At 67.9% G+C, this 53,489-nt stretch carries 56 protein-coding genes and 1 tRNA gene (1 of these 57 running past the window's edge); 36 read left to right on the plus strand and 21 right to left on the minus strand.

Annotated elements, in window-relative coordinates; genetic code table 11:
• Positions 1-274: hypothetical protein (locus tag ACS5PN_RS25945; RefSeq protein WP_439466930.1), on the plus strand; the 274-nt coding region annotated here is incomplete at its 5' end.
• Positions 275-377: 103 nt separating this feature from the next.
• On the opposite strand, the gene ACS5PN_RS25950 is transcribed toward ACS5PN_RS25945, so the two are convergent.
• The 3 genes from ACS5PN_RS25950 to ACS5PN_RS25960 form a co-directional block, all read right to left on the minus strand.
• Complete coding sequence (locus ACS5PN_RS25950; protein ID WP_439466931.1) at positions 378-2,657, minus strand: TonB-dependent receptor plug domain-containing protein; 2,280 nt, start codon at positions 2,655-2,657, stop codon at positions 378-380.
• A gap of 92 nt (positions 2,658-2,749) precedes the next feature.
• On the minus strand, positions 2,750-3,190 hold the full coding sequence (locus ACS5PN_RS25955) for a group I truncated hemoglobin (RefSeq protein WP_439466932.1): 441 nt from the start codon (positions 3,188-3,190) through the stop codon (positions 2,750-2,752).
• Between the two features lie 21 nt (positions 3,191-3,211).
• Positions 3,212-4,105, minus strand: coding sequence for a DUF3034 family protein (locus ACS5PN_RS25960; RefSeq protein WP_439466933.1), 894 nt, complete (start codon positions 4,103-4,105; stop codon positions 3,212-3,214).
• 115 nt (positions 4,106-4,220) lie between these two features.
• On the opposite strand from ACS5PN_RS25960, the gene apbC reads away from it, so the two are divergent.
• The 13 genes from apbC to ACS5PN_RS26025 all read left to right on the plus strand — a co-directional run bounded on the left by apbC (position 4,221) and on the right by ACS5PN_RS26025 (position 18,599).
• Positions 4,221-5,315, plus strand: a complete 1,095-nt coding sequence (gene apbC, locus ACS5PN_RS25965; protein ID WP_439466934.1) for an iron-sulfur cluster carrier protein ApbC — start codon at positions 4,221-4,223, stop codon at positions 5,313-5,315.
• Positions 5,316-5,604: 289 nt separating this feature from the next.
• Positions 5,605-8,676 carry a formate dehydrogenase-N subunit alpha gene (gene fdnG / locus ACS5PN_RS25970; protein ID WP_439466935.1) on the plus strand — a complete coding sequence of 1,024 codons (3,072 nt, stop codon included), beginning with the start codon at positions 5,605-5,607 and terminating at the stop codon, positions 8,674-8,676.
• Positions 8,677-8,687: 11 nt separating this feature from the next.
• Positions 8,688-9,608 carry a formate dehydrogenase subunit beta gene (fdxH, locus tag ACS5PN_RS25975; RefSeq protein WP_439466936.1) on the plus strand — a complete coding sequence of 307 codons (921 nt, stop codon included), beginning with the start codon at positions 8,688-8,690 and terminating at the stop codon, positions 9,606-9,608.
• A gap of 12 nt (positions 9,609-9,620) precedes the next feature.
• Positions 9,621-10,250, plus strand: a complete 630-nt coding sequence (locus tag ACS5PN_RS25980; protein ID WP_439466937.1) for a formate dehydrogenase subunit gamma — start codon at positions 9,621-9,623, stop codon at positions 10,248-10,250.
• Positions 10,237-11,235: a formate dehydrogenase accessory protein FdhE gene (fdhE, locus tag ACS5PN_RS25985; RefSeq protein ID WP_439466938.1), complete on the plus strand. Its 999-nt coding sequence runs from the start codon at positions 10,237-10,239 to the stop codon at positions 11,233-11,235. Before ACS5PN_RS25980 ends, fdhE begins: the two co-directional genes overlap by 14 nt.
• Positions 11,235-12,659, plus strand: coding sequence for an L-seryl-tRNA(Sec) selenium transferase (selA, locus tag ACS5PN_RS25990; RefSeq protein ID WP_439466939.1), 1,425 nt, complete (start codon positions 11,235-11,237; stop codon positions 12,657-12,659). The genes fdhE and selA overlap by 1 nt, the downstream gene beginning before the upstream one ends.
• Before the next feature lie 118 nt (positions 12,660-12,777).
• Positions 12,778-14,646, plus strand: coding sequence for a selenocysteine-specific translation elongation factor (selB, locus tag ACS5PN_RS25995; RefSeq protein ID WP_439466940.1), 1,869 nt, complete (start codon positions 12,778-12,780; stop codon positions 14,644-14,646).
• A 3-nt stretch (positions 14,647-14,649) separates the two neighbouring features.
• Positions 14,650-14,745: transfer RNA gene (locus tag ACS5PN_RS26000), tRNA-Sec, on the plus strand.
• A 36-nt stretch (positions 14,746-14,781) separates the two neighbouring features.
• The gene (locus ACS5PN_RS26005) at positions 14,782-15,654 is read left to right on the plus strand and encodes a putative selenate ABC transporter substrate-binding protein (RefSeq protein ID WP_439466941.1); all 873 of its coding nucleotides are present in this window, start codon (positions 14,782-14,784) and stop codon (positions 15,652-15,654) included.
• Positions 15,651-16,457: a phosphonate ABC transporter ATP-binding protein gene (locus ACS5PN_RS26010; RefSeq protein WP_439466942.1), complete on the plus strand. Its 807-nt coding sequence runs from the start codon at positions 15,651-15,653 to the stop codon at positions 16,455-16,457. The genes ACS5PN_RS26005 and ACS5PN_RS26010 overlap by 4 nt, the downstream gene beginning before the upstream one ends.
• Positions 16,454-17,263, plus strand: coding sequence for a phosphonate ABC transporter, permease protein PhnE (gene phnE / locus ACS5PN_RS26015; RefSeq protein ID WP_439466943.1), 810 nt, complete (start codon positions 16,454-16,456; stop codon positions 17,261-17,263). Before ACS5PN_RS26010 ends, phnE (ACS5PN_RS26015) begins: the two co-directional genes overlap by 4 nt.
• Positions 17,260-18,015, plus strand: a complete 756-nt coding sequence (gene phnE, locus ACS5PN_RS26020) for a phosphonate ABC transporter, permease protein PhnE (protein ID WP_439466944.1) — start codon at positions 17,260-17,262, stop codon at positions 18,013-18,015. The genes phnE (ACS5PN_RS26015) and phnE (ACS5PN_RS26020) overlap by 4 nt, the downstream gene beginning before the upstream one ends.
• Positions 18,012-18,599 (plus strand): nitroreductase family protein, encoded by a 588-nt coding sequence (locus ACS5PN_RS26025; RefSeq protein WP_439466945.1) that lies wholly within the window; start codon positions 18,012-18,014, stop codon positions 18,597-18,599. The genes phnE (ACS5PN_RS26020) and ACS5PN_RS26025 overlap by 4 nt, the downstream gene beginning before the upstream one ends.
• Here the strand turns inward: ACS5PN_RS26025 and ACS5PN_RS26030 are convergent.
• A complete protein-coding gene (locus tag ACS5PN_RS26030) occupies positions 18,577-20,118 on the minus strand; it encodes a peroxidase family protein (RefSeq protein ID WP_439466946.1) in 1,542 nt (513 codons plus the stop codon). The genes ACS5PN_RS26025 and ACS5PN_RS26030 overlap by 23 nt on opposite strands.
• A gap of 172 nt (positions 20,119-20,290) precedes the next feature.
• Between ACS5PN_RS26030 and ureA the strand changes: the two genes are divergently transcribed.
• From ureA to ureC, 4 genes are read left to right on the plus strand one after another with little or no spacing between them, the layout of a single operon-like run.
• The gene (gene ureA / locus ACS5PN_RS26035) at positions 20,291-20,593 is read left to right on the plus strand and encodes an urease subunit gamma (protein ID WP_439466947.1); all 303 of its coding nucleotides are present in this window, start codon (positions 20,291-20,293) and stop codon (positions 20,591-20,593) included.
• Positions 20,594-20,603: 10 nt separating this feature from the next.
• Positions 20,604-20,771 carry a hypothetical protein gene (locus ACS5PN_RS26040; protein WP_439466948.1) on the plus strand — a complete coding sequence of 56 codons (168 nt, stop codon included), beginning with the start codon at positions 20,604-20,606 and terminating at the stop codon, positions 20,769-20,771.
• Positions 20,771-21,076: an urease subunit beta gene (locus ACS5PN_RS26045; RefSeq protein WP_439466949.1), complete on the plus strand. Its 306-nt coding sequence runs from the start codon at positions 20,771-20,773 to the stop codon at positions 21,074-21,076. Before ACS5PN_RS26040 ends, ACS5PN_RS26045 begins: the two co-directional genes overlap by 1 nt.
• The gene (gene ureC / locus ACS5PN_RS26050) at positions 21,073-22,791 is read left to right on the plus strand and encodes an urease subunit alpha (protein WP_439466950.1); all 1,719 of its coding nucleotides are present in this window, start codon (positions 21,073-21,075) and stop codon (positions 22,789-22,791) included. Before ACS5PN_RS26045 ends, ureC begins: the two co-directional genes overlap by 4 nt.
• Before the next feature lie 9 nt (positions 22,792-22,800).
• On the opposite strand, the gene ACS5PN_RS26055 is transcribed toward ureC, so the two are convergent.
• Positions 22,801-24,072, minus strand: a complete 1,272-nt coding sequence (locus tag ACS5PN_RS26055) for a Xaa-Pro dipeptidase (protein ID WP_439466951.1) — start codon at positions 24,070-24,072, stop codon at positions 22,801-22,803.
• Between the two features lie 258 nt (positions 24,073-24,330).
• On the opposite strand from ACS5PN_RS26055, the gene ACS5PN_RS26060 reads away from it, so the two are divergent.
• Both ACS5PN_RS26060 and ACS5PN_RS26065 read left to right on the plus strand, forming a co-directional pair.
• Positions 24,331-25,080, plus strand: coding sequence for a fibro-slime domain-containing protein (locus ACS5PN_RS26060; RefSeq protein WP_439466952.1), 750 nt, complete (start codon positions 24,331-24,333; stop codon positions 25,078-25,080).
• Positions 25,081-25,229: 149 nt separating this feature from the next.
• Entirely contained in the window at positions 25,230-25,430 is a 201-nt protein-coding gene (locus ACS5PN_RS26065) for a hypothetical protein (RefSeq protein WP_439466953.1), read from the plus strand.
• Here ACS5PN_RS26065 and ACS5PN_RS26070 read toward each other — a convergent pair.
• Positions 25,375-26,157, minus strand: coding sequence for an SGNH/GDSL hydrolase family protein (locus tag ACS5PN_RS26070; protein ID WP_439466954.1), 783 nt, complete (start codon positions 26,155-26,157; stop codon positions 25,375-25,377). The genes ACS5PN_RS26065 and ACS5PN_RS26070 overlap by 56 nt on opposite strands.
• A gap of 217 nt (positions 26,158-26,374) precedes the next feature.
• Between ACS5PN_RS26070 and ACS5PN_RS26075 the strand changes: the two genes are divergently transcribed.
• Positions 26,375-27,307, plus strand: a complete 933-nt coding sequence (locus tag ACS5PN_RS26075; RefSeq protein WP_439466955.1) for a PEP-CTERM sorting domain-containing protein — start codon at positions 26,375-26,377, stop codon at positions 27,305-27,307.
• Here the strand turns inward: ACS5PN_RS26075 and ACS5PN_RS26080 are convergent.
• Complete coding sequence (locus tag ACS5PN_RS26080; RefSeq protein WP_439466956.1) at positions 27,304-28,191, minus strand: hypothetical protein; 888 nt, start codon at positions 28,189-28,191, stop codon at positions 27,304-27,306. The genes ACS5PN_RS26075 and ACS5PN_RS26080 overlap by 4 nt on opposite strands.
• Before the next feature lie 171 nt (positions 28,192-28,362).
• On the opposite strand from ACS5PN_RS26080, the gene pepF reads away from it, so the two are divergent.
• The 4 genes from pepF (at position 28,363) to ACS5PN_RS26100 (ending at position 32,929) form a co-directional block, all read left to right on the plus strand.
• Complete coding sequence (pepF, locus tag ACS5PN_RS26085) at positions 28,363-30,216, plus strand: oligoendopeptidase F (protein ID WP_439466957.1); 1,854 nt, start codon at positions 28,363-28,365, stop codon at positions 30,214-30,216.
• 187 nt (positions 30,217-30,403) lie between these two features.
• Positions 30,404-31,477 (plus strand): phospholipase A, encoded by a 1,074-nt coding sequence (locus ACS5PN_RS26090; RefSeq protein WP_439466958.1) that lies wholly within the window; start codon positions 30,404-30,406, stop codon positions 31,475-31,477.
• A gap of 18 nt (positions 31,478-31,495) precedes the next feature.
• Positions 31,496-32,167 (plus strand): ion channel, encoded by a 672-nt coding sequence (locus ACS5PN_RS26095; protein ID WP_439466959.1) that lies wholly within the window; start codon positions 31,496-31,498, stop codon positions 32,165-32,167.
• 9 nt (positions 32,168-32,176) lie between these two features.
• Positions 32,177-32,929 (plus strand): alpha/beta hydrolase, encoded by a 753-nt coding sequence (locus ACS5PN_RS26100; protein WP_439466960.1) that lies wholly within the window; start codon positions 32,177-32,179, stop codon positions 32,927-32,929.
• On the opposite strand, the gene ACS5PN_RS26105 is transcribed toward ACS5PN_RS26100, so the two are convergent.
• The 3 genes from ACS5PN_RS26105 to ACS5PN_RS26115 all read right to left on the minus strand — a co-directional run bounded on the left by ACS5PN_RS26105 (position 32,926) and on the right by ACS5PN_RS26115 (position 36,024).
• Entirely contained in the window at positions 32,926-33,552 is a 627-nt protein-coding gene (locus ACS5PN_RS26105; protein WP_439466961.1) for a LysE family translocator, read from the minus strand. The two genes, ACS5PN_RS26100 and ACS5PN_RS26105, sit on opposite strands and share 4 nt — an antisense overlap.
• 30 nt (positions 33,553-33,582) lie before the next feature.
• Positions 33,583-35,355, minus strand: a complete 1,773-nt coding sequence (locus ACS5PN_RS26110) for a metallophosphoesterase (protein WP_439466962.1) — start codon at positions 35,353-35,355, stop codon at positions 33,583-33,585.
• Positions 35,356-35,466: 111 nt separating this feature from the next.
• Positions 35,467-36,024, minus strand: coding sequence for a TetR/AcrR family transcriptional regulator (locus ACS5PN_RS26115; protein WP_439466963.1), 558 nt, complete (start codon positions 36,022-36,024; stop codon positions 35,467-35,469).
• Between the two features lie 159 nt (positions 36,025-36,183).
• On the opposite strand from ACS5PN_RS26115, the gene ACS5PN_RS26120 reads away from it, so the two are divergent.
• Together ACS5PN_RS26120 and ACS5PN_RS26125 are read left to right on the plus strand one after the other, a co-directional pair.
• Positions 36,184-36,369: a hypothetical protein gene (locus ACS5PN_RS26120; RefSeq protein ID WP_439466964.1), complete on the plus strand. Its 186-nt coding sequence runs from the start codon at positions 36,184-36,186 to the stop codon at positions 36,367-36,369.
• Positions 36,370-36,507: 138 nt separating this feature from the next.
• Entirely contained in the window at positions 36,508-38,070 is a 1,563-nt protein-coding gene (locus tag ACS5PN_RS26125; protein ID WP_439466965.1) for a methyl-accepting chemotaxis protein, read from the plus strand.
• 18 nt (positions 38,071-38,088) lie between these two features.
• Here the strand turns inward: ACS5PN_RS26125 and ACS5PN_RS26130 are convergent, their stop codons facing one another.
• The 3 genes from ACS5PN_RS26130 to ACS5PN_RS26140 are packed head-to-tail and all read right to left on the minus strand — an operon-like array spanning position 38,089 to position 39,506.
• Positions 38,089-38,898: a crotonase/enoyl-CoA hydratase family protein gene (locus ACS5PN_RS26130; protein WP_439466966.1), complete on the minus strand. Its 810-nt coding sequence runs from the start codon at positions 38,896-38,898 to the stop codon at positions 38,089-38,091.
• Between the two features lie 3 nt (positions 38,899-38,901).
• Positions 38,902-39,285, minus strand: coding sequence for a type II toxin-antitoxin system death-on-curing family toxin (locus ACS5PN_RS26135; protein WP_439466967.1), 384 nt, complete (start codon positions 39,283-39,285; stop codon positions 38,902-38,904).
• Positions 39,282-39,506, minus strand: a complete 225-nt coding sequence (locus ACS5PN_RS26140; protein WP_439466968.1) for an AbrB/MazE/SpoVT family DNA-binding domain-containing protein — start codon at positions 39,504-39,506, stop codon at positions 39,282-39,284. The genes ACS5PN_RS26135 and ACS5PN_RS26140 overlap by 4 nt, the downstream gene beginning before the upstream one ends.
• A gap of 105 nt (positions 39,507-39,611) precedes the next feature.
• Between ACS5PN_RS26140 and ureE the strand changes: the two genes are divergently transcribed.
• The 5 genes from ureE (at position 39,612) to ACS5PN_RS26165 (ending at position 43,283) form a co-directional block, all read left to right on the plus strand.
• Positions 39,612-40,313, plus strand: coding sequence for an urease accessory protein UreE (gene ureE / locus ACS5PN_RS26145; protein WP_439466969.1), 702 nt, complete (start codon positions 39,612-39,614; stop codon positions 40,311-40,313).
• A 168-nt stretch (positions 40,314-40,481) separates the two neighbouring features.
• Positions 40,482-41,078 carry an outer membrane beta-barrel protein gene (locus ACS5PN_RS26150; protein WP_439466970.1) on the plus strand — a complete coding sequence of 199 codons (597 nt, stop codon included), beginning with the start codon at positions 40,482-40,484 and terminating at the stop codon, positions 41,076-41,078.
• 42 nt (positions 41,079-41,120) lie between these two features.
• Positions 41,121-41,807: an urease accessory protein UreF gene (locus ACS5PN_RS26155; RefSeq protein WP_439466971.1), complete on the plus strand. Its 687-nt coding sequence runs from the start codon at positions 41,121-41,123 to the stop codon at positions 41,805-41,807.
• Positions 41,804-42,451 carry an urease accessory protein UreG gene (ureG, locus tag ACS5PN_RS26160; protein ID WP_439466972.1) on the plus strand — a complete coding sequence of 216 codons (648 nt, stop codon included), beginning with the start codon at positions 41,804-41,806 and terminating at the stop codon, positions 42,449-42,451. Before ACS5PN_RS26155 ends, ureG begins: the two co-directional genes overlap by 4 nt.
• Complete coding sequence (locus ACS5PN_RS26165) at positions 42,444-43,283, plus strand: urease accessory protein UreD (protein ID WP_439466973.1); 840 nt, start codon at positions 42,444-42,446, stop codon at positions 43,281-43,283. The genes ureG and ACS5PN_RS26165 overlap by 8 nt, the downstream gene beginning before the upstream one ends.
• A gap of 1 nt (position 43,284) precedes the next feature.
• On the opposite strand, the gene ACS5PN_RS26170 is transcribed toward ACS5PN_RS26165, so the two are convergent.
• From ACS5PN_RS26170 to ACS5PN_RS26180, 3 genes are read right to left on the minus strand one after another with little or no spacing between them, the layout of a single operon-like run.
• Positions 43,285-44,058, minus strand: coding sequence for a VOC family protein (locus tag ACS5PN_RS26170; protein ID WP_439466974.1), 774 nt, complete (start codon positions 44,056-44,058; stop codon positions 43,285-43,287).
• A complete protein-coding gene (locus ACS5PN_RS26175) occupies positions 44,043-44,435 on the minus strand; it encodes a hypothetical protein (RefSeq protein ID WP_439466975.1) in 393 nt (130 codons plus the stop codon). The genes ACS5PN_RS26170 and ACS5PN_RS26175 overlap by 16 nt, the downstream gene beginning before the upstream one ends.
• Positions 44,432-44,821 (minus strand): DUF1801 domain-containing protein, encoded by a 390-nt coding sequence (locus tag ACS5PN_RS26180; protein WP_439466976.1) that lies wholly within the window; start codon positions 44,819-44,821, stop codon positions 44,432-44,434. Before ACS5PN_RS26180 ends, ACS5PN_RS26175 begins: the two co-directional genes overlap by 4 nt.
• Positions 44,822-44,858: 37 nt before the next feature.
• On the opposite strand from ACS5PN_RS26180, the gene ACS5PN_RS26185 reads away from it, so the two are divergent.
• Positions 44,859-45,539 (plus strand): DUF6445 family protein, encoded by a 681-nt coding sequence (locus tag ACS5PN_RS26185; protein ID WP_439466977.1) that lies wholly within the window; start codon positions 44,859-44,861, stop codon positions 45,537-45,539.
• Here the strand turns inward: ACS5PN_RS26185 and ACS5PN_RS26190 are convergent.
• The gene (locus ACS5PN_RS26190; protein WP_439466978.1) at positions 45,536-46,303 is read right to left on the minus strand and encodes a TerC family protein; all 768 of its coding nucleotides are present in this window, start codon (positions 46,301-46,303) and stop codon (positions 45,536-45,538) included. The two genes, ACS5PN_RS26185 and ACS5PN_RS26190, sit on opposite strands and share 4 nt — an antisense overlap.
• 181 nt (positions 46,304-46,484) lie before the next feature.
• On the opposite strand from ACS5PN_RS26190, the gene ACS5PN_RS26195 reads away from it, so the two are divergent.
• The 3 genes from ACS5PN_RS26195 (at position 46,485) to ACS5PN_RS26205 (ending at position 50,926) form a co-directional block, all read left to right on the plus strand.
• The gene (locus ACS5PN_RS26195) at positions 46,485-47,504 is read left to right on the plus strand and encodes an AraC family transcriptional regulator (RefSeq protein ID WP_439466979.1); all 1,020 of its coding nucleotides are present in this window, start codon (positions 46,485-46,487) and stop codon (positions 47,502-47,504) included.
• Between the two features lie 109 nt (positions 47,505-47,613).
• Complete coding sequence (locus ACS5PN_RS26200) at positions 47,614-49,776, plus strand: TonB-dependent receptor (RefSeq protein ID WP_439466980.1); 2,163 nt, start codon at positions 47,614-47,616, stop codon at positions 49,774-49,776.
• Positions 49,777-49,786: 10 nt separating this feature from the next.
• Entirely contained in the window at positions 49,787-50,926 is a 1,140-nt protein-coding gene (locus ACS5PN_RS26205; protein WP_439466981.1) for a serine hydrolase domain-containing protein, read from the plus strand.
• A gap of 4 nt (positions 50,927-50,930) precedes the next feature.
• Here ACS5PN_RS26205 and ACS5PN_RS26210 read toward each other — a convergent pair whose 3' ends face one another.
• The 4 genes from ACS5PN_RS26210 to ACS5PN_RS26225 form a co-directional block, all read right to left on the minus strand.
• The gene (locus ACS5PN_RS26210; RefSeq protein ID WP_439466982.1) at positions 50,931-51,983 is read right to left on the minus strand and encodes a DUF5694 domain-containing protein; all 1,053 of its coding nucleotides are present in this window, start codon (positions 51,981-51,983) and stop codon (positions 50,931-50,933) included.
• Positions 51,984-52,055: 72 nt separating this feature from the next.
• On the minus strand, positions 52,056-52,301 hold the full coding sequence (locus tag ACS5PN_RS26215; protein ID WP_439466983.1) for a hypothetical protein: 246 nt from the start codon (positions 52,299-52,301) through the stop codon (positions 52,056-52,058).
• Positions 52,302-52,457: 156 nt separating this feature from the next.
• Positions 52,458-53,435, minus strand: coding sequence for a GlxA family transcriptional regulator (locus ACS5PN_RS26220; RefSeq protein WP_439466984.1), 978 nt, complete (start codon positions 53,433-53,435; stop codon positions 52,458-52,460).
• Positions 53,428-53,489, minus strand: partial view of a cysteine hydrolase family protein gene (locus tag ACS5PN_RS26225; protein WP_439466985.1) — the end only. 517 nt of this gene lie beyond the right edge of the window; the window shows 62 of its 579 coding nt (coding positions 518-579); its start codon lies beyond the right edge, outside the window; the stop codon is at positions 53,428-53,430. Before ACS5PN_RS26225 ends, ACS5PN_RS26220 begins: the two co-directional genes overlap by 8 nt.

Raw genomic sequence — 53,489 nt, forward strand, 5'->3', positions numbered from 1 at the left:
CCGCTTCACCACCGTTAACGCCGGCTGCACGCCGGGCTCATCAGGAAATACCGAACAGCCGCGTCGCCCGAGCGACGCTGCATTTGGCATTTCTCGTGAGCCCGGCGTGCAGCCGCGCGTTCAGCGGACTGGTGGCCCGAAATTTGGTGCTGGTGATAGGGACAGCAGCGAGAGCGCAGCGGGTCGCGTCTTGCCGAAAAACCGCTGGCCGTTTTCGCGCGCCGCTCGTGGCGTCATCGCGCTGGTGTGCGGTTCAGGGCCTCTTCTTTGGTGACTTTCTTCTGGCCCCGCAGAAGAAAGTTACCCGGCCGCCGGGACGGACTCCCGGCAATGCATCGATCAGCAGCGCTCCTCGCAAAAGCAAGCTACAACCCAACTCAAATCTTCATCTCCCACCTCAACTGCCACTGCGTATAACTCGGCCCCCCGCTTCGCGACGTGATGAGCTGATCCCCGGTGGCAATCACACTCCCCGTGAAGTAATCCATCGCCGACAGATTCGTCGCCGACAACCTCAGCGACTGCTCCGTGTTGATGGCCCACAGCGCAAACGCATCCACCACCGCCTTGCGGCTGGCCGTGGTCTCGGTGATCAGGGTCTGCTGGATGACGGTCGACGGCGTCCAGTTCAGCGACGCGCCCAGCGTTAAGGGAACCGACCGCAGCCGGTAGTCAGCCCCCAGATTCGCCGTCCCCTTGGGCTGACCGTCGATGTGGTTGTTCGGCCCCGGAATGCCGTCGACCCTGGACGTGAAGATGCTGAAGTTGCTGCGGATGTTGATCGGCAGCGCGTCCTCGAAATACTCATCCAGGCGGAAGCGCGCCTCCAGCTCGACGCCGGCCGTCGAGGCCTTGCCGATGTTCAGCGGCCGGGCCACCCAGCGCTGCGTGGTGCTCCAGGGCACCGTTTCCAGCGACGTGACCGTGCGCATCAGATTGGTGATGCGTCGGGCGAAGAAGTTGGCGCTGAGCAGGCCGCCCTTGGTCTGGTAGTGCTCGTAGCCGATCTCGAAGCCGGTGGCCAGTTCGGGCTTGAGGTCGGGGTTGCCGGCGCGGTCGGGCGTGTTGGCCTGATGGGGCACCTGGCTGTTGATGGTGGGCCGCGCGATCAGGTCCTGCAGCTGCGGGCTGCGGTAGCTGCGCGTCAGGCTGGCGCGGATCATGTCGCGGCCCTTGTCGTCGAGCTTGTAGCGGGCATGGGCCAGCGGCGTGAAGACGCTGGACTTGTTGCGCGCGTCATAGCTGGCGGCGCTGGAGCGGGTCGTGATGCCTTCCCAGCGCAGGCCGGCGTAGAAGTCCCACTGCTTGCCGACGTTCCATTCGTCCTGGGCATAGGCCGCGACACGCGTGGACGAGGCATCGAGGTCGTCGCCGAAGTCGTCCAGGCCCGGTTGCGGCGCGCCGTTGACCAGGGTCACACGGTTGGTGTGGCGCGACGTGCCTTCGCCCTCGATGCCGGAGACCAGGCTGTGGTCGCCGCCGAGGTTGTGGGAGATCTTGGCCAGGGCGCTCCAGTTGCTGTCGCGGCTGGTGCTGCTGTCGTCCTGCAGGCGTGAGGCCGCGCCGGCCAGCCGCTCCTGGCGCACGCTGTGGCTCTCGCCGCGGGCGCGGCCGATGCCACCCCGGGCTTCCACGCGGGTGTCGGCGCTGAGCTTGCTTTGCCACTGCGTGTTCAGACGGGCCATGGTGAATCGGCTGTCGCCGTCGGTGTCGGCCTGGTCGAAGAAGCCCGTTGGCGTCGGGTTGGGCTGGGGCGTCGTCGTCTGCAGCAGCTGGCTGTTGGTCGTGGACTTGGTCGACACGATGAAGGGCTGGATGGCCAGGCTGTCCGTCGCGTTGAGCTTGAACTGCACGCGGCCGGTCAGGTTCAGCGCGGTGCGCTCGTCCGAGTTGCGGCCGCGCGAGGTCAGCAGGCTGTCGGTGTTGGTGGCGACGGTGTGGGTCAGCGTGTCGTTGATGATGTCATCGACGCGCTCGCCGTGCAGGGCATTGACGGTCAGGTTGTAGGCATGGCCTTCGCCGAAGTTGTCGTTGCGCGTCCAGCTGATGCCGGGGCTGATGTGGCCGCGCTCGGTCGCGAAGCCGGCACGGAACTCGTTGAGGCGTTTCTTGAGCGCCTCGCGCAGCACGACATTGATGGTGCCGGCCACGGCGCGGGTGCCGTACTCGGCCGTCGGTGCGCGCAGCACTTCGATGCGTTCGACCTGCTCGGGCGGCAGCTGGTCCAGCGAGAAGCCGGGCGGCATGCGCTCGCCGTTGACGAGGATCTGCGTGTAGCCGCCGCCCATGCCACGCATGCGGATGTCGCCGCCGCGCCCGGGGCGGCCGCCGGTGGTCACGCCCGGCAGGCGCTTGATCATCTCGCCCAGGGTCGAGTCGCCGAACTTGTCGATCTCCTCGCGGGTGATGACGATCTTGCTGGCCGTCGATGCCTTGCGGATGGAGTCGTCGCTGGCATTGCCGCTGACCTCGACGCGCTTGAGCTGTTCGGACCTGGCGTCCGCGGGCTTGGCGGCGGGGCGCTGGGCAGGGCGTGCCGGTGCGGAAGCGGGGGCGTCGGGCGGCGTGGCCTGGGGCTGGGTCTGGGTTTGAGCGACAGCAGGCAAGCTGCCGCTGACTGCCAGCACGGCAGCCGCGGAAACACGGGTGAGTTGCATGGCCGGCAGTTTGCCGCGCCCCCCACACCGACTTGTGGCCGAGCCGTTAACGCAAAAGTTCTTTACCGACCCTGCTGCGGTGCCAACAGAAGCTAGGGGCCCGCCGGCGTGACGATGTCGCGGTGCATGGGCGCCAGACGCGCCAGCATGCCGTTCTGGGCCGCGAAGGGGATGCCCTTGGCGTCCATGGACAGCTGCAGGATTTCGACCAGCGCATTGAAGTCGCGGCGGCGGATCTCCAGGTCCTGGTGCACCAGCTTCATCGGCGCTCCCTGGTAGGTGCAGGGGCCGCCGGCTTCCTGGCAGAGCTGTTCGGTCAGTTGCTTCGTCAGGTTCTCGCGGTTGACGTCCTTGAAGAAGGGCGCCGTGCGCGGGTCGGCCACGAGGCGGGGCACGAAGTCGTCCATGACGGCGCGGATGCCGGCCTGGCCGCCCCAGGCCGGGTAGACGCTGTCGTTGGCCGGCGGCGTTTGCGCAAACGCCGAGGAGCCAAGCAGCAGGCAGGCGAGAACCGTGATGACGACAAGGCGCATGAAGTGACTCCTAGAGCGCAGTCATAGCGCGAATTGCGCCGACAGATAGCTGCCCGTCTGGCGCTTGGGCTGCACGGCCGGGGCAATGCGGCCCAGGTCCACCCAGGCGGCGGTCAGCGAGAAATGCTTGTTGGGCGCCCAGGCGACGAAGACGTCCTTCCAGTCGTCCTCCTTCAGCGCACCGGCGCCGAGCACCGAGTTGTTCAGGTTGTCGGGCTTGGCGCGGAACTCGAAGCCGATGGCGATGTTCTTGGCCAGCAGCTTGGCAATCGAGAACTCGGGCTGCAGCCGCATGCCCTTGCCCTGGGCGCCGCCAAAACCCAGCAGGCCGTTCTGGTTGGCCTTGGTGGCGCGCAGCGTCAGGTTGACGAGGACGCCGTCGGCCAGGAAGAGCTTGGTGGCGCTGACATAGGCGTCCGTGCCTGAATCCCTGGCGCCCAGCGGACCGAATAGCGTCGGGCCGAGGTTGCCGGCATGGGTCTTCTTGTGCTCCAGGCCGATGGCAACCTGGGGCATCAGCGTGTCGCTGTCCAGCACGGCGTCGCCGAACAGGCGCACCTTGATGCCCAGGATGTCCTGCTTCAGATGCAGGCCGTCCAGGCCGAGGGGCGCGAGATTGCTTTCGGTGTTGAAGTCCTGCTTGGCCAGCGAGATCTCGACGCGGTCCTGGATGCCGACGGCGGCGCCATAGGTCAGCAGGCCGTAGTTGTCGGTGGTCGCCCGGGTGACGAAGGCGGTGGCGCCGAACTCACCTGCCGTGGCGTAGCTGCCGGTGACGGCCCAGGGCGTCAGTCCGCCGCCGGCCGCGCCATCGATGCTGGACACGCCGCCGGTCAGCAGCAGCTTGCCGCCAGACTGGGCAAAAGCGGGTGCGCCGAGCAGGGCGGCAATGAGCAAAAGGGCGGGACGGCGCATGGAATCTCCGGCGGCAATGCAGGCCGCCTCACTCTACGCAGAAAGCCCGCCAACTGGATGCAAACCCCTCGCGGGCTAGACTGCTGGCCCCGTTTCCCGTGAACTGTTCCCTGCCATGACCGCCATTTCCGATGTCCAGCTGCAACCCCTGCTGCAAGCCGTGGTGGACCCCGGCAGCGGCCGTACGCTGGGTGAGGACAAGGCGGTCAAGGCCATCAAGGTGGACGGCGCCGATGTCGCCATCGACATCGAGCTGGGCTATCCGGCCGCCAGCCAGCATGCGTTGCTGACGGCCGTGGTCGTTGACGCCGTCCTGGCCGTGCCTGGCGTGGGTAACGTCAAAGTCAACATTTCCACCAAGGTCGTTGCCCATGCCGTGCAGCGTGGCGTGCAACTGCTGCCGGGCGTCAAGAACATCATCGCCGTGGCTTCCGGCAAGGGCGGCGTCGGCAAGAGCACGACGGCGGCCAACCTGGCCCTGGCCCTGTCGGCCGAAGGCGCCCGCGTGGGCGTGCTGGATGCCGACGTCTACGGCCCCAGCCAGCCGCTGATGCTGGGCGCCAGCGGCCGCCCCGAGACCCTGGACGGCCAGACCATGGAGCCCCACATCGCCCACGGCCTGCAGGTGAATTCCATCGGTTTCCTGGTCGACGACGACCAGGCCATGATCTGGCGCGGCCCCATGGCCACCCAGGCCCTGGAGCAGCTGCTGCGCCAGACGCGCTGGCAGGAGCTGGACTACCTCGTCATCGACCTGCCGCCCGGCACCGGCGACATCCAGCTGACGCTGTCCCAGCGCGTGCCCGTGACCGGTGCCGTCATCGTGACGACGCCGCAGGACATCGCGCTGATCGACGCCAAGAAGGGCCTGAAGATGTTCGAGAAGGTGGGCGTGCCCATTCTCGGCATCGTCGAGAACATGGCCGTGCACATCTGCTCCAACTGCGGCCATGCCGAGCACATCTTCGGCGCCGAGGGCGGCGCGAAGATGGCGGCCCAGTACGGCACCGAGCTGCTGGCCTCGCTGCCCCTGGCCATGAGCATCCGCGCCCAGGCCGACTCGGGCACGCCCACCGTCGCTGCCGAACCCGACAGCGAGGTCGCCGCGCTTTACAAAGCGCTGGCCCGCAAGGTGGCCGCCAAGATCGCGGCCCAGGGCAAGGACTATTCGTCCAAGTTCCCGAGCATTTCCATCTCCAAGACGACTTGACGTTTAGCCCCTCGCCCAAGGAATACTTGGTCGGTCCCCCGAGGGGACGGCGATGCTTGCGGCATCGAGCCACAAGCACATCGCCAGAGCGGGCCGGCTAGGGAGCGGCCCGGCGCTCGGCCCGCGAAAAAGGCCTCACCGTTGGATACCCGAGCGCTTTAGTCCCCCGGGTTGCCCGCCCTGGACAAGGGCTCTCCTTTGTGAAGAAATCGCGTCACGGCGGCCAGCGACGGCTGCGCGCTGATTCGTTGCTGCACAAGAGCGGGCCCTGCCCGCAGGAGACAGTCGAATGGACATGGACCGGAGGCAGTTTTTCCGGGTGAGCGGCGCGGGGCTGGCAGCGTCCAGCCTGGTCGCGTTGGGGTTCTCGCCAACGGCGGCCCTCGCCGAAGCGCGCAACTTCAAGCTCTCCCGGGCAACCGAAACCCGCAACACCTGCCCCTACTGCTCGGTGGGCTGCGGCGTCATCATGTACAGCTTGGGCGACAAGGCGAAGAACGTCACCTCGTCCATCATCCACATCGAGGGCGACCCCGACCACCCGGTCAACCGCGGCACGCTGTGCCCCAAGGGCGCGGGCCTGCTGGATTTCGTGCACAGCCCCAACCGGCTGAAGTACCCCGAGATCCGCGAGCCGGGCGCCAAGGAATGGAAGCGCGTCAGCTGGGACGAGGCCATGGACCGCGTCGTCAAGCTGATGAAGGCCGACCGCGACGCCAACTTCCAGGCCACCAATGCCGACGGCAAGACCGTCAACCGCTGGCTGACCACCGGCATGCTGTGCGCGAGCGCATCCTCCAACGAAGCGGGCTACATCACCCACAAGGCGATGCGCTCGATGGGGATGCTGGCATTCGACAACCAGGCACGTGTTTGACACGGCCCGACGGTGGCCAGTCTGGCCCCGACGTTTGGCCGCGGCGCGATGACCAACCACTGGGTGGACATCAAGAACGCAGACCTGGTACTCATCATGGGCGGCAATGCCGCCGAGGCCCACCCTTGCGGTTTCAAGTGGGTCATCGAGGCCAAGCACCACAACAAGGCCAGGCTCATCGTCGTCGACCCGCGCTTCACGCGCTCGGCCGCCATGAGCGACTACTACGCGCCCATCCGCGCAGGCAGTGATATCGCCTTCCTGGCGGGTGTCATCAACTACCTGCTGTCCAATAACAAGATCCAGACCGAGTACGTCAAGAACTACACCAACGCCAGCTTCATCATCGGCGAGGACTACAAGTTCGACGCCGGCCTCTTCAGCGGCTACGACGAGGCCAAGCGCCGCTACGACCCCAAGAGCTGGGGCTATGAGCTCGACGACAAGGGCTTCGCCAAGGTCGACCCGACGCTGGAGCACCCGCGCTGCGTGCTCAACATCATGAAGGCGCATTACGCGCGCTACACGCCCGAGCAGGTCAGCAAGATCACCGGCACGCCCAAGGACAAATTCCTCAAGGTCTGCGAAATGATCGCGGAGACGTCCAGGCCCGACAAGGTCATGACCATCATGTACGCCCTGGGCTGGACCCAGCATAGCCAGGGCTCTCAGATGATCCGCACCGGGGCGCTGGTGCAGCTGCTGCTGGGCAATATCGGTCAGCCCGGCGGCGGCATGAATGCGCTGCGCGGCCACAGCAACATCCAGGGCCTGACCGACCTGGGCCTGCTGTCGACGTCGCTGACGGGCTATATGAGCCTGGCAAGAGATGCCGAGCAGGACCTCGACACCTATTACAAGACCCGCGCGCTGAAAGCCCTGCGCCCCGGCCAGATGAGCTTCTGGCAGAACTACCCCAAGTTCTTCGTCAGCCAGCAAAAGGCCTGGTGGGGCAAGGCGGCCACGGCCGACAACTCCTGGGCCTTCCACTGGCTGCCCAAGTGGGACAAGGGCTATGACGTGCTGCAGACCTTCGAGCTGATGAACCAGGGCAAGCTCAACGGCTACATCTGCCAGGGCTTCAACCCGGTCGGCTCCTTCCCCAACAAGAAGAAGGTGGTCGCGGGCCTGTCCAAGCTGAAGTTCCTCGTCATCATCGATCCGCTCAACACCGAGACCGCCGAGTTCTGGAAGAACCATGGCGAGCACCACGACGTGAAGAGCGAGGACATCCAGACGACGGTGTTCCGCTTCCCAAGCACCTGCTTTGCGGAGGAGGACGGCTCGCTGACCAACTCCGGCCGCTGGCTGCAATGGCACTGGAAGGGCGCCGAGCCGCCCGGCGAGGCCAAGGGCGACCCCGAGATCATTGCCCAGCTCTTCACGCGCATGAAGGCCGCCTATGTGAAGGACGGCGGCGCCTTCCCCGACCCCATCGTCAATCTGAGCTGGCCCTATCTGCAGCCCACCAACCCCTCGGCCGAGGAACTGGCCAAGGAGTACAACGGCAAGGCCCTGGCCGACGTGACCGACCCCAAGGACGCCACCAAGGTGCTGGCCAAGGCGGGCGAGCAGCTCAGCGGCTTTGGCCTGCTGCGTGACGACGGCAGCACGTCCAGCGGCTGCTGGATCTATGCCGGCGCCTGGACCCAGGCCGGCAACCAGATGGCCCGCCGCGACAACGCCGACCCCTGGGGCATAGGCCAGACCCTGGGCTGGGCCTGGGCCTGGCCGGCCAACCGGCGCGTGCTCTACAACGCGGCCTCCTGCGACCCGACCGGCAAGCCCTGGAATCCCAAGCGCCGCCTGGTGTCCTGGGCCGGCGACAAATGGGGCGGCTCCGACGTGCCCGACATCCGGCCCGACGCCAACCCGACGGACGCCGACGCGGTGCGCCCCTTCATCATGACCGCCGAGGGCGTGGCGCGCCTCTTCGCGCCCACCGGCATGGTGGACGGCCCGCTGCCCGAGCACTACGAGCCCTTCGAGACGCCGCTGGCCGCCAACCCCATGCACCCGAACAACGCCAAGGCCAAGTCCAACCCGGCCGCGCGCGTCTTCAAAGGCGACCTGGAGGCCTTCGGCACGCCCAAGGACTTCCCTTACGTGGCCACCAGCTACCGGCTGACCGAGCACTTCCACTACTGGACCAAGAACGTGCGCACCTCGGCCATCGTGCAGCCGCAGCAGTTCGTCGAGATTGGCGAGGAGCTCGCCAAGGAGAAGGGGGTCGCCAACGGCGACTGGGTCAAGGTGACCAGCAACCGCGGCTTCATCAAGGCCGTGGCCGTCGTCACCAAGCGCATCGCCTCGCTGGACGTGGACGGCAAGCGCGTGCACACCGTGGGCCTGCCCAACCACTGGGGCTTTGTCGGTGTGGCCAAGCCCGGCTATCTCGTCAACACGCTGACCCCCTTCGTGGGCGACGCGAACACGCAGACGCCGGAGTTCAAGAGCTTCACCGTGAACCTCGAGAAAGCCTGAGGGAGGCCGCCATGTCATCACTCCAATCCCTCGACATCGCCAAGCGCTCGGCCACCACCACGCCGTCCACGCAGGCACGCAGCCATGTTGCCGAGGTCGCCAAGCTCATCGACGTGTCCTCCTGCATCGGCTGCAAGGCCTGCCAAGTGGCCTGCATGCAGTGGAATGACCTGCGAGACGAGGTCGGCGACAACCACGGCACCTACGACAACCCGCGCGACCTGACGCCGCAGAGCTGGACGGTGATGCGCTTCTCGGAAGTGGAGGTCGAGAAGGACAAGCTGGAGTGGCTGATCCGCAAGGACGGCTGCATGCACTGTGAGGACCCCGGCTGCCTGAAGAGCTGTCCGGCGCCGGGCGCCATCGTCAAGTACACCAACGGCATCGTCGACTTCATCTCCGAGCATTGCGTCGGTTGCGGCAACTGCGTGACCGGCTGCCCCTTCGATGTGCCGCGCCTGAGCAAGGTCGACAACAAGGCCTACAAGTGCAGCCTGTGCTCCGACCGCGTCGGCGTGGGCTTGGAGCCGGCCTGCGCCAAGGCCTGCCCGACCGGCGCCATCCGCTTCGGCACCAAGGAGGACATGCTGGACTTCGGCGCCGAGCGCATCGCCGACCTGAAGGAGCGCGGCTATGCCAACGCGGGCGTCTACGACCCGCCGGGCGTGGGCGGCACCCATGTCGTCTATGTGCTGCAGCATGCCGACAAGCCCGAGCTGTACCACGGCCTGCCGGCCGACCCCAAGATCAGCCCGCTGGTGTCGCTGTGGAAGGGCGCAGCCAAGCCGCTGGCCGTCGCGGCCATGATTGGCGCGGCGATTGCCGGCTTCTTCCACTACACGCGCGTCGGGCCCATCGAGGACCCGGATGACCCGGAAGCGGATCACAACATCGCCCGCCATGGCGACGATGCCAACCACCCCACTGCCTGACAGGAGCGCACCATGGGCACACGCTTTCTGCAGCGCTACACGGCCGGCGAGCGCAGCAACCACTGGCTGATCGTGCTGTTCTTCCTCGGCGCCGGCCTGTCGGGCCTGGCCTTCTTCCACCCCGCCTTCTATTTCCTGACGGCCTTGTTCGGCGGCGGCACCTGGGCGCGCATCCTGCATCCCTTCATGGGCCTCGTGATGGCCCTGTGCTTCCTGGTGATGTTCTTCAGGCTCTGGCGTCACAACCGCATGACTGACCTCGACAAGCAGTGGTTGCGGGAGGCGCCCGAGCTGATGCGCACGGCCGACGAAGGCCGTATGCCGCCGGTAGGCCGATACAACGCGGGCCAGAAGCTGGTGTTCTGGATCATGGCCACCAGCCTGATGGTGCTGGTGCTGACCGGCTTCATCTTCTGGCAGCCCTGGTTCGCCGACAGCTTCCCCATCGTTGCGCGGCGCATCGCCGTCCTGCTGCATGCACTGTCGGCGACCCTCCTGATCCTGACCGTCATCGTGCACATCTATGCCGCCATCTGGGTCAAGGGCACCTTGCGCGCCATGACGCGCGGCACGGTGACCGAGGGCTGGGCGCGCCAGAATCACCCGCTATGGCATCGCGAAATGACCAATGACCGCCGGTAGCGCGCATCAAAGAATTCTCAGCCCGGAGGAGATCGCCGTCCGTGCCGGCGAGCAGCTGACCTTCCTGCACCTGCCCGAGGCCGGCGTCTTCGCCGACCGGGCCCTGCGCCTGCGCGTACTGGCCGCCGGCCATGCGATGCGCGACTTCCTGCTCTTCGTCGCCGAACTGGCCGAGGCCCAGCATCGGGCGCTGTCCGCCGGCGTCGATGTGCCGCTGCCCACGGCCGAGCAGATCGAGGCCGCCGCCCGCAACGGCCAGCCCTTGCTGATGGCCGAAACCTGGCCGCGCGCCGCGGTCTGGCGCGACTCGCTGCGCGCGCTGCTGCAGGACCTGGCCCGCCGCCTTGGAGAAGGCCCGGCCAGGGCCACGGTGCTGCAACTTTCCTCCGCCAGCGACGAGTATCTGGAGACTCAGGCCGGCCGCCTGCTGTCCGGCGTGATGCTGGGGCTGGACTTGGCCAGCGCGCCGCTGGTCGCCGCCGGTTTGCAACTGCATTGGGTGCGCCTGGCGCGGCAGACGGCGGCCCGCGCGGCCGGCCCGGTCGCTGCCTTCGGCCGCATCGACGACCCCACCGCCTGCCCCTGCTGCGGCTCGCGCCCGGTTGCCTCGCTCGAGCGCCTGGGCAGCGAAGGCGCGCGCTACCTCGCCTGCGGCCTGTGCGCGACGCAGTGGCATTACGTCCGCGTCAAGTGCAGCCACTGCCAGAGCACCAAGGGCATCTCGCTGCAAAACCTCGTCGTGGCCGATGGCAGCGTCGCCGAGGCCCAGCCCGCCGTGCAGGCCGAGTGCTGCAGCGAATGCGGCCACTATCTGAAGCTGATGCACCCGGTGCGCGACAACGGCCTCGAACCGGTGGCCGACGACCTCGCCACGCTGACGCTGGACCTGCTGGTCAGCGAGGCCGGCCTGCAGCGCCATGGCGTCAACCTGCTGCTGCTCTTCGGCGAACCCAACCAGGCGCCACCGCCGGGAAGAGAGCACTGATGAAGGCGCCCGACGAATCCGTGGTCCACGGTTCCAAGGCCAGCCCCAAGGAACTGCCGGCTCTGGACAAGCTGCTGCGCGACTGCGCGGCGCTGGTGGCCGAGCATGGCCACACGCTGGTGGCCGGCGAGGCGAGGGCGCTGCTGGACGCCCTGCGCAGCCGCGCCGTGGCTGGTGAGTTGCCTCGCGCGGAGCTGGAGGCGCTGCCGCGGACACTGTCGGCGCGGGTCCACGCGCGCATGCAGCCGAATATGCGAGCCGTGCTCAACCTGACGGGCACCGTGATCCACACCAACCTCGGCCGCTCCCTGCTGGCCGACGCGGCCCTGCAGCAGGTGCTGGCCTTGATGGGCTCGCCCAACAACCTTGAGTTCGACCTCGAGGCCGGCGCACGCGGTGACCGTGATGACCTCATCGAAGGCCTGCTCTGCGAGCTGACCGGCGCCGAGGCCGCCACCGTCGTCAACAACAACGCCGCGGCCGTGCTGCTGGGCATTGCGGCCCTGGCGCGTGGCAAGGAGGCCATCGTGTCGCGCGGCGAACTGGTCGAGATCGGCGGTGCCTTCCGCATGCCCGACGTGATGAGCGCAGCCGGCGCGACGCTGGTGGAGGTCGGCACCACCAACCGCACCCATGCACGCGACTACGAGCAGGCCATCACGCCGCGCACCGGCCTCATCGTCAAGGTCCACACCAGCAACTACCAGGTGCAGGGCTTCACCGCAGCCGTCGACGAGGCCACGTTGGCCCCCATCGCGCACGCTGCCGGCCTGCCGCTGATGACCGACCTCGGCAGCGGCGCCCTGGTCGACCTGTCGCAATGGGGCTTGCCCGCCGAGCCCCTGCCGCAGGCCATGCTGGCCGCCGGCTGCGATGTCGTGACCTTCAGCGGCGACAAGCTGCTGGGCGGCCCCCAGGCCGGCCTCCTCGTCGGCAGCAAGGCCGCCGTCGGCAAGATCCGCAAGTACCCGATGAAGCGGGCGCTGCGTCTGTCCAAGTTGCCGTTTGCGGCGCTGGAGGCGACGCTGCGCCTTTATCTTCGGCCCGAGCGGCTGGTGCAGGACCTGCCGACGCTGCGGCTGCTGACTCGAAATCAGGCGCATATCGCTGAACTGGCGCAGCGCCTGTTGCCCGAAGTGGCCGCCGCTGTAGCCCCGCGCTTCACTGTCGAGACCCTTGCGCTGCAAAGCCAGATCGGCTCCGGTTCCCTGCCGGTCGAACGGCTGCCGTCCGCGGGCCTGGCCATCACGGCTGTGGACGGTCGCGGTCGAACGCTCGAAGCGTTGGCCGCTGCCTTGCGCGGCCTGCCGCGGCCGGTGATTGGCCGCATCCATGACGACCGCCTGCTGCTGGACCTGCGCTGCCTCGAAGAGCCGGCCCTGCTGACGTCGCAGCTGGGCGTGCTGAAGGAGGCGTTGAAATGACTTCCTTGAGACCAGTCCATATCAGCCACAGAGGCGCGGAGACACAGAGAAGTTGTTGGCTTCTCCTCCGTGCCTCTGTGCCTCTGTGGCTGTGTTCCTACGCGTCGCAGGTGGCTGCGTGATCGTCGGGACGGCCGGTCACATCGACCACGGCAAGACAACGCTCGTCCGTGCTTTGACCGGCGTCGACACCGACCGTCTGCCGGAAGAGAAGGCGCGCGGCATCAGCATCGAGCTGGGCTATGCCTATCTCGACGTTCCTGATCACGAAGAACGCCTGGGCTTCATCGACGTGCCCGGCCACGAGAAGCTGGTCCACACCATGCTGGCCGGTGCCAGCGGCATCGATTTCGCGCTGCTGCTGGTGGCCGCCGACGATGGCGTCATGCCGCAGACCCGCGAGCACCTGGCCGTGCTCAGCCTGCTCGGCCTGAGGCGCGGCGCCGTCGTCATCACCAAGGCCGACCGGGCCGAGAGCAGCCGCGTCGAAGCCTTGCAAGAGGAGGTGAGGGCGTTGCTCGCCGGTACGGGGCTGGATGCCGTGCCCATCCTGGCCGCATCTGCGCAGACGGGGCAGGGCGTCAACGAACTGCGCGAGCTGCTGTTCGAAACCGCCCGTCAGACACCGCCTCGCGCCTGCCGCGGCCTCGCAGCCCGCCTGGCCGTGGACCGTGCCTTCAGCCTTGACGGCGTCGGCACCGTCGTCACCGGCACCCTGCATGCGGGCGAGATTGCTGTGGGCGACGAGCTGTTCATCCAGGGCCATCGTGCGCGTGTGAAGAGCCTGCATGCCCAGAACCGTGCCGTCGAGCGTGCCCAGGCCGGACAGCGTTGCGCCGTGGCTTTGGCGGGTCTTGCCCGAGAAGACGCACCGCGCGGTCAGTGGCTGACAGCGCCGGCCGTTGCGCTGGCCACGGACCGTTTCGACGCGCGCCTGACGCTATGGCCCGGTGAGGCCAAGCCGCTGCGATCGGGCCAGCGCGTGCATGTCCACCTCGGCGCCCAATCGGTGATGGCCAGCGTCGCGGTGCTGGAGGGCGACGCCATCGATCCCGGCGCCTCGGCCCGCGTGCAACTCGTTTGCCATGCCCCGGTGGGAGCTTGGCGCGGCGACCGCCTGGTGCTTCGCGACGCCGGCGCCTCCCGCACGATGGCCGGCGGCGTCGTGCTCGACCCCTTTGCGCCCGCCCGCTACCGACGCACGCCCGAGCGCCTGGCCGAGCTGGCGGCCTGCGAGCTGCCCACGCTGGCGCGGCGGCGCGAGCGGCTGCTGGCCTTGTCCAGCCTGGGCCTTGACCTGGCCCGATTCGCGCAGGCCGAGGGGCTGGCGCAGGCGCTGCAGGGCTGGGCCTTGGGCGATGACGCCGCAGCTGCACTGACCACACGACTGCTCGCTGCGCTGGCCGACTTTCATCAGCAGTCGCCCGAGGAGCTCGGCCCCGATGCCGCCCGCCTGCGCCGCCTCGTTGCGCCGCGCATCGCCGAGCCGCTGTGGCGAGACCTGCTCGCCGGCCTGCGCGCGGCCGGCCGCATTGCGCTGCGCGGCGCCTTCGTGCATCTGCCCGAGCATGGCGTGCAGCTGTCGGCCATCGAGGAGCGCATCGCCCAGAAGATCGCGCCTCGCCTGGCCGCCGCTGGTGTCGAGGGCGCCTGGGCTCGCGACCTCGCCAAGGACTGCGCCGAGCCCGAGCCGCTGATGCGCGCCACCCTGGCGCGACTGGCCCGGCAGGGTGAACTACACCAAGTGGTGAAGGACCTTTATTGCGACACCGCGACGATGGCGCGGCTGGCGGCGATCGCGCGCCGGATCTCCGCCGAGCACGGCAAGGTCACGGCCGCCGCTTTTCGCGACGCAACCGGCCTGGGCCGCAAGCGCGCCATCCAGCATCTGGAACATTTCGACCGCGTCGGCTTGCTGCGCCGTGTCGGCGACGAACACCGGCTGCGGCCGGACAGCGGGCTGTTTGCCCAGGAATCGACGACATGACAGGGAGGGGCAACGACACCGGTGTGTCGGCCGGGCTTCAAACCCGGTGGGTGGCGCCACGCGCCGCTGGGTGGGTTCGACTCCCACGCCCCTCCGCCAACCGGACAATCCCCCCTTCACCACAGGAGACCTTCGATGACTGCCTTCCCCCGTTTCGTCGCCCGTGTGGCGCGTGGCGCCGTGGCTGCCCTGGCCTTGGCCGGAGCCGCCGCCCAGGCGCAGCAGGTGCTGCGCGTGACCGCCATTCCCGACGAGTCGCCCACCGAGCTGGCGCGCAAGTTCGCGCCGCTGGGCCAGTATCTGGAGAGCAAGCTGGGCATGAAGGTCGAGTGGACGCCGGTGACCGACTACGCGGCGGCCGTGGAGACGGTCGTCAACAAGAAGATCGACTTAGCCTGGTTCGGCGGCTTCACCTTCGTGCAGGCGAATGTGCGCAGCGGCGGCAAGATCGTGCCGCTGGTGCAGCGCGAGGAAGACGAGAAGTTCCGTTCCGTCTTCATCACCGATGCCAAGAGCGGCATCACCAAGCTGGAAGACCTCAAGGGCAAGACCCTGTCCTTCGGCTCGCAGAGCAGCACCTCGGGCCACTTGATGCCGCGCAGCTTCCTGCTGGGCGCCAGGATCAACCCCGACGTGGACCTCAAGCGCGTGGCCTTCAGTGGCGCCCATGACGCCACCATCGCCGCCGTCGCCAGCGGCAAGGTGGACGCCGGCGCGCTGAACATCTCGGTCTGGGAGAAGTTCGTCGCCGAGAAGAAGGTCGACACCAGCCAGGTCAAGGTCTTCTTCACGACGCCGGCCTATTACGACTACAACTGGTCCGTCCACGCCGACATGCCGCAAGCCCTGCAGGACAAGATCAAGGCGGCCTTCCTGGCGCTGGACCCGAACACGCCTCAGGGCAAGGAGATCCTCGGCCTGCAGCGCGCGACGAAGTTCATCGCCACCAAGCCCGAGAACTACACCGGCATCAAGGCCGCCGCCGAGAACGCTGGTCTGCTGAAGTGATCGCGCTTTCCGGCATCGATGCCGCCGCCCTCGGCGGCGCGACGCCCGTGCTGCGCGGTGTCAGCCTCGCGCTGGCCGCGGGCGAGCAGGTCGCCGTCATCGGCGCTTCGGGCGCTGGCAAGACCACGCTGCTGAATCTGCTCGCGCTGATGCAGGGCCCGCTGACCGGGCGCTTCACGCTGGACGATGCCGACCCCTGGGCCCTGAGCCGCCGCGAGCGCCAGCGCCTGCGCGCGGACATCGCGCTGGCGCCCCAGCAGCCGCCACTGCCGCCGCGCCAGCGCGTGGCCGTGGCCGTGCTGTCCGCACGCTTGCCGCGCATGGCGCTGGCGCGCAGCCTGCGCACGCTGTGGAGCCCACCCGATGCCCCACTGGCCCAGGCCGCGCTGGCTCAGCTCGACCTGGCCGACAAGCTCTGGCTGCGCGTGGACCGGCTCTCGGGCGGCGAGCGCCAGCGCGTCGGCCTGGCACGGCTGCTGGTGTCCGACGCCCGCCTGTGGCTGGCCGACGAGCCGCTGGCCGCGTTGGACCCGACCCGCGCCGAGCTGGCCCTCGCGACGCTGCAACGCAATGCCCGCGAGCGCGGTGCGGTCCTGGTCTGCAGCCTGCACCAGGTCGACCTGGCGCTGAAGCACTTCCCGCGCGTCGTCGCCCTGCGCGGCGGCCGGGTTGTCTACGACGGTGCGCCGGATGGCCTCGACGAGGACCTGCTGGACGAGCTCTATCGCAGCCAGAACGAAGCGCCGCCGGAGATCGCGCCGCTGGCGCAGCCCGTGCCCTTGCCTCAGGCCATGTGCCGATGACGCTGCGCGACCCCGCCCTTGGCCAGCGCTGGGCCACGCTGCTGATCGCCCTGGTGCTGGCCTGGCCGCTGCTGGTGCTCGCCGAGTTCAAGCCCTGGGCCCTGTTCGACGAGCGCAGCCTGCGCGCGACCGGCCGTTTCCTGGCCCAGTTCATCACGCCGCGCGCCGACGGCGAGTTCCTCACCATGCTCGCCCGCGACACCTGGCGCACCGTCGCCATCGCCACTGCGGGCATGAGTCTGGCGCTGCTGCTGGCCCTGCCGTTGGCCCTGGTGTCGACGGCGCGGCTGTCGGCCAGCACGCTGGAAGGTCGGCCCGGGCCGGCACGCTGGTTGCGCCGCGCGGTGCGGGCCCTGCTGGTGCTGCTGCGCTCCATTCCCGAGCTGGTCTGGGCCCTGGTCTTCGTGCGCGTCGTCGGCCTGGGCGCGACGGCCGGCGTGCTGGCCATCGCGATTGCCTATGGCGGCATGCTGGGCAAGGTCTACGCCGAAATCCTGGAGAGCGCCGACGCCGCGCCTACGCAAGCCCTGCTGCGCTCGGGCAGCGGCCGGCTGCAGGCCCTGCTGTTCGGCGCGCTGCCGAGCTGCCTGCCCGAACTGCTCAGCTACACGGTCTACCGCTGGGAATGCGCGGTGCGTTCTTCCGTCGTGCTGGGCTTTGTCGGCGCGGGCGGCCTGGGCCAGCAGCTGGACAACGCGTCCAAGATGTTTGCCGGCAACGAGGTCAGTGCCATTCTGCTGGTCTTTGTCGGCCTCGTGATGCTCAGCGATGCCTTCAGCCGCTGGCTGAGAGGACGGCTCGCATGAGGCTGTCCACCGCCGCCGTGCTGCTGGGCCTCGTGGCCCTGGTCATCGCCAGCTTCTGGTCGCTGGACCTGCAATGGTCGGCCTTCCTCGGCCCCGAGGCCCTGGCCAGCATGGGCCGTTTTGCGGCCAGCTTCTTCCCGCCCGAGATGGCGCCGGCCTTCCTTGCCAAGACGGGCTGGGCGCTGCTGGAGACGCTGGCCATGTCGGCCATCGGCACGGCCCTGGCCGTCGTCGGTGGCCTGCTGCTGGCCCTGCCCGCAGCGAGTTCGGGCGTGGCTCGCGCGGCGGCCCGGCTGGTGTTGAACGCACTGCGCAGCGTGCCCGAGCTGGTCTGGGCTTCGCTGCTCCTCATCCTGGCCGGCCTGGGGCCGTTGCCCGGCACCCTGGCCCTGGCCCTGCACACCAGCGGCGTGCTGGGCCGGCTGTTTGCCGAGAGCTTCGAGAACGCCTCGCCCGAGGTGGCCCTGGCGCTGCGCCAGCGTGGCATCGGCACGGCGCGCGTGTGGCTGTTCGCGACGCTGCCCCAGACCCTGCCCCAGCTGGTCAGCTACACCCTCTACCGCTGGGAGAACAACATCCGCGCCGCCAGCGTGCTGGGCGTCGTCGGCGCCGGCGGCCTGGGGCAGATGCTGAGCTACCACCTCGGCCTCTTCCAGATGCACGAAACCTGCACCGTGCTGATCGCGATGATTGCCTTGGTCGGGCTGGTCGATGCCCTGTCGTGGGCTGCGCGCAGAATGCTGACGCGATGACTGACGAGACCTCCTTGCAAGCTCTGCTGACCCGCTATTCGGTCGGTCCCAAGTATCTGGTCGAACCCGGCCCCGATGACGAGCAGCTCGCGCTGATGGTGCAGGCGGCCTTGCGAGCACCCGACCACGCCGAATTGGTGCCTTACCGTTTCAAGCTGGTGCGCGGCGCCGCAAAACAGGGCATGGCCGCCCTGTTTGCCGACGCAGCCCTGGCGGCCGGCAAGGGGGAGGAGGGTGCTGCCCTGGACGCCGAGCGCGCGCTGAAGCCGCCCATGACGGTGGCCGTCGTCGCCCGCATCGACCTGGGCCACCCGCAGGTGCCGGCCCACGAGCAGTGGGCGGCCGTGGGCGGGGCCATTGCCAACTTCCTGACGGCGGCCCATGCCCTGGGCTTCGGCGGCAAGATGCTGAGCGGCGCCAAGGTGCGCAACCCGGCCATCGCCGCGGCTTTCTGCGAACCGGGCGAGACCCTGCTGGGCTGGATCGCCCTGGGCACGCCGGTGCGCAAGCCGGCCGGACCGGCGCGCAAGCCCGAGGCGCAGCAGGTGCTGGTGGACTGGCCTACAGCAGGCCCGCGAACCTGAGCACGGCCCAGAAGCTGATGTCCTTGCCGATCATCGGCACCCAGCCGGCCGGGGCCGCATTGCGGAAGGAGCGCGGGTCGCTGTCGACGATGCCGTTGAACACCTCCATCAGGATGCGCCCGCCCACCGGGCCCAGCCTGGACGTCGAACCGACGCCGCTCGTGAAGTCGGCGTCCTGCAGGGCGCGCTGGTTCACGCTGCGCCAGAAGACCAGCAGCGGCGCCTGGGCCTCGGCCAGGATGTAGAACCACAGCGGCGTCTCGGTCAGGAAGCGCGGGTCGGCGGAGCCGATGCTCTTGAAGGTGAAGCCGCCGCCTTGGTCGTCGGGGACCGGTTCGCGCACCATCAGCTCGTCTGGACCCAGCGGCTTTTCCTTCAGCGCCGCCGCGAAGGCCTGGCCGGTGGCGATGGCATAGGCGTCCAGGTTGCCGCGCTTGAGGTTGAGGGCGGCCAGCGAGCGGCGCCCGGAGTCGATGCTGGGCGGCAGTGCGGCCAGCGGGTCCACCAGCGAGGGATCGATCTTGTAGGCCCACTGCAGGCGCACGGCCGGGTTGTTCTCGACCGGCGCGGGCTGGTTCTTTGTGGGGATGACGAAGCTGGGCGTGAAGAAGCGGCCCCAGTCGTCGATGAGGTGACCCGACGGCAGCGGCTGGAAGCCCACCAGGCTGTCGTCGCTGAGGTCGGTGCCGTCGAAGATGAGCTTCTTGGTGACGGTGTTGAGCCGGTAGCCGCGCCTGACCATCGAGTGCCCGAAACGATAGGCCGCGCCGACGAATTCCTTGGGCAGGTTGCCGCGCATCGGGCCGTCGGGCGTGTCGACATCCTTGTAGAGGTCGTAGGCCTTGGCGCCCAGTGACGCGCGGCGCTGGGTGAAGAAGTCGTAGGTGTGGGTGTTGACGATGCGCAGCAGATAGTCCTCCAGCACGATGCGCTGGTAGGTCCAGGTGACCTCGCGGCGCGCGTGCTCGAAGAGGTCCCTGGGTTCGGTTTCGCCGTTCTGCCGGAGCCTGAGCACCACGGCGTTGTGGAACTTGATCATGGCCAGCTGGATCTGGCAAACGATGGAGTTCTCGTCGTTGCGCTTGTCGCCGATGATGGCGCGGCCATTGAGGGGCTGGCGCATCAGATCGGTGCCGCGCGGGTCGATCAGCAGCGTGGCGCCGTCGGCGGCGTACATATAGGGCTGGTCCTGGGGGCCGGAGCCATAGATGCAGTCCAGGTCCAGCGACGGCGTGCGCAGGTTGGACGCCGCGTCCTGGGGCCTGGAGAAGGACGAGGTCGTGTCCAGCGTCAGGTCGTGGTCGACGAACTGGCCGAAGTAGGTGTAGCCGGCCGGGACGGCCAGGTTCTCCTCGGCATCGGCGCCATCGTTGAGCTCGTCGTCCTCCACGATCATCAGATTCGCCAGGGCGTCGAGGCTGGCATCGGCGAAGGGCGTGGGGTTCTTGGGCAGCAGACGCACGAGCTGCTGCTCGCGGGGCGTGGGCTGGCCGTGGCCGTTGTTGGGGATGACAGGCATGAGATGACTCCAGGCGTTGAGACCGGATCGTGAACCTCCGGTCTGGCGCCTGAATCCCCAGTCCTGTTGAGGAAGTCTTCTTGGCACGCTTCAAGCTAGGGGTTAGCTTGTCCCGATGGCTCCCAAGCTGTCATGAAGCCAACATGGAGCTGACTAAACAGCGAAGCGAGATATGGAGCTGACGCCCCGAGAGAAAGACAAGTTGCTGCTCTTCACCGCCGCGCTGCTGGCCGAGCGCCGCCGCGCCCGCGGGCTCAAGCTCAACTACCCCGAGGCCGTCGCGCTGATCAGTGCCGCCATCCTGGAAGGCGCCCGCGACGGCAAGACGGTGGCCGAGCTGATGAGCGAAGGCCGCACCGTGCTGACCCGTGACGACGTCATGGACGGCATCGCCGAGATGATTCCCGAAATCCAGGTCGAAGCGACCTTTCCGGACGGCACCAAGCTCGTCACCGTCCACCAACCCATTCCTTGAGACCGCTGCCATGCGCAAGATGCTTTTGCTGCTGCCCCTCATCGGTGTGTCGGCCCTGGCCCATGACGGCCATGGCGCGCCGTCCGTCCACCTGCACGGCTGGGACGGCGCCGGCATGACGGCCCTGGTGGCCGTGGCCGGCGTGGCCGTGTGGTGGCTCACCAAGGGCCGCAAGTGATGGTGCCGGGCGAACTGATCACTCTAGAGGGTGAACACGAACTCAACCCGGGCCGCCGCACGCTGACGCTGAAGGTCGCCAACGCCGGCACCCGGCCCATCCAGGTCGGCTCCCACTACCACTTCGCCGAGACCAACGCAGCCCTGGGCTTCGACCGTGAGGCCGCGCGCGGCATGCGCCTGAACATCTGCAGCGGCACGGCCGTGCGCTTCGAGCCCGGGCAGACACGCACCGTCGAGCTCGTCGACCTGGGGGGCGACCGCGCCGTCTGGGGCTTTCGCGGCCTGGTGCAGGGCAAGCTATGAAGATCAGCCGCCGTGCCTATGCCGAGATGCTCGGCCCCACCGTCGGCGACAAGCTGCGCCTGGCCGACACCGCCCTCGTCATCGAGATCGAGCAGGACCTGACGCTGCGCGCCGGCGGCTACGGCGAGGAGGTCAAGTTCGGCGGCGGCAAGACCGTGCGCGACGGCATGGGCCAGTCGCAGCGCGTCAACGGGCCCGGCCCGGGTGACGCGGTCGACACCGTCATCACCAACGTCGTCATCCTCGACCACTGGGGTATCGTCAAGGCCGACATCGGCCTGCGCGGCTGCCGCATTGCCGCCATCGGCAAGGCCGGCAACCCCGATGTGCAGCCGGGCGTGGACATCGTCATCGGCCCCGGCACCGAGATCATCGCGGGCGAGGGCTTCATCGTGACGCCTGGCGCCATCGACACCCATATCCACTTCATCTGCCCGCAGCAGATCGAAGAGGCGCTGATGAGCGGCGTGACCACCATGATCGGCGGCGGCACCGGCCCCGCCACCGGCACGCTGGCCACCACCTGCACGCCCGGACCGCACCACATCGCGACCATGCTGAAGGCGGCAGAGGCCTTCCCGATGAACCTGGGCTTTCTCGGCAAGGGCAATGCCTCGCGCCCCGAAGGCCTGATGCAGCAGATCGACGCCGGCGCCATCGGCCTCAAGCTGCACGAGGACTGGGGCACGACGCCCGCGGCCATCGACAACTGCCTGAGCGTGGCCGAGCTGACCGACACCCAGGTCGCCATCCACACCGACACGCTGAACGAGAGCGGCTTCGTCGAGGACACGATCGCGGCTTTCAAGGGCCGCACCATCCACAGCTTCCACACCGAGGGCGCGGGCGGCGGCCATGCGCCGGACATCATGAAGGTGGTGGGCGAGGCCAATGTGCTGCCCAGTTCCACCAACCCGACGCGGCCCTTCACGGTCAACACGCTGGACGAGCACCTCGACATGTTGATGGTCTGCCATCACCTGGACGCCGGCATCGCCGAGGACCTGGCCTTTGCCGAAAGCCGCATCCGCCGCGAGACCATCGCCGCCGAAGACATCCTGCATGACCTTGGTGCCATCAGCATGTTCTCGTCGGACAGCCAGGCCATGGGCCGCGTCGGTGAGGTGAGCCTGCGTTGCTGGCAGACGGCGCACAAAATGAAGGTGCAGCGCGGCGCCTTGCCCGGCGACGGTGCCGGCAACGACAACGCCCGCGTGAAGCGCTACCTCGCCAAGCTGGCCATCAACCCCGCGCTGGCCCATGGCGTCAGCCATGAGGTGGGCAGCATCGAGGTCGGCAAATGGGCCGACCTGGTGCTGTGGAAGCCCGCCTTCTTCGGCGTCAAGCCGTCGCTGATCCTGAAGGGCGGCTTCATCGCCGCCGCCGCGATGGGCGATGCCAATGCGTCCATCCCGACGCCTCAGCCGGTGCATTACCGGCCGATGTTCGGCAGCTTCGGCGCGGCCTTGTCGCAGGGCTCGCTGACCTTTGTCAGCCAGTCCGGGCAGGGCAATGTCGAGAAGCTGGGCCTGGCCAAGACGCTGGTGCCGGTGAAGGGCTGCCGCACGGTCAGGAAGACCGACATGTTGCTCAACAACTACCTGCCGACGATGGAGATCGACGCGCAGACCTACGAGGTGAGGGCGGACGGCGTGCTGCTGACCTGCGAACCGGCGAAGGAGCTGCCGATGGCGCAGAGGTATTTCCTGTTCTAGCCTGATCCGTCACCGGGAGGGCAATGGCACCACTGCGCCGCCCTTCATGACGAAAGCGGGCGTCTCCAGCAGCTTGGCGTTGGCCATCGGGTCGCCTTGCACCGCCACGATGTCGCCGAAGCGCCCCACGGCAAGGCTGCCGACGTCGGCGCTGCGGCCGAGGGCTTCGGCGGCGTTGAGCGTGGCCGCCTGGATGGCCTGCAACGGGGTCATGCCCCAGGTGACCATGGTGGTGAACTGGCGGGCGTTGTCGCCGTTGGGGTAGACGCCGCCATCGGTGCCGTAAACCATCTTCACGCCGGCCTTGACGGCCGCCTGGAAGGTCTGGCGCTGCTTGAGGCCGATGGCGCGCTCCTTCTCGAGCGACTCCTTGAACAGACCGTTCTTCTCGCCCTCGGCGAGGATGTAGTCGTCGTTGTAGATATCCATCGAGAACCAGGTGCCGCGTTGCTTGGCCAGGGCAAAGGCTTCGTCGTCGGCCAGGCTGGCGTGCTCGATGGTGTCGGCGCCCGCACGGATCGCGTCCTTGATGCCCGACGTGCCGTGGGCGTGCACGGCCACCCGCAGCCCGAGCATGTGGGCCTCCTCCACCAGGGCCTGCATTTCGGCCAGGCTGTACTGCTGGGCGCCCGCCACGTCGGTCTTGGACAACACGCCGCCGGTGGCGCAGAACTTGATCACTTCGGCACCGTACTTTCGCAGCTTGCGCACCGTGGCCCGGATGGCTTCGGGGCCATTGGCGACGGCGGGTTCGTGAGTCTGGATGGAGGGCGGGAACTCGGTGCTGTCGCAATGGCCGCCGGTGGCGCCGATGGCGTAGGTCGCCGGCACGATGCGCGGGCCCGGCACATGCCCCTGCTCGATGGCCTGCTTCAGCGCCACATCGTCATAGTGGGCGGAGCCGACATTGCGTACGGTGGTGAAGCCGGCTTCCAGCGTCTTCTTGGCATTGGCCACGCCCACCACGGTCCAGAAGTTGTCGGTGAACTCCAGGCCGCGATAGCCGCTGTAGCGCGGGTCGCCGGTGAGATGGACATGCATGTCGATCAGGCCGGGCAGCAGGGTCAGGCCCGGCAGGTCGACGCGGCGTGCGCCGCTGGGCGCAGCATCACCCTGCTTGCCGACGGCGGTGATGCGGCCGTCGGTGATGACGAGCTGCGGGCGAGGCAGATAACGGCCGCTGGCGACGTCGAGCAGGCGCTCGGCGCTCACCACGACGACATCGGCTTGCACATGAGCGGCGAGGGTGCAGAGGACAAGGGCGGCAATTTGGATGCGCATGTGAGACGTACCGGACAGTGGCTGCGCTGCGATTCTCTGCGCGTCTTGGACGCCGTTTCACGTCGGACATGCGGCGCGTCAGGTCGGGCCGCGATGGACGGCTGGAACGAAGTCAGCCGGTGCCAGGGAGCGCGCAACGAAAGCCAACGCTGCCGCCGTACATCCGTCGGATGCCGCCCAGGTTCCCCGCGAATCGGGGGTCCGCCGGTGGCAAGTGGACCCAACAATCAGGTCGCCTTGCACCCCCAGGAGAACTTGATGCCGCGCCTGCTTCCTTTCCTCATGATTGGCTTGGTTGCTGCTTCTGCGCAGGGCGCCCCGGTGGCCCTGACCGGCACCGTGCGCGATTTCCATGCCGACGGCGTCAATTTTGAAGGCGGGGGCGGTGCTGGTGCCGGGATGGTGGCGAGCACCTTGAGCGGCCCGTCGCCGACGCTGACCGCGCTCGGCGCATCGTCGGTGTCGAACACCGGTGCGGGGGCCTTCAGCAACTGGTACACGCGTGCCACCGACAGCACGAGCTACGCACTGACGCTGAACGAGACCTTCGCCGGCTCCGGCATCTACACCTATTCCTCCAACGCCTTTTTCCCGATCGACGGCCAGCTCTATGGCAACGAGGGCCGGTCGCACAACTACCATTTCACACACCAGATCTCGGCGACCTTCGGCTACACCCAGGGGGCGGGCCAGACCTTCTCCTTCACCGGCGACGACGACGTCTGGGTCTACTTCGATAAGCAACTCGGCATCGATCTTGGCGGCGTGCATGGCGCGCAGTCCGCCACGGTGAATCTCGACACGCTGTTCGGCTCGATGGGCGGCCGCGCGTCGGGCAACTACAGCTTCGACTTCTTCTTCGCCGAACGCCACACGACCGAATCAAACCTGCAGATTTCCACTTCACTGGCCCTGCAGCCGAACAGCAACGGGGTGCCGGAGCCTGCGTCGGTCGCGCTGGCGGCGCTGGCGCTGGCCGCCCTGCGGGTGACGCGCCGCCGCCGCTGAGGCAGCACGCCAGCCTTCATCGTTTCATCCGCGGAGCTCTCGTCCACGCCTCGCGGGCCGGCGTCAGCGGTACGGTGGTCAGCTGGCGCACTACAGGACGATGTTCGGCTCCTTCGGCGCTGTCTTGTCGCTCGGTCAAGAAGACCGACATGCTGCTCAACAACTACCTGCCGACGATGGAGATCGGCGCGCAGACCTACGAAGTGAAAGCGGACGGCGTGCTGCTGACTGGCGCAGAGGTATTTCCTGTTTTAACGAACGCCGCACCCAGCGCCGCGCGCACCCGTGAGGCCGTCAAGCGATACCGGCCTGCTGCAGCACAGGCTCCCAGCACTTGGCTACCTTCCTGAAGCCCGAAGGCGTGGGGTGCAGTTCGTTCGCCCACTCATCCCGGGCGAGCGTGCCGCGCTGGTCGACCAGATGAACCAGGCCGTTGTAGTGGCTGCGCAGGGCCGTCAGCTCGGCCCAATAGGTGTCGATGCAGAAGTTCACCAGCCCCTGCTGCAGACCTCGGGGGACCTGGCAAAGGTCCATGGGGTATTGCAGCCACTGGCCCAGGCCCAGGAAGCCGATGCCATTCGGGTTGGCGTAGTCGTAGCCGTGAATGAAGACGGGCGTGCCCGGAATCTTCTGCTGCACCAGGTCGATGGTCTGGCGCAGCGCGCCCGTCACAGTCTTGAACAGGGCGGCCGGCTGTCCGGCCGCAAAACAGTTCTGCGGCAGGCCTTCGGCGGAACAGTTCGGCTTCAGCAGGGGAACGAAATCGTCAGGCCCGGCCAGGTCGTTGCCACCGCCCGACAGAAAGACGGCTCGCAGGGTCTTGCCGTAGCCCTTGACGGCGTCCAGATCCCATTCGATCTGTGATCGCACCAGACCGCTGGTGTACTCGACGGCCTCGGCACCGTTGGCGCCGCGTACCAGAATGATGTGCTGCTGGCGCTTGTTCAGCACTTTGTACAGCGTGATGAGCAGATTGCTCTTCAGGTACCAGAACCAGGAGTCGCCGATGGCGAGCACTGTTGGGAAGACGCCTTCCCTGCTCAGATCCTGTTCGTTCCAGACCGGGCCATTGATCATGTTGTGCTCCCTGACAAGCGTGCATCGCTGATGCGAAGGGATTCTCGGGAAGCGGCGGAGGCGGCACCTCCTCAATCTTGTGGTCCGGCGGCAATCCGCGAACACGACGCCTTCGTCGTACAGACGTATTCCAGGCCCGCCAGGGATCACCGCTCATTAGGGACTGACGGCCACCAGGTCGGCGCGTAGCGTCGGGTCACAGAACAAGGAGCCCGCCATGCGCCATCGCCTCGCCCTGCTGCCTCTCGCCCTGGCTTGTCTGCCGGCCTTTGCCGTCGAACTCAGCCAACAGAATCTCGGCGCCACGGGCGCCCTCGTATCGAGTTGCGCCGGCATGGCCTCTGGTTCCTTCCCGATCGAAGGCGGTCTGTTCGACTGGCTGCCCGGCAAGTCCAACTGCAACGCGGTCATGACCACCACGGCGGGGCAGCAACTGGCCACCAGCGGCGCCTACGACCAGGCGACGCCTTCTGTTCAGGCCGACTCGCATGGCAGCGCCAGCTACGGCTCGGTCGGCATGTACGCGCATTTCCGCGCCAATGCGAATGCCGGCTTTGCGGCGGCCGAGAGCACGGCGGGGTGGACCGACACCTGGACGCTGACGCCAGCCAACTCAGCCCAGATCGGGCAGAACGCGGTGCTCACGTTCAACATCCATCTCGACGGCGTGCTCGACGGCCTGCCCATCGGCAACAGCTACACGCGCATCGGCACGCAGGTCTGGCTCAACAACGCGACGGCCGGGGGGCAGAACTTTCGCGTCCAGGGCCAAGGGCAGGGCGGCTTTCCCTTCCACCAGGCAATCGACCAGGACCTCAGCTTCAGCGTCACGGTCCAGCTGGGCACGCCTTTCGAGCTGGGCATCTTCTCGCGCGCTTCCGCGGGCACGGCCGGCGCCGGGCCGAACTGGTTCAGTGAGGCCAGCAGCGACTTCGCCAGTACCTTGACCTGGCAAGGCATCAGCGGCGTCAAGCTGGGCGGCAACGCGATTGCCTACACGCTCAGCAGCCAGAGCGGCATCGACTGGACCGCGCCCTACGCGCCGGTGCCCGAGCCTTCGTTGGCGCTGCTGTTCGGCGGCGGCCTGCTCGCGCTGGCGCTGCGCCGGCGCAGCTGCCGATGCATGCCCAGCCGCTCGCCGGCCCCTTAGACCGCCGCGGGCTTGCGGCGCGACCGCATCGCGGCAAGCAACAGCACGCCGGACGTCATGAGCAGGGCAGGCCCGGGTTCCGGAACCGGGTTGGCACTCGTGAATCCCCAGATCTCGGTGGAAAGCGTTGCCTGGGCGTACATGACGTCGTCGCTGTCATTCGTCAGGGTGATCGTTTCCGTCCAATGTCCGCTGTCGGTTTTGCCTGTGTAGACGCCGTTCGAGAAGCTGGACTGCACCTCGAGCCAATGCTGGGTGCTCTGCCCTTGGTTGGCGTTGTTGGTCGCAATCGAGAACCCCATGATGGCGCGCGCGAACTCACCGCCGTACACGGGCGCGGCTTCGACGCCACCCGTCGTCCCGACACTCATGTCGACATCAAAGCTGAAGCTGATGCTGGTCCTGGGGCTCAATGACAGGTTGCCAAAGATCATGGCACTTGCCGGCAATGTGGCCCTGGCCAGGAACTCCGAGCGGTCGTCAACCAGCGATGAGGGCCCTGCCCAGCCACTGAGCTTCACCGTGGTGTTCGATGCGCTGCTGCCCGGGCCGATGGATCCGTAGGCGGCCGCCGTCGGGGCGACGGCCTGGGCGGCGATGGGGTCCAGCGGTTGAGGTCCGACGGCGCCGCCGTACACCATGTAGGGCTGTGCATTGAGGGTGCCGGCCTGAACGTCGATCTTGTTGCCGAGTATGGACGTCGGCAAAACAAAGGCCATCGCCGGATCAATGCCATCGCCCGGACGCAGGTCGGTGAGGCCGATGCGGAAATCCGACACCGTGATGGAAGCGTAGCTTCCGGCCGAGGCCGTGGTGCAGATGGCGGCACCTGCCAGCATGCCCATGGCCGCACGTGCAGCCCGACGGATTGCAAGAATCTTCATTGGTGGCTCACTCCCTGAAGCGAAATCCTAGTGCCTGAACCGGTCGCATCCCCTCGGGGCCTTCCCGAGCGGACCTTGTGGGTCCACGCGCTGGGGTTTTCCCGCTGTCGCTCGGTCGGCACGCCATCCCCGCGACACTGCGAGGTTTCGACCTTTTCATCCCTTCCAGCCATGAAGCGTCTGCCTCTTCCCCGCGCCCTTCTGCTGTGCCTGGGCCTGGCCCTGGGCGGCCAAGCCCTGCACGCCGAGCCCATGCCCACCATCTGGGACCTCAGCCCTCTCTTCGCCAGTGACGACGACTGGGAAGCCGCCCGCAAGGCCGTGCAGGCCGACCTGCCCAAGCTGGCTGCCTTGAAGGGCACGCTGGGCAAAAGCGCCAAGAGCCTGCGTGCCGGGCTGGACGCCATCAGCGCGGCCAACCTGCGCATGGACCGCCTGCGCGTCTACGCCAGCATGAAGCAGTCCACCGACAACCGCGATTCCAAGAATCAGGAGCGCAGCGGCCTGGCCGCCCAACTGGACGGTGAATACGGCAGCACCATCGCCTGGCTGGAGCCCGAGATCCAGGCTCTCGGCGAAGCCAAGGTCATGGCCTTCCTGAAGGCCGAGCCGGGGCTGAAGAAGCATTCCGAGCATCTGCGCAACAGCCTGCGCCAGGCCAAGCACACGCTGAGCGCCGAAAGCGAAGCCGTCATCGCCGCACTGGGGCCGGTGCGCGGCGCCACGGGCGAGGTGCGAACCCTGCTGTTCAACGCCAACACCAAGTGGCCCGAGCTCATTGTGGGCGGCAAGACCGAAAGGGTGGACGACACCAGGTACGGCCTGCTGCGCCAGAACCCTGATCGCGCGGTGCGCAAGCAGGTGTTCGACGCCTTCTTCGGCGCCATCGGCCAGTACGAGGACACCTACGGCGTGACGCTGGGCAATGTGGTGCAGGACGACACCACCATGGCCAAGCTGCGCCACTACCCCAGCGCCGTGGCCATGAGCCTGGGTTCGGAAGAGGTGCCCGAGGCCGTCTACCGCACGCTGGTGGCCGAAGTGCACAAGGGCCTGCCCACGCTGCACCGCTACTTCAAGCTGCGCCAGAAGATGCTGGGCCTGCCGGACCTGCACTATTACGACATCTACCCGGCCCTGGTCACGCAGAACAAGCAGTACAGCCTGGACGATGCCGCCGCGCTGACGCTGGCGGCCACCCAGCCGCTGGGCGACGACTACCAGGCCCTGCTGAAGACCGGCTTCAAGGCCAACACCATGCATGCCCTGCCGGCACCGGGCAAGCGCGGCGGCGCCTACCAGGACGGCGTCTACGGTGCGCCGCCCTTCGTGTTCCTGAACCACCAGGGCGAGTTCGAGTCGGTCAGCACCTTCGCCCACGAGTGGGGCCATGCCATGCACACCGCCATGGCCAATCGCGCCCAGCCCTATGAGACGGCGAACTACTCCCTCTTCATCGCCGAGATCGCCTCCACCGCCAACGAGGTGCTGCTCAGCAACTACATGCGCGGCCAGGCTGCCAGCAAGGAAGAGAAGCTCTACCAGCTCGGCTATGCGCTGGAGCGCCTGCGCGGCACCTTCTTCCGCCAGGCCATGTTCGGCGAGTTCGAGCTCAACACGCATGACGCCGCCGCCAAGGGCGAGGCCCTCAACGGCAAGCGCGTGACCGAGATCTACTGCAAGCTGCTGAAGGACTACCACGGCGACGCGGCCGGCGTCATGAAGATCGACCCGCTGTACTGCCAGGAGTGGGCCTTCATCCCGCACTTCTACCGGCCCTTCTATGTGTACCAGTACGCCACGTCCATCACCGCGGCCCTGCACTTCGCCGAGGACATCCTGGCGAACAAGCCCGGCGCGCGCGACAACTACCTGAAGCTGCTGGCCGGTGGCGGCTCGGTGGCGCCCTACCAGGCGCTGAAGAACGCGGGCCTGGACATGGCCAGCCCGGCGCCCTACCAGGCCGTCATCAAGCGCATGGACGCCATCATGGATGAGATGGAGGCGCTGCTGGCGGCCAAGTGAGGCCTCGGCCTTCTCCAAGACCTACAAGCGCATCGCACCTCGGCTGGCTTGGACGTGGAGCCGCGGTCCCTAGACTTTCGCCCCGACACCTGAGCTGGCGCGAGCCGCAGGGTGGGGGAGAAAACAGGGAGGATTGATGCGCGAACTGTCTGTTCGACACCGGGTGCGTCCCGGCGCGGTGGGAGCGATGCTGGCGCTCCTCGCGCCGCCCTTGATGGCGCAGACGCCGCCCGACACGGCGGCACTGGAGAAGTGCGCGGAGATCGGCGCACCGGCCGATCGCCTGGTCTGCTACGACAAGGCGATGGGCCGTGCGCCCGCGCCGGCAGCGCCGCCTGGCTATGCAGAAAACCCCGCCGGCGGCGCGCCCAAGCCGTCGACCTCGCTGCTGGCGCCCAAGGGTGAGGTGGTATCGGTGGCCGCCGAGAGGCAGGAGCCGCCCAGCCTGATGTCCAAGTTCTGGGAGCTGGAGCCTGAGGACAAGCGCGGCGTCTTCAACTTCGTCGGCTACCGCGCCAACTACGTGCTGCCGCTGCACTACACCAGCCGCATCAACCGCGCGCCGCAGTCGCCCAACCAGGACCCGGTGGAGCTGTCGAACTACAAGCGCGAGGAGGCCAAGTTCCAGCTCTCCTTGCGCACCAAGCTCGCGCAAGATCTGCTGCTGCCCGGCGCTGACCTGTGGGCCGCGTTCACGCAGCAGGCGATGTGGCAGATCTGGAACGGCAAGGATTCCAAGCCCTTTCGCAACAGCGACTACGAGCCCGAGCTGATGTATGTGGTGCCGACGCCCGAGAGCTGGCGCCAGCTGCCGCTGGGCTGGCAATGGCGCTACACGCAGCTGGGCCTGGCCCACCAGTCAAACGGCCAGTCCGACCCGCTGTCGCGCAGCTGGAACCGCATCAACGTGGCGGCAGGCTTCGAGCGCGGCGACTGGTCGGTGGTGACGCGTTTCCTGCGTCGGCTCAGGGAGAACGCCGACACCGACAACAACCCCGACCTGGTCGGCTACCGCGGCCGCGGCGAGTTCCAGCTGAACTGGGCCCACGAGAAGCACACCGCGCAGCTGACGTACCGCACCACGCTGAAGGACGTCAAATACGGCGCGCTGCAGTTCGAATGGACCTATCCGGTGTTTGCCGACCAGCCCAACGGCCTGCGCTGGTATGTGCAGGTGTTCCGCGGTTATGGCGAGACGCTGACCGACTACAACTTCCGCCAGACCAGCGTCGGCGCCGGATTCAGCTTCCTGCAGTTCTGAGGGCCGCAGAATCCGGGCATGCACATCCGCCAGCGCCGCCTCCTTGCCCTCACGCGGCGTCATCCCTCGGCCATCCTGCTGCTGGTGCAACTGCTGGGGCTGCTGCTCTACCCGCTGCTAGAAGCCACGCGCGCCGGCCCGATGGCGCTGAGCGTCTTCGGCATCACGGTGCTGATCTTCACCACCGGCATGGTGCGCCGCACACCCGGCCTGACCTGGCTGAGCGTCTGTCTCGCCCTGCCGGCCATCGCGCTGCTGCTGCTGCAGGCCTTGCGCGACGACATGAACGGGCTGCTGCCCTGGTCGGCCGCGCTGGAGGCGCTGTTCTATTTCTACGCCGCCGCCAGCCTCGTCGCCTACATGCTGAGCGACACGCATGCGACCACCGATGAGCTGTTTGCCGCCGGTGCCACCTTCACGCTGCTGGCCTGGGGCTTTGCCTACAGCTTCGTGGTGCTGCAGGCCCTGCAGCCCGGCAGCTTTTCAGCAGCGGTCCATGCCGAGCTGCCGCGCAGTTGGACCGAGCTGATGTTCCTGAGCTTCGCGCTGCTGTCCAGCACCGGCATTGGCGACGTCATCCCCGTGCGCCCGCTGGCGCGGGCCCTGACCAGCCTGGAGATGTTCGTCGGCGTGATGTACCTGGCCGGTGTGGTGTCGCGGCTGATCGGGTTGACGCTGCTGCGCCGCTGAAGGCACTCGATGCTCGCCTGTGTGTCCCTGCTGCTGGCGCTTGCTGAGCCCGTGTCTGCGCCGGCCTATGTCTACGCCGGCACGGTGGAGGCCGACCAGCGCATCGCGTCCAAGATCACCGGCATCACCTACCCGTATCACGTCTACCTGCCCGCGGGATATGCGAGCTCGGGCAGGCGCTACCCGGTGATGGTTGCGACCGACGGGCAGTGGAGCTTCGGGTCCTTCTCCAGGATGCTGGACCAGCATCGCAAGGCCATGATCCTGGTCAGCGTCGAGCAGGGCGGCCCCGAGCCTGATCGCCGGGCCGTCGACTACACCGTGGAGGGCGCACCGGCCTATGCCCGTTTTCTGCGGGAGGAGCTGGTGCCCCTGGTTGAGAGCAGCTACCGCACGACGGCGGCGCGCAGCTTTGCGGGCACGTCCTATGGTGCGGTGCTGGGTGCGGTGATGCTGAGCACCGAAGACGTGGCCAGGCCGTTTTTCAGCAACTACCTGCTGTTCGATGGTTCCTTCTGGGCGCTGAAGGACAAGAACATCCGGGACGAGGACGCGCGCTTTGCAGCCAGCCACCGCCTGCGGGTGCACCTGATCCTGACGAGCGCAGATGCGCCCGGCAATGTGGAAGACGTGACCGCCTACGAGGCGCGCTACAAGGCCCGGGCCTGGGTGGGCCTGCGCATCGATCGCAAGGACTTCAATGTTGCGCACGACAAGGTCGGCAAGCCTTCTTTCGATTGGGCCATCGACCTCATCGACTAGCGCGACGTCATCATCCTCACACCCAAGCCGATGAACACCGTCCCTGCCAGCCGGTCGAGCCACAGGCCCGCGTTGGGCCGGCGGTTCAGCCAGGCGCCGACGCTGCCCGAGAAATAGCCCAGCAGGCCGAACAGCACGACGGCCTGGGCGGTGAACAGCAGGCCCAGCAGACCCAGCTGCCATTCCATCTGCCCCTGCGACGCGACGACGAACTGCGGCAGGAAGGACAGGAAGAACAGCACCACCTTGGGGTTGATGGCATTGGCGACCAGGCCCTTCAGGAACAGCTGGCGCAGCGGCGTTGCGTCACCCGCCTCGCCGCCCACGCGCACGGCGCCCGCATGCCGCCAAGCCTGCACGCCCATCCACACGAGATAGACACCGCCCGCCACCTTCAACAGCGTGAACGCCAGCGGCGACGCCGCCACCAGGGCGCTGACACCGATGACGGCCAGCAGCGTGTGGCTGAGGCAACCCAAGGCACAGCCCAGGCCGAAGGCGATGCCGGCGCGCCGGCCGCGTGACATGCCCATGCTCAGCACCATCAGGTTGTCGGGGCCCGGCGTGGCGGTCAGCACGATGGCGGTGGCGAGGAAGGCGAGGATCTGGGCGGCGGTCAGCATGACGGGATGCTAAAGCCCACGCGGGCTGGGTTAGGGAGCGACGGGGCGTGGGCTCAACTGCATGGACCAGGGCTGGTCGATGCGCAGGTGAAGCTTCTTCAAGGCATCCGCGCCCTTTGTGGAAGGTGACGCCTCAGCCGCGGCCAGGGCCATGCAGAGCCGCATGGATGTCGCTGTCGGCTTCTTGTCGTCGAGGATGTCCGGCTTCTCCCGATAGACCTTCTCCAGTGCCAGCAGCAGGTTTTCCTTGCGTGGGATGGTGCACTTTGTGTGGTTCGTTTCACGGCAGTTCGACAGCGCGCGGAGCTTTGCGGCGATGGTGGCGTTGCCCGCCAGGTCCTCGCCATCGAGGATCGCGCTTCCGTCTTGTTCAGGCCATTCGTAGTGCAGCGTGGCCATCGCAGGGAAGGTTTGGCTGACGATGTCGGCGTACTCCAGCAACTGCGGCCTGAGCTCCTGGTGCTTCTCTTCTTCCTTTTCAGCCAGGCCCTTGCCGATATTGATCAGCATGTGCCAACCGCGCTGCAGCCAGTTCCAGTCGGCCAGGCTTGCGTGCGCCGTCCTCTGGAGGTCGACGCCATAGTCCCATTCCGGCTTTGCCGGCGATGGAATCGAGACCTTGCAGTCCAGGCCTTCCGTGAGGGGCCGGGCCTTGGACTTGAAGCCGATCCTGCCATCGCCCGACTTCTCGAACTGCAGCGTCCGCATATAGATGGGCGGGTCAGCCAGGCTGCCGGTGTTCAGCTCCACGATGCCGCCGAGGGCGTCGGTGTGATGGGCGAGTTCGCCGTCATGGGTGTGCGAGGTGACGATGAAGTTCAGTGAGCGGGGATCGTCGGCCAGCAACTTCCAGGCGCGCTGCTCGGCATTGTTCAGGCGCCAGTTGCCGATCGGGTAGTGGGCGATGAAGAAGAACCTGGCGTCGGGCTTCATCCTGCCCGTGAGCCTGCGGGCGGCCGCGAATTGCCCTTTCAGCAGGCCTCCGACCTTCCCGGCGCTGGAGATGCTCTCGTTGCCGAAGAGGTCGCGATAGTTGGACGAGTCCAGCAGCAGGGCGTAGACGGGCGTCGCGTCCTTGGCGGCCTCGTCGGGCGCCGGCATCTGGACCAGTTGGACGATGAAAGACTCCCAGGGCTCGTCCTCGGAGAGATGGGCCGCCCAGCAATGGCTGGCGTCGGCGTTGCATCGAACGTCCTTGCCTGCATCTGAGCCCGGACCCAGCAAGTCCAGGTAGGCCCGGACTACATCGGTCTTGTGGAAGGGCGTGGTCCGGGGCGGGTTCAGCATGCCGGCATTGCAGAGCTTGGCCCAATGCGCATCCTTGAAGGGGCGAAAGTGCGTTCCTTCGGGGGGTGTGGAGAGATTGCCCGCCAGATAGCCGTCGTGATTGCCGGGCGTGTAGACCCAGGTCTTGGGGCCCGGCGCCCCCTTGCTCTTCATGACCCGCGCGAAGCGGTCCCATTCGCTGCTGCAGGACATGTCGAGGGCGTCACCGGCGTGCAGCAGCAGCGACTTGCCCGACATGTCGATAGCCCGTTGCAGCAGGTCGTCGGCACCAATGACCTGCTGCGCGCTGCGGATGGTGACCTCGACGATTTCGTCGCCGGCCCCCTGCAGGATGGGGCTGGGATAGCCGCGGCTCTCATGGAACTGGGTGTCCGAGATCAGGCTGATCTCCGCGGTGAGGGGCTGCGAAGCGGCCGGGCTCCACGAGTCCAGGCGGTCCATGCTGACCGGATCCTTCACACGGCTCGCGCAGCCCGCCAGCAGCACCAGTGCGATCAGCAGCCCGAAACGCCTCATTGAAATCCTCCCTTTTGATGGCGTCACTCTAAGTTGGGGCCCTGTGAGTCGCATGCCAAAACTCATCAAGAGTGTTGAGCGGCTTGACCCTATGTCGTGCGCCCGGCGTGATCACTGTTTCTTGGCCGACATCGCAAAACCCAGCACCAGCCGCGTCAGCGACTGCTCCAGCGCTTCGCGGTCGAGCTCGCCAGAGGCATGGGCGGTGATGGCGGCACGCGTCACGCCCGCCACGGCATGCGTCAGCACGAAGGCATCGGTGCGTGACAGCGGCGGCATGACCATGCCGGCGCCGGTCACGCCATCGGTGGAGAAGGACGTCATCAGCTGCTCCAGCAGCGGCTGCAGCAGGCCACTCGTGCCGCGCTCCAGGGAATAGCGCATCAGCCTTTGGTGGGCGAGCTTGCGGCCGCCATAGGCATCGAGCACCGCACCCAGCACGGCGCCTATGCGTCCACCTGGGCGGGCCGGTGGCGTCTGCATCACCTCGAGCACGCGAGCCGACAGCCCACCCAGCTCGCGCGCCAGCAGGGCCTGGAACAGGGATTCCTTGTCCGGGAAGTACTGGTAGAGCGTGCCGATGCTGACGCCCGCCAGCTTGGCGATGGCGTTGGTGCTGATCTGCGCGGGTTCCAGCTGTTCCAGCAGCCGCGTGGTGGCCTCGAACATGAGTTCCACCTTCTGCAGCGAGCGCTCCTGGCGCGGCGACCTTCGCCTAAGTGACTGATCGGGTAGGTGTTTTCTGGCCATCGCGGCGCCCGGCGAACGCGAGTCGCTAAACATGAGTTGTGCTCATATTATTTCGTCTGCAAGGTTTGGAGCAGACAGATGGACCCGCAGATGAGCAGCACAGACGATATGGCGACCCACACCGCCCGGCGGTTTCGCTTCGACGGTCCGCGGCTGAAGCGGCTGCTGGGCAGTCGATGGGCCAAGGGGGTGTTCGCCGTCGGCATGGTTGTCAAAGCCGGGCTGTTGATCGCCGCTGTCATCAGCGCGATAGGTCATGCCTAGACGGCGCATTTCTCACCGCGTCTCGTGACAATTGCCGGCCAATCCTCAAAACCAATCGATTGTTATCGCATGTAAAGCGCTTTCCGGCGCAACATGGCCTCGCGCTTCACTGATGAGGCATGTTGTACGGGAGGTGACATGGAAGGCTATCTGCGCTCTTTGCGTATCGGAAAACGTCTGGCGGCGGTGTTCGGGCTGTTGTTGATCTTGCTGTGCGCCGTCGCAGCCTTTGGCAGCTGGCAGATGTCCAAGGTCAACGACAACGTCGTGGACATGGACACGAATTGGCTGCCTAGCGTCGAGATGCTGGGCGAGATGCAGCACCAGGCCAGCCTGACCCGGGAGACGGCGCTGCTGGAGGTGCTGGAGACCAACCCGGAAGCCAAGAACCGGCTGGCCGAGCAGCACCGCGAAGCCATCCAGGCCTTCGCGGCCAAGGCCAAGGATTACGAGCGCAGCGTCGCTTCGCCCGGTGAGCAGCGGCTCTACGACGACATCAAGGTGGCCTGGGCGGCCTATCTCGTGGCCGACGCGCCGCTGATGCAGGCGGCCGCTGGCGGCGATGCGACTTTCCAGGCCGCGCGCGAGCAGGCTGTGGGCGATTCCGGTGCGCGCTTCCGTGCCGTCGAGGATGGCATCAACAAGGACGTGAAGCTCAACCGCGACGGCGGCACGCAGGCCGGCGTCAACGCGGCCGCGTCATACAACGGCGCGCTGCACGTCAACATCGTCGTGGCGGTCGTCGCCATCGTGCTCGGCCTGCTGCTGGCCTTTCAGGTCACGCGCTCCATCACGCGGCCCATCGCCAAGGCCGTGGCCACGGCGCGCGATGTGGCCGGCGGTGACCTGACCGTGCAGTTGCACGACGAGGGGCGCGACGAACCCGCCGACCTGCTGCGCGCCATGCAGCAGATGGTGGTGCAGCTCGGCAGCCTCGTCAGCCAGGTGCGCGACTGCAGTGAGAGCATCGCCACGGGTTCGGGCGAGATCGCCCAGGGCAACGCCGACCTCAGCCAGCGCACCGAAAGCCAGGCCAGCAGCCTGCAGCAGACGGCGGCGTCCATGGAAGAACTGACCGGCACCGTTTCGCAGAATGCCGCCGCTTCGAACGAAGCCAGTCGCATGGCCAACGACGCCGCGCAGTCCGTGGCCGATGGCGGGCGTGCCGTCAGCAGCGTGGTGGCGACCATGGACGAGATCACCGCGGCATCGAACAAGATCGCCGAGATCGTCGGCGTCATCGACGGCATCGCCTTCCAGACCAATATCCTGGCCCTCAATGCTGCTGTCGAGGCAGCGCGTGCTGGCGAGCAGGGCCGCGGCTTCGCGGTCGTGGCCGGCGAGGTGAGGGCCCTGGCTCAGCGTGCAGGTGGCGCGGCGCGTGAGATCAAGGTGCTGATCGGCGCCAGCACCGAGCGCGTGCAGGCCGGCGCCACCCAGGCCCAGGAGGCGGGCAGCGTGATGACCCGCGTGGTGAGTGAGGTCAGCCGCGTCAGCGCGCTGCTGCAGGAGATTTCGAGCAGCACCCACGAGCAGACCTCGGGCATCCAGCAGGTCGGCAGCGCCGTCAGCCATCTGGACCAGGTCACGCAACAGAACGCCGCCCTGGTGGAGCAGAGCGCCGCGGCGGCCGAAAGCCTCAGCGGCCAGGCTCAGCAGCTGGCCGAGATCGTCAGCCGGTTCCGTCTGAACCGGGCCTGAAACGGGCCGGAAGGTGCCTCAGTCGCGGAAGCTCGGCGTGGCCTTGCCGGCCATCATGGCTTTGGTGAGGTCCTCGCTCATCAGCATGCCGGCGTTCCAGGTCGCGATGTAGTTCAGGCCGTCGGCCACCGAGTGGTCGCGGGCGTAGTTCAGCTGCTCCTTGGTGCCGCGGACGGACAGCGGCGATTTGCTCGCCACCAGCGCGGCGATCTCGCGCACGCCGGCCTGCAGGGCCTCGCGGCTGTCGAACACGCGGTTGACCATGCCGATCTCGCGCGCCTCGGCCGCTTCCACGCGGCGGCCCGTGAAGGCCAGCTCGCGCACGAGGCCCTGCGAGCCGACCATCTTGGGCAGGCGCTGCAGCGTGCCGACGTCGGCCACCATGCCGATGTCGATCTCCTTGATGGAGAAATAAGCGTCGGCGCTGCAATAGCGCATGTCGGCGCAGCAGATCAGGTCAATGCCGCCGCCCACGCAGGCGCCGTGAATGGCCGCCAGCACCGGCTTGCGGCAGCGTTCCAGGCTGGTCAGCGTGTCCTGCATGTCCAGGATGACGCGGCGCAGGCTCTCGCGGGTGCGGCCATCGCAGGGGTCCTGGATCTGCGGCGCGATGCCCATCATCATCTGCAGGTCGATGCCGGCCGTGAAGTGCTTGCCTTCACCTTCCAGCACCGCCACACGGGCTTCGGCCTGGCTGTCGATCCAGTTGAAGGCGCGGCGGATGTCCTGCCACATCCCGGCATTCATCGCATTGGCCTTGTCGGGGCGGTTCAGGCGGACGGTGGCGATGTGGTCCTGGACGGAGACGGTGAGGGTTTCGAGTTGCATGGGTCAGCGCGGGGTGGTGTATTCGCGCAGCCATTGCGCGAGCGTGGGTTCGTCGATGTCGCCGGCGGCGACGGCGAGCATGGTCAATGTGGCGTCAGCTTGTGTGGCTGTCAGTCGCCAATGGTTCAGAAACAGGAAGAGGCCGATGGAAAGGAAGGCGGCGCGCTTGTTGCCGTCGACGAAAGGATGGTTCTTTGCCAAGCCCACGCCATAGCTGGCCGCAAGGTCGAAAGCATCGGGTTTGCTGTAGTGGGCGAGATTGGGCGGCCGAGCCAGGGCGGACTCAAGCAGGCCCTCGTCACGCAAACCAGCCGCGCCGCCGTGCTCGCGAAGACTTTCGCCGTGCAGCAGTTCCAGTGCGCGGCGGTCGATCCAGACCCAGCTCACTTGGCAAGCTGATGGAAGGTGTCCTTGAATTCACGCATGAACTCCCGCCCCGCTTCGACCTGGGCTTCAAGACCGGGGTCGTACGGCGTCAAGGTGACTCCATTCGCCGCTTCGGTCAGATAGAGCATGTCGCCCTTTTCCACCTTCAGCCGAGCCAGCACTTCCTTGGGCAGGATGACGCCGACGGAGTTTCCGATCTGGGTCAGCTTGAGTGCGCTCATGGTGAGTATTGGGTTGGTTATAACTTTTGTAATACTAGCTGCAAGCTGCTGCTGCTTCAAGCCTTCTGCGGCGAGGAGATAGGCTTGGCGCCGATACTTGCGCCCATGATCCACGCCACCAAACGCATTGCCGGCGGCGCCGGCCTCGCTCCTGTCCTCGTCAAGCGCGCTCCGACCCTGGAACTCGACTGGGATGCCCGCAGCAAGAGCCGCTTCTCCGCCACAGACTCCACCGGCCGCGAAATCGGTGTTGTGCTGCCGCGTGGCACCAGTCTGCGCGGTGGCGATGTGCTCATCGCGGAAGACGGCTCGCTGCTGCGCGTCATCGCAGCCGCCCAGCCGGTGCTGCAGGTGCGCCATTGCAGCGAGCATGGTTCGCCCTTTGACCTGTTGCGCGCCGCCTACCACCTCGGCAACCGCCATGTGCCGCTGGAGCTGCAATCGGACCTGCTGCAGTTCGAGCCTGATCCCGTGCTGGCCGACATGCTGCGCCGCCAGCACCTTATCGTGACCGAGGCCCAGGCGGCCTTCGAACCCGAAGGCGGGGCCTATGGCGAGGGCGCGGGCCATGGCCATCATCACCATGGGCATGAGCACCACGACCATCGCCATGCGCACGACCATGCCGCTGCGCCGGCTCCGGTCCGCAAGCCACTGGCCATCCCCGTGAAGGCGCACGATGCCGGCCATGTGCACGGCCCCGACTGCAACCACGATCACGATCACGATCATGGCCACGGCCATGCCGCCCACGGCGAGCCGGGTCATGTGCATGGCCCGGGCTGCGGCCACGATCACAAGCACTGACGCCGACGCCCCAGGGCGCTGAGGTGGATGGCAATGCTCACTTCAGCCTAGGGGGCTGGTTCTCCCTGATGGCGCCTTGTTGTGCCGTTAGCATCGCGCGCGTCGCCGAGCGCTTGCCCTCACGGGGGCGGGCTGCGGCGCCACACGAGCCAACCAGGGAGTCCCTTCTTGAAGTACATCCGTCACTTTCTCGCCGGCCTCGCCGTCGGCCTGCCCGCGCTCAGCTTTGCACAGGCGCCCAACCTCGCAGCGTCCACCTATATCGGCGTGGAACTCGGCACCGGCAAGGTTGACCTGAACTGCCCCGCCAACACCGACTGCAGCCGTGTGGATTCCAACCTGACGGTGCGCGCCGGCCACCGCTTCGACCCGTCCTGGGCCTTCGAGGTGACCTATGCCCACACCGACGCCGATTGGGGCATCCTGGGCCGCAACTACTCGGCGGAATACACCGGCTTCGGGCTTGGGGCGGCCTATACCCTGCCGCTGTCCACCAGCGTCGGGGCGGTGCTGCGCTTCGGCGGCGCTTCCAATGAACTGAAGCTGCAGCCGGCCGTCGGCCTGTCCGGCAGCAACCCCGGTACGACCACGACGCGTTCCGTGAAGCCTTATGGCGGGCTGGGGCTGTCTTGGCAGTTTGCGCGCCACTGGAGCACCAGCCTCAATGTCGACCTGACGCGGGCCGACGTGCGCGACCGCGCGACCGCGCCTAAGCAGACCGTGACTGTGCGCACCCTCGGCGCCGGTATCGCCTTCAATTTCTGATCGCGAAGGCGGGGTGTCGGCGAGCCGGGCCAGAATCGGCCCATGTCGACGACGCCTGCTTCTGCCTCGCTGCTGCATCTGCTCTGGCTGGCCTCACCGGCCTTGCCGGTTGGCGGTTTCAGCTATTCCGAGGGCCTGGAGGCCGCCGTCGATGCCGGCATCGTCCATGACGAGACCAGCGCCGGCGACTGGCTGCTGAATCAGCTCGAACTCGTCCAGGCGCGGGCCGAACTGCCCATCGCCGCCGCTGCGCATGCGGCGACGCTGGCCCTCGATGGCGCTCGCCTGGCTGAGCTCAACGCCTGGGTGCTGCAGACCCGTGAGACGTCCGAGAGCCTGCAGCAGGCCCAGCAGATGGGTCGCAGCCTGCTCATCTGGATGCAAAGCCTGGTGCCCGACGCGGCCGCGCTGCCGCTGCTGCAGGCCCTCAAACCCGCGCCCACCTGGCCGGTCGTCATGGGCGCCGTGGCGGCGTCGCGCGGCGCGGCGCTGGAGCCGGCTTTGCAGGCCATCGCCTTCGGCTGGGCCGAGAACTTGATGCAAGCCGCCGTGCGCTGCGTGCCCCTGGGTCAGACCTCTGGCCAGCGCCTGCTGGCACGCCTCGTGCAAGCCATTCCGACAGCCGTGGCGACCGCCCTGGCCGCGCCCGAGCCCCTGGCGTTTGCGCCCCTGCTCGGCATCTTCAGCGCCCGCCACGAAACCCAATATTCGAGACTGTTCCGCTCATGAATGCACCGCTGCACGCCATTCCGAACCGCACCAAGAAGCTCCCGCCGCTGCGTGTCGGCGTCGGCGGGCCCGTCGGTTCGGGCAAGACCACCCTCGTCGAGATGCTGTGCAAGACCATGCGCGAGCGCTGGGACCTGGTCGTCGTCACCAACGACATCTACACCAAGGAAGACCAGCGCCTGCTGACCGTGGCCGGTGCACTGGCGCCCGAACGCATCATGGGCGTGGAGACGGGCGGCTGCCCGCACACCGCCATCCGCGAGGACTGCTCCATCAATTTGGAAGCGGTCGACCGCATGCTGGAGAAGTTCCCGGATGCCGACATCGTCTTCGTCGAGAGCGGTGGCGACAACCTGGCCGCCACCTTCAGCCCCGAGCTGTCCGACCTGACCATCTACGTCATCGACGTGGCGGCGGGCGAGAAGATCCCGCGCAAGGGCGGCCCGGGCATCACCAAGAGCGACCTCTTCGTCATCAACAAGACCGACCTTGCGCCGCATGTGGGTGCCGACCTCGACATCATGCGCAGCGACACGGCGCGCATGCGGCCCGTCAAGCCCTGGGTCATGACCAATCTCAAGACCCGCGATGGCCTGGCCGACGTCGTCGCCTTCATCGAGAAGAAGGGCCTGCTCGTTGCCTGACCCCATCCGCTGGCCGGCGCGTCTGGCGCTCAGCGCGGCGCGTGACGGCGCCAGCGCGACTCGCGTTCATGCGCGCCACGACGGCCCGCTGCGGCTGCTGAAGACGCTGTATCCGGAAGGCCCCGGCATCGCCCATGCGGTGCTGGTGCACCCGCCCGGGGGCCTGGTTGGTGGCGACCGTCTCGACATCCACATCGACGTGCAGGCCGGCGCCCATCTGCTGATCACGACGCCGGCTGCCACGCGCTTTTACCGCTCCAACGCAGGGGAGGCCGCCCAGGTCGTGCAGGCGACGGTGGGCGAGGGCGCCCGCCTGGAGTGGCTGCCGCAGGAGACACTGGCCTATCCCGACTGTGTCGCTCGCAACGAGGTCAGGCTCAGCCTCGCGGCCGGAGCCAGCCTGTTCGCGACCGAGGTGCTGGGCCTGGGCCTGCCGGCGGCGGGCCAGGCCTTTGAGTCGGGGCGGCTGTTGCAGCACCTGGAAGTCACCGGCCAATGGCTGGACCGCGGCTGGCTGGATGCCACCGACAAGGCCTTGCTCGACGGCCCTTGCGGCCTGGCCGGCCATTGCGTGCTGGGCACCCTGGTCTACGCGCAGACCACCCCGCTGGGCGACGTGGACGCGCTGCTGACCCACAGTCGCGGCCTGCTGGACGGCGTCTCGCGCAGCGGTGTCACGCATCTGGCCGGCCCCAGGGGTGGGTTGCTGCTGGCCCGTGTCATCGGCGACGAGGTCGAGGAAGTGACGCTGGCGTTGCGGCGGGTGAGGGCGCTGTGGCGCGGGCAGCTCTGGGGGCTGTCGGCCGGCGATCCGCGCATCTGGGCGACCTGAGTCAGGGGTTGGGGCGCAGCGTCAGCCACAAGCCGTGGGCCTGTGTGGGTGTTGAGCGCCGAGGGCTGCCCATGACGACGCCGATCAGCGGATGGCCAGGCACGAGCCGGTGTCGCGCCGGCACGATGACGACATGGCCGCCATCGGCCAGTTCGAAGACTCGGGCCTGGGCCTTCAAGGGTGCGTCGCGTGCCTCTTTATGCGAGCTGGCACCCAGAGCCGTCAACAACTGCGCCAGCGGAGCCGGGTCATCCGTCGCCACCCAGACCTCCCGCGTCGCGGACGCGCCGTTGGCGTGAGCGAAGTGCTCGGGCTTGTCGGTGGGTGAGCGGTTGTCGCCGGCAAAGAAGATCCAGCCCAGACGCGGGTCGGTCAATTCGAGACCCTGGGCGTCGTGCCTGTGGGCAATACCCGCTGCCTGCAACGCGGTGGCCGCGCGGGCCTCGTCGGCCGCATGCAGGGTCAGATAGGCCGGGCCTTCGCCCTGGCGCAGGAAGTCGGCATAGCGGCCGCTCAAGGTGTCGCGCGCCTCGTGGGCAGTGATGAGCTCCAGTCCGGCGCCGTTGGCGAACTTGATGTGGGCATTGCGCAGGCCGTTGGTGTGCGACCGGCCGGGCTTGATGGCGAAGCCCAGGGCGCGGAAGTCCGCCACGGCCGCATCCAGGTCGCGCACGGCAGTGGGGATGTGGTCCAGGCGCACCAGGGGCTGGCACCATGCCGGCAAGCTGGCGACCAGCAGCAAGGCCAGCATCCAGCGCATCACAGCGCCCGCCATGTAGGAATGCAGTGACGGGCCAGCGCGGTGACCCAGTCGGGCTCGCCCGGCACGAAAGCAATGCCATAAGCCGGGCTGATGAGAAAACCTGCCCGCTCGAAGACTTCGGTGTCCTGGGCCAGCACGAAACTGGCCAGCGCGGAGAAGGGAATGGCGATGGACTCCAGCTGCAACACCGGCGCGCGCCGGGTGATCTCTTCCAGTCTGCCATTGTCCTGGAAGCGCAGCACGCAATGACCGTAGTCGTAGGCGTTCAGCTCCACGTTGTTGCGCGAGCAGCGGTTGGGCGGCCCGAGGCGGGCCACCAGCGCTTCCACGGTCAGGCTGAAAGGCAGTTCGCCGAAGGCCGTGAAGGGCTCAAGGCGCAGTGCCGTCACAGGCGCGCGTCCATGTCGGCCCAGGCGGCAGCGATCAGGGCGCGCAGCGCGTTCTCGTCGACGGGTTCGCCGGGGCGCAACTTGACGTGGCGCATGGACTTGCCCGTGCCCTGCAGCAGGCCGGTGGGGTCGGGCAGCTCGGCGCCCTTGAAGAAGCCCACGTTGACGTGAGACGTGAAGGCATTGACATAACCGAAGGCCGCATCACGGACGCAGGCGGTGGGGTGGCCGTCGTGCAGCAACTCGCGCACGTCGTTGTCGCAGCCGCGCATGACGTCGAACCAGTACCTCGCGATGCGCCCCAGTTCGCCGGTGTGGCGCTGCATCCAGATCGCGACGCCGGCATCGTGGCGCGTGGCTTCGGGGAAGTGGAACAGTCCGTCCATGGTGGTGATTGTGGCTGGCCTAGACTCCCGGCCCACCATGAACGTCTCACACCCCGCTCCCCAGTTGAATCGCCTGGTCTACCGCGAGCCGCTGCTCGGCCGCGACTACTGGGTGCTGGACGACGCCCTGCCGGACCCGATGGCGGTGCGCGGGCGCGCGCTGGCGCGACATGATTGGGTGCTGGGCGCGCCGCACCGCCCCGAGAGCTGGCCGGGCATGCGCCTGCAGCCCGGCTTGCTGGAGGAGGAACTGGCGCCGCTGGAGCGCTGGATGCTGAAGCAGACCGGCTGCAAGAAGGTCTATGCGTCGCAGGTGGGTGCGGCCGATCGCATCAACCACAACTGCGTGCAGGTTGTGGGCTGCAACGAGGGCCACGTCAAGCCGCACACCGATTCGCGCGCGCTCTGCACCTACGCCGCCGTGCTCTACCTGTCGCCGGACCTGCCCGTGCATGCCGGCACCTCGTTCTACCGCGTGCGCCACCCGGATGGCCGGCTGGGCGGCAACTGCGTGCCGTCGCGCTTTGCCAATCTCGTGGAAGCCTTCGGTACGCGCTTTGTGCCGCCCGACCTTTTTGTGGAGGACGTGGCCGTGGATGCGCGCTTCAACCGGCTGCTGCTCTACCGCGCCGACATGATTCACAGCGCCTCGGCCTACGTGGGCGAGGTGCTGGCCGAGCGCCGCATGACGGCGGTGTTCTTCTGGATGGCGCGTTAGTCGCCCGAACTGCCCGGCATCTGCTGGCGCAGCTTGACCTTGCTGTCCGACTTGCGGCGCATCTTGATGTTCATCATCTCGACGGCCAGCGAGAAGGCCATGGCGAAGTAGATATAGCCCTTGGGCACATGGTGGCCAAAGCCTTCGGCGACCAGCACGACGCCGACGACGACCAGGAAGCTCAGGGCCAGCATCTTGATGGTCGGGTGGTTGGACACGAAGCGGCCGATGGGACCGGCGAACAGCATCATCAGGCCCACCGAGGCGATGACGGCGGCGATCATGATGCGCACGTCGTCCACCATGCCGACGGCCGTGATGATGGAGTCCAGCGAGAACACCAGGTCGATGACCATGATCTGCAGGATGACGGCGCCGAAGGCCGCCTTGACCTTGCCGCCCGTACCGTGCCCTTCGTCTTCGCCTTCCAAGGAGCCGTGGATTTCGCCGGTGCTCTTCCAGATCAGGAAGAGGCCGCCGCCGATGAGGATGAGATCTCGCCCGGAGATGCCACGCTCGAGGCCGGGGATGCTGAACAGCGGCTCCACCATGCCGACGATCCAGGCCAGCACCAGCAGCAGGCCGATGCGCATGAACATGGCCGCAAACAGACCCACGCGGCGCGCCAGCTCCTGGCGTTCCTTGGGCAGCTTGTCCACCAGGATGCTGATGAAGATGATGTTGTCGATGCCCAGCACCAGCTCCAGCGCGGTCAGCGTGGCGAGGGCGATCCAGGTCTGGGGGTCGGAAAGCAGTTCGAGCATGGGAAGGCGTCCTTGATCAGCCGGGCATTGTCCCCAGCACCCCGCGGCTCGTGGACAGTCTCAAGCTGACCCAGGCTTCGGCTTTGCTTGGGGTTTCACGTCAGGCCTGTCACGAGGGTGACTGTCTCGACCACGCATTGCACCAATGGCGGTCGCTCGGGAATTGGCCTACAACCTGCCCATGCAGTCCACGCAGCCCATCGCGACAGCCGTCAGCACCGGCCACTCCTTGCAGGGCGCCGAGGTCGAGACCGCGCTGGGCCATTCGCGGCTGGTGTCGGTCTGCGAGACCACCAACCCCGACGAGGCCCAGGCCGTGCTTTGCGGCGTCTATGGCCCGCATGCGCTGCGCGTGCAGGACGAATCCACCCTGGCGCTGAAGCTGCGCGGCGCCGAGTTCGCCCGCCTGCACCTGGGCGAGGTGCGTTACGGCACCTCCACCCGCATGGCCATGCCGCGGGCTCATGGGCACTGGGTGTTCTCGTACCTGCGCCAGGGCGAGGTCTGGCGCAGCGGCGACCGCGAGCTCTATGGCGCGGGCGATGCCGGCGTCATCGCGCCCGATGAGGTCCATGGCCTGGAGATGTCGGGCGACATGGAGCTGCTGAACCTGCGCGTCGCCGACGCCGACATGGGCAGCGCCTGCCGCAGCCTGCTCGGCTCCGACCTGGCCCACCCCTTGCGCTTTGCCGACCATTGCGGTGCCGGAGGTGCGCCGGTGGCAGCCCTGCTGCGCGTGCTGGGCCATCTGGCGGCCACGCCGGCCTATCCGCATGCGGCGGCCCAGCGCCTGGAAACCAGCCTGCGCGACGCCGCCCTGTTCGAGCTGCTGCTGGCCTGGCCCAACAGCTACACCCGCGGCCTGGATGCGCCGGCGGCCTTGCCGCTGTCCACGCGACGGGCGCGCGACTACATCCACGCCCATGCGGCCGACGTGCCCTCGGTGGCCGACATCGCTACCGCCGCCGGCGTCGGCGTGCGTGCCCTGGCCCGCGGCTTCGAGCGCCACTTCGGCGTGTCACCGCAGCGCTATCTGCAGCAATACCGGCTGGACCGCGTGCGCGAGGCCCTGCGCTCGGCCGCTCCGGGCGTCACGGTGACGGCGGTTGCTGCGGAATGGGGCTTCTGGCAGCTGGGCAGCTTTGCCGCCCGCTACCGCGAACGCTTCGGCGAATCGCCCAGCCAGACCCTCAAGAACTGAGAAGTTCCGATTCGGCACATCGCGCTGCCGATTCGCCATAGCCGGCTGAAGACCAGCCCGCGACCATGCCTGCACGCCGCCACCTAGACGCGGCGACCGGAGACAGAGCATGAGAACCAGACTCAGCCCCATCGCGCTGGCCGTTGCGTCCACGCTGGCCGCGGCCCAGACCGAGACGAACACCCAGCAGATCGAGCGCGTGGTCATCACGGCCGAACGCCGCGTGACGGTGCTGGACACCACGCCCGCCGCCATCACGGCCCTGAACGGTGCCCGCTTGGCAGAGCGCGGCGACACCGGCCTGGCCGACCTGGTCATGCTCAGCCCCAACACTTCGGTGACGAACGGGCAGGGCGCCACCCAGCTCTTCATCCGCGGCATCGGCAATGTCTTCATCCTGGCCGGTGGCGACCCGGGCGTGGCGCTGTACAGCGACGGCGCCTATGTGTCCGACCAGACCAGCTCCAACACCGCCCTGTTCGACACCCAGCGCGTCGAGATCCTGCGCGGGCCCCAGGGCGCGCTGTATGGCCGCAATGCCACCGGTGGCGCGATGAACATCATCTCGGCCCTGCCGACCAGCAGCTTCCAGGCGCGGCTGGGCCTGCTGCTGGGCAGCGACAACCGGCGCGAGAGCGAGGGCTTCGTGTCAGGCCCGCTGACGCCGGGGCTGGAGGGGCGCTTCTCCTACCAGGTCAGGGAGGCCGACGGCTACACCCGCAACCCGCTGGCCGAGGGGCCGCGGCGCCTGGACGACCAGTCCAGCCGCGCCTTCCGCGCCCAACTGCAATCCGGCCTGGGCGGCAACGGCACGCTGCGCTTGGTGGCCGGCCACTATCGCGAGCACGATGCCGGCATGAGCGTGCCGGTGCTGCCCGATCCGGCGTCCATCCCGGTGCTGCTCTACGGTGTCACGCAGAGCAGCGATCCGCGCGTCGTCAAGAGCCAGGGCTCGAGCAATCGCGTCGATGTCAACACGGCCCAGGCCCTGCTGGAAATACCTGTCGGCAGCAACACTCTGAGTGCCGCGCTGAGCTGGCGGCGCAGCAAGGTCGACCGGCTCTGGGACAGCGACACCACCGAGGCGGCCGTCACGACCTCGGGCTTCCTGACCGGCAGCACCGACAAGAGCATCGACGTCCATCTCGCCTCCGACGAGGCCAGCCCCCTGCAATGGCTGGTCGGCGTGACGGCCCTGCAGTTCGACCAGAGCCAGGACGTCAGCATCCAGACCCAGGTGCCGCTGGGCTTCATCGTGCCGGGCGCGCCCATGAACCTGCCCTTGCCAGGCGGCGTCGGCTTCCTGCTCGGCGGCACCGTGCACACCCGGTCCACAGCGGCCTATGCCGACCTGCGCTACACCTTCAACCCGCAGTGGTCGCTGCTGGCCGGCCTGCGCGTCAACCACGACAGCAAGCGGGCCGACGAGTACCAGAACATCGCCGCCTTCGGCCTCGCAGGTACCGGGCACCCCAGCGACGGCTGGACCAGCACGCCGGGCAGCATCGGCGTCGAATACAAGCCCGTCACCGGCACCCTGGCCTATGCACGCTGGGCCCATGGCTTCAAGTCGGGGGCGGTCAACCTCGGCGCCCTGCAGCCTGACCTGGTCAAGCCGGAGAAGGTCAGCAGCTTCGAACTGGGCTTCAAGACCGAGTTCCTGCAGCGCCGCGGCGTGTTCAGCGCGGCTGTCTTCAGCAGCCGCTACCGGGACATGCAGGTGTCCCAGGTCGGCCAGGCGACGACGCTGCTGGCCAATGCCTCGGCAGCGCGTATCCACGGGCTCGAAGTCGAAGCGGCCGTCAAGCCCGTCGCGCCCCTGACCCTGTCCGCCGGCCTTGGGCTCATGGACCCCAAGTACACGGACTTCACCAACGTCGACCTGCGCAATGCACCGATCACGCCGGTCAATGTGCGGGGCCGCCAGCTGGCCCAGGCGTCCAAGCAGCAAGTCACGCTCGGCGCCGAATGGGCCGGCAGTGTGGGCGAGCTGCGCACGACGCTGCGCGCCGACTACAGCTGGCGCAGCCGCTTCTACTTCACCGAGTTCAACACCTCGGACGCCGTCCAGGGCGGCTACGGCCTGCTCAACCTCAGCGCCACGCTGCGCCCGGCGGCGGGGCCCTGGAAGCTCTGGGCCTATGTCCGCAACGCCGGCGACACCACGGCGCTGACCAGCATGAGCATCGCCTCGCCACTGCTGGGTGCGGCGCGCCAGGTCACCTGGACGCCGCCACGCCAGTTCGCCATCGGCGCGAGCTACGACTTCTGAGGAGACCACCATGAAGCATCTGCTCGGCCACCACCAGCCGCAGTGGGAACCGCTGGCCCACGCCTTCGACGCGCTGTTCGAGCGCGGCGACGACCTGGGCGCCTCGCTGGCCCTGACCGTCGAAGGCGAGCTCGTCCTCGACCACTGGGGCGGCTGGTGCGACGAGGCGCGCCGCAAGCCCTGGGACCGCAACACCCTGACCCATGTCTGGTCCACCACCAAGACCATGACCTCGCTGTGCGCGCTGCTGCTGGCCGACCGCGGTGAGCTGGACCTGGACGCGCCCGTTGCCGCCTACTGGCCCGAGTTCGCGGCCAACGGCAAGAGCGGCATCCTGGTGCGCGATGTGCTGGGCCACACCTCGGGTGTCAGCGGCTGGGAGCAGCCCATGGGCATGGGCGACCTCTGCGACTGCGAGCGCAGCACGGCCCTGCTGGCCGGCCAGTCGCCGTGGTGGACGCCGGGCAGCGCCTCGGGCTATCACGCGCTGAACTACGGCCATCTCGTGGGCGAACTGATCCGCCGCGTCACGGGCCAGAAGACCAGTGAATTCCTGAAGCGCGAACTGGCCGGGCCGCTGGGGGCCGACTTCCATATCGGCCTGCCGCCCGAGCATGACGGCCGCGTCGCGCGGGTCGTGCCACCGCCGCCGGCACCGGTCGACTTCTCGGCCATCCCGCCCGACAGCCCCATGCTGCGCACCCTGGGCAACCCGGCGCCGGACGCGGCCTACAGCCATCGCGAGGACTGGTGCCGGGCCGACATCGGCGCCGCCAACGGTCATGGCAATGCACGTTCGGTGGCTCAGCTGCAGTCCATTGTCGCCTGCGAGGGCACGCTGGCGGGGCGCCGCTGGCTCAAGCCGCAGACGGTGGACCGCATCTTCGAGGTGCAGGCCCGCGGCATCGACCTCGTGCTGGGCGTGCCGCTGTGCATGGGCATGGGCTATGGCCTGCCCGAACCGGCCACGCTGCCGTTCATCCCCGAGCAGCGCATCTGCTTCTGGGGTGGCTGGGGCGGCTCGCTGGTGCTGGTGGACGTGGAGAGGCGGCTCTGCCTCGCCTACATGATGAACCGCATGGCGCCCGGCGTCGTCGGCGGGCCGAATGCGGCGGTGCTGGTGCAGGCGCTGTACGCCTGCTGCGCCTGAGGCCTCACTTCAGCACGGCGAGCGCATCGACCATGTCCACGCCCTGCATCTGGCCCAGCCAGTGGTCGAACCAGGGCTTGTGCGAGGCACCGACGATGGTCAACACGCGGGCGCCGGGTCGCTCGCGGAAGCTCTCGCGGATGTTGGCCACCATGCGCAGGTTGCGGATCTCCCAGCCGGCCACCCACATCTGCGGATAGCCGTCCTTGGACTTGGCGCCCAGCGTCGCCTTGACGTTCACGTCCGCCGTCGCCTGCTGGTAGCCGGGCTCGTTCACATAGCGGTAGAGGGGCAGCAGGTCGTTGGTCTGCTTGAGGGCCGCCGTCTTCTTCTCCAGTTCGTCCAGCCCGGCGCGGCCGGCCTTCCAGGCGGCTTGCACTTCGCGGCCGAAAGCCTCCTCGTCCTTGATCCTGACGTTGTCGCCGGTGTGGTTGTCGGTGGCATAGACGCGCGGCAGGCCCAAGTGCGCGGCCAGGCGGGCGGCAATCATGTAGTTCTCGTTGCGGCGCGTGGCGATCTGCGCCAGCAGCTCCACCAGGGCGGCATCCAGGCCGTCGCCGGCCTTGCGCTCGGACTCGGGCAGTTGCAGCCATTGGGCATAGGCCGAGGCGCGGTCGTTGGCCGCCAGCAGGTGCGAGGCCAGGTGGCGGCGCTGCGCCGGCGTGGGCGAGGCGGGCCAGTCGGCCAGCAGCTTCTCGGCCTCGGCGATGGCGGCCGGTACTTCCAGGCCGGTGGACTTGCGGGCCACCTCGGTGCTGGGGCAGTAGTCACTGCCGTAGCGCGTCGGGTGGCGTGCGGCGAGATCGCATTCCTCGCCCGTCATGGCCTCAATGGTGATGACCTCGGGCTTGAAGGCCGCAAGCTTTTCGATGACGCCCTGCAGCCGCGCCGGGTCGAAGCCTTCCGGCAGTTCGCTCAGGTGCACCGTGCCCAGCACCAGCACCTGGGCGCGCGGCCCGGTCATGCCGCGGTCCAGTTTCAGGTTGACCTGGGCCTGGGCCGCCAGCGGCAGCGCCAGGGCCAAGCCCCACATCCAGGTTTTTGTTGATTGATGCATTCGGTTCTCTCCCGGCATTGAGGCAAAAGAAAACCCGCCAGCGGCGGGTGGGTGACTGACGCAGCGCGAGGCTCAGACGATCCAGACCTGCGTCTGGGCGGCAGCCACCGTCGTCACGTCGCGGCGGCCTTCGATGACCACGCGCGGCAGCTGGGCGATGACCGCCGTGTCTGCGCGCTTGCCCACGATGACCACGCGCTCCAGCTTCACGATCTCGGTCGCCGGGGCGGCCGTCCGGTTGGCCAGGCTGACGCCGGTGGCGGCTGCGGCGGCGACGGAAGCGATGGCGATGAAGAAGGTCTTGGCGGCGGTGTTCATGGTGGGCTCCGGTGAGGGGTTGGCTGTGTCAGTGATTGCAGTTTCGTCACTGACCCCGGGCACCGCGAGCACCAGGCGATGAATTGCCGGCGCGGCCGGATGAACTGCAATTCGGCGGGACGAACCGGGGCCGTGGCGGCCCGGCGCGAATCGCCGTTATGGTCGCGCGCTGGACGGCGTGCCGGGCCAGCCGACCGCGGTCCAGGCGCGGCGCAATTGCAGCTCGGAGTTGAAGCCGGCCGCTTCGCTGGCCGCGCTGACGCTGGCGCCGGCCTCCAGCGATCGCCGGGCCACAGCCAGGCGCACGCCGCGCAGATAGGCCTGGGGGCTGGTGCCGGCGTGCTCGGCGAACAGGCGGCTCAGGGTGCGTGTCGTCGTGGCGGCCAGGTCGGCCATGCGCTCCAGCGGCCAGTCCTCGGCCGGGGCGACGCTGAGCGCATCCTGCACGCGGTGCAGTCGTGCGTTCAGGTGCTGGCGGTGGGCCAGCAAGGGCGACAGCTCGGGATCGGCCGGGCCGCGGCGCAGGGCCACGGCCATCTGCTCGGCGACGCGGGCGGCCACCAGCTCGCCGGCATGGGCGGCGATCAGGTGCAGGGCCAGGTCGATGCCGGCCGTCACGCCGGCGCTGGTGAAGACCTCGCCGTCCTGCACGAAGACGCGGTCCTGTTGCACCGTGCAACTGGGCGCCAGGCGGGCCAGGTCGTCCAGGTGCTGGTGGTGGGTGGTGGCGCGGCGGCCGTCGAGCAGGCCGGCGTGGGCGGCGAGCAGGGCGCCCGAGCAGACGGTGACCAGGCGCAGGCCCGGCCGGCCGGGCGCCAGGCGGGCCAGCCAGGCGACCAGCTCGCGCCGGGAGGCCTGCGATTTCGCCTCGGCGGCCGAAGTGCGACCCACCAGCACGATCCAGCTGCCGTCGGGCAGGCTGTCCGGCAAGGGCTCCAAGGCCTGCAGCTGGATGCCCACCGAACCTGTGGACTCGCTGCTCGTGCCGGCAAAGCGCAGCGCAAAGGGCGCCACGGCCAGCTTCAGCGCGGCGATCTCCAGGCTGGCCAGGCGCAGGGCCTCGGCCGGCCCGGCCCAGTCGAGGACGAGGCTGTCGTCCTGCAGAACAAAGACAACCTGCTTGGGTTCAGGCAAGGGCGGTTTCCTTTTCAGTCACGGCCTGCAGCGCGGCTTCCGCGTCCATGATGC

Source organism: Roseateles sp. NT4 (assembly GCF_051857475.1).
Taxonomy (GTDB): Bacteria; Pseudomonadota; Gammaproteobacteria; order Burkholderiales; family Burkholderiaceae_C; genus Pelomonas.

Coding starts and splice junctions, on each gene's coding strand:
- ACS5PN_RS26195 (WP_439466979.1), top strand. CDS start 46,485: ATGCAGTCCACGCAGCCCATCGCGACAGCCGTCAGCACCGGCCACTCC.
- ACS5PN_RS26180 (WP_439466976.1), bottom strand. CDS start 44,821: ATGGACGGACTGTTCCACTTCCCCGAAGCCACGCGCCACGATGCCGGC.
- pepF (WP_439466957.1), top strand. CDS start 28,363: ATGAAGCGTCTGCCTCTTCCCCGCGCCCTTCTGCTGTGCCTGGGCCTG.
- ACS5PN_RS26065 (WP_439466953.1), top strand. CDS start 25,230: ATGCTGCTCAACAACTACCTGCCGACGATGGAGATCGGCGCGCAGACC.
- phnE (WP_439466944.1), top strand. CDS start 17,260: ATGAGGCTGTCCACCGCCGCCGTGCTGCTGGGCCTCGTGGCCCTGGTC.
- ACS5PN_RS26205 (WP_439466981.1), top strand. CDS start 49,787: ATGAAGCATCTGCTCGGCCACCACCAGCCGCAGTGGGAACCGCTGGCC.
- ACS5PN_RS26130 (WP_439466966.1), bottom strand. CDS start 38,898: ATGCAACTCGAAACCCTCACCGTCTCCGTCCAGGACCACATCGCCACC.
- ACS5PN_RS25960 (WP_439466933.1), bottom strand. CDS start 4,105: ATGCGCCGTCCCGCCCTTTTGCTCATTGCCGCCCTGCTCGGCGCACCC.
- ACS5PN_RS26140 (WP_439466968.1), bottom strand. CDS start 39,506: ATGAGCGCACTCAAGCTGACCCAGATCGGAAACTCCGTCGGCGTCATC.
- ureE (WP_439466969.1), top strand. CDS start 39,612: ATGATCCACGCCACCAAACGCATTGCCGGCGGCGCCGGCCTCGCTCCT.
- ACS5PN_RS26110 (WP_439466962.1), bottom strand. CDS start 35,355: ATGAGGCGTTTCGGGCTGCTGATCGCACTGGTGCTGCTGGCGGGCTGC.
- ACS5PN_RS26170 (WP_439466974.1), bottom strand. CDS start 44,058: ATGGCGGGCGCTGTGATGCGCTGGATGCTGGCCTTGCTGCTGGTCGCC.
- ACS5PN_RS26105 (WP_439466961.1), bottom strand. CDS start 33,552: ATGCTGACCGCCGCCCAGATCCTCGCCTTCCTCGCCACCGCCATCGTG.
- ACS5PN_RS26215 (WP_439466983.1), bottom strand. CDS start 52,301: ATGAACACCGCCGCCAAGACCTTCTTCATCGCCATCGCTTCCGTCGCC.
- ACS5PN_RS26030 (WP_439466946.1), bottom strand. CDS start 20,118: ATGCCTGTCATCCCCAACAACGGCCACGGCCAGCCCACGCCCCGCGAG.
- ureA (WP_439466947.1), top strand. CDS start 20,291: ATGGAGCTGACGCCCCGAGAGAAAGACAAGTTGCTGCTCTTCACCGCC.
- ACS5PN_RS26080 (WP_439466956.1), bottom strand. CDS start 28,191: ATGAAGATTCTTGCAATCCGTCGGGCTGCACGTGCGGCCATGGGCATG.
- ACS5PN_RS26115 (WP_439466963.1), bottom strand. CDS start 36,024: ATGTTCGAGGCCACCACGCGGCTGCTGGAACAGCTGGAACCCGCGCAG.
- ACS5PN_RS26100 (WP_439466960.1), top strand. CDS start 32,177: ATGCTCGCCTGTGTGTCCCTGCTGCTGGCGCTTGCTGAGCCCGTGTCT.
- ureC (WP_439466950.1), top strand. CDS start 21,073: ATGAAGATCAGCCGCCGTGCCTATGCCGAGATGCTCGGCCCCACCGTC.
- ACS5PN_RS26125 (WP_439466965.1), top strand. CDS start 36,508: ATGGAAGGCTATCTGCGCTCTTTGCGTATCGGAAAACGTCTGGCGGCG.
- ACS5PN_RS26005 (WP_439466941.1), top strand. CDS start 14,782: ATGACTGCCTTCCCCCGTTTCGTCGCCCGTGTGGCGCGTGGCGCCGTG.
- ACS5PN_RS26025 (WP_439466945.1), top strand. CDS start 18,012: ATGACTGACGAGACCTCCTTGCAAGCTCTGCTGACCCGCTATTCGGTC.
- ACS5PN_RS26070 (WP_439466954.1), bottom strand. CDS start 26,157: ATGATCAATGGCCCGGTCTGGAACGAACAGGATCTGAGCAGGGAAGGC.
- ACS5PN_RS26190 (WP_439466978.1), bottom strand. CDS start 46,303: ATGCTCGAACTGCTTTCCGACCCCCAGACCTGGATCGCCCTCGCCACG.
- ACS5PN_RS26155 (WP_439466971.1), top strand. CDS start 41,121: ATGTCGACGACGCCTGCTTCTGCCTCGCTGCTGCATCTGCTCTGGCTG.
- ACS5PN_RS26045 (WP_439466949.1), top strand. CDS start 20,771: ATGGTGCCGGGCGAACTGATCACTCTAGAGGGTGAACACGAACTCAAC.
- ACS5PN_RS25955 (WP_439466932.1), bottom strand. CDS start 3,190: ATGCGCCTTGTCGTCATCACGGTTCTCGCCTGCCTGCTGCTTGGCTCC.
- ACS5PN_RS26095 (WP_439466959.1), top strand. CDS start 31,496: ATGCACATCCGCCAGCGCCGCCTCCTTGCCCTCACGCGGCGTCATCCC.
- ACS5PN_RS26185 (WP_439466977.1), top strand. CDS start 44,859: ATGAACGTCTCACACCCCGCTCCCCAGTTGAATCGCCTGGTCTACCGC.
- ACS5PN_RS26090 (WP_439466958.1), top strand. CDS start 30,404: ATGCTGGCGCTCCTCGCGCCGCCCTTGATGGCGCAGACGCCGCCCGAC.
- ACS5PN_RS25980 (WP_439466937.1), top strand. CDS start 9,621: ATGGGCACACGCTTTCTGCAGCGCTACACGGCCGGCGAGCGCAGCAAC.
- ACS5PN_RS26200 (WP_439466980.1), top strand. CDS start 47,614: ATGAGAACCAGACTCAGCCCCATCGCGCTGGCCGTTGCGTCCACGCTG.
- apbC (WP_439466934.1), top strand. CDS start 4,221: ATGACCGCCATTTCCGATGTCCAGCTGCAACCCCTGCTGCAAGCCGTG.
- ACS5PN_RS26075 (WP_439466955.1), top strand. CDS start 26,375: ATGCGCCATCGCCTCGCCCTGCTGCCTCTCGCCCTGGCTTGTCTGCCG.
- ACS5PN_RS26210 (WP_439466982.1), bottom strand. CDS start 51,983: ATGCATCAATCAACAAAAACCTGGATGTGGGGCTTGGCCCTGGCGCTG.
- ACS5PN_RS26040 (WP_439466948.1), top strand. CDS start 20,604: ATGCGCAAGATGCTTTTGCTGCTGCCCCTCATCGGTGTGTCGGCCCTG.
- ACS5PN_RS25950 (WP_439466931.1), bottom strand. CDS start 2,657: ATGCAACTCACCCGTGTTTCCGCGGCTGCCGTGCTGGCAGTCAGCGGC.
- ACS5PN_RS26060 (WP_439466952.1), top strand. CDS start 24,331: ATGCCGCGCCTGCTTCCTTTCCTCATGATTGGCTTGGTTGCTGCTTCT.
- ACS5PN_RS26120 (WP_439466964.1), top strand. CDS start 36,184: ATGGACCCGCAGATGAGCAGCACAGACGATATGGCGACCCACACCGCC.
- phnE (WP_439466943.1), top strand. CDS start 16,454: ATGACGCTGCGCGACCCCGCCCTTGGCCAGCGCTGGGCCACGCTGCTG.
- fdxH (WP_439466936.1), top strand. CDS start 8,688: ATGTCATCACTCCAATCCCTCGACATCGCCAAGCGCTCGGCCACCACC.
- ACS5PN_RS26055 (WP_439466951.1), bottom strand. CDS start 24,072: ATGCGCATCCAAATTGCCGCCCTTGTCCTCTGCACCCTCGCCGCTCAT.
- ureG (WP_439466972.1), top strand. CDS start 41,804: ATGAATGCACCGCTGCACGCCATTCCGAACCGCACCAAGAAGCTCCCG.
- selA (WP_439466939.1), top strand. CDS start 11,235: ATGAAGGCGCCCGACGAATCCGTGGTCCACGGTTCCAAGGCCAGCCCC.
- fdhE (WP_439466938.1), top strand. CDS start 10,237: ATGACCGCCGGTAGCGCGCATCAAAGAATTCTCAGCCCGGAGGAGATC.